Below are 55,150 nucleotides of genomic sequence, written 5' to 3'. Positions count from 1 at the left end.
CCCGAAATGCCTCGACCAGCTTGTGCGGAAGGTGACGAATGAAGCCAACGGTGTCAGCCAGCACGATTGGCCCAAGGTCGTCGAGCTGGAGCCGGCGCAGGGTCGGGTCGAGGGTGGCGAACAATTGGTCGGCAGCGTACACATCGGATTCGGTCAGGGCGTTGAACAGCGTGGACTTGCCCGCGTTGGTGTAGCCCACCAGCGATACCGACGGAATATCCGCGCGCCGACGGCCCCGGCGAGCCTGCTCACGCTGGCTGCGAACCTTTTCCAGGCGTGACTTGATCTGGCGCAGGCGCACCCGCAGCAGACGCCGGTCGGTTTCCAGCTGGGTTTCACCCGGGCCGCGCATACCGATACCACCCTTCTGACGCTCAAGGTGGGTCCAGCCGCGCACCAGCCGCGTGCTCATGTGCTCGAGCTGGGCCAGTTCGACCTGCAGCTTGCCTTCATGGGTACGCGCCCGTTGGGCGAAGATGTCGAGAATAAGCCCGGTACGGTCAAGCACGCGACACTCGAAGACGCGTTCGAGGTTACGTTCCTGGCTGGGCGTGAGGGTGTGATTGAAAATCACCAGATCTACCTGTTCGGCTTTGACCAGGTCGCGCAGTTCCTCGACCTTGCCGCTGCCAATCAGGTATTTGGCGGTAGGCTGATGCCTTGCCACTGTGACCAGCGAGACGATGTCGGCTCCGGCCGACAATGCCAGTTCCTGAAACTCCTGCGGGTCTTCGCGCGCCTCAGGGTTCTGACCTTCCAAGTGAACGAGCAGCGCCCGCTCACCACCACCGTGGCGCTCAAAGAACAATGCAGGCTCCTATCAGGCGTTGCCTGGTTCGCTGTCGCCGTGTTCGGAATCGGACGGGCTTGGCAGGCGAACCGGACGGGCTGGAACCACGGTCGAAATCGCGTGCTTGTAGACCATCTGGCTGACAGTGTTTTTCAACAGCACCACGAATTGGTCGAACGATTCGATCGAGCCCTGCAGCTTGATCCCATTGACCAGATAGATCGAAACCGGGACCTTTTCTTTTCTCAAGGTGTTCAAGTAAGGGTCTTGTAGCGAATGCCCTTTTGACATATGCCGCACTCCTGTAAGGATAAATAGTAGAAAATCAGAAAAATCGATAAGTTAGGCCGCCCCTTCGCAAGAATAGACGGCAATCAGCAGGGACTCAGCTCAATATGGAGATGGCCCCAAGGTATTTCAAGGTGCGGGACAGATTGTCGCAGGCCAGGCTGTCGAGCCAGTGCACGTCGGACCAACCGCGCAACCAGGTGAACTGCCGCTTGGCCAGCTGGCGAGTAGCAATGATACCGCGTTCTCGCATCTCATTCTCAGTCAGCTTGCCGTCGAGGTAGTCCCAGACCTGCCGATACCCCACTGCCCGTATAGACGGCAGCCCGGCGTGCAAGTCACTTCTGGCTCGCAGCGATCGGACCTCGTCGACGAAGCCCTGTTCCAGCATCTGCGAAAATCGTAACGCAATTCGCTGATGCAAAATGTGACGATCTGTGGGAGCAATCGCCAAACTCGCGACAGTATAGGGCAAATGCCCACCAGCGCATGCGTCTGCGCCGCTACTTTCCGCGAATTGACGCTGGCGATGGGCTGTCATGCTCTCGCCACTCACCTGGTAGACCTCCAGCGCACGGATCAGGCGCTGAGGGTCGTTGGGGTGGATGCGTGCGGCGGACTCCGGGTCCACTTCGGCGAGCTGGCGATGCAGCTCGGCCGAACCCAGCGCCTGCGCCTGGGCCTCGAGCGCGGCTCGCACCCCGGCATCGGCGGGCGGCATGTCCGCCAGGCCATCGATCAAGGCCTTGTAGTAGAGCATGGTGCCGCCCACCAGCAGCGGGACTTTGCCTCGCGCGGTGATCTCGGCCATGGCCTGAAGGGCATCGGTGCGAAACTGCGCAGCCGAGTAACTCTCGGCAGGGTCGCGAATATCGATAAGACGATGTGGGTGGGCAGCCAAAACCTCTTTTGAGGGTTTGGCGCTGCCGATGTCCATGCCGCGGTAGACCAGCGCCGAGTCGACGCTGATCAGCTCGCAGGGCAAGACCTTGGTCAGCTCGATGGCAAGGTCGGTCTTGCCGGCCGCCGTCGGGCCCATGAGGAATATTGCTGGGGGCTTGCCGCTCATGTCATCGACCGCGCAGGAAAAGTTTGTCCAGGTCGTCCAGGCCCATTTGGGTCCAGGTCGGTCGGCCATGGTTGCACTGGCCGCTACGCTCGGTGTTTTCCATGTCACGCAGCAGGGCGTTCATCTCAGCAATCGCCAAACGCCGGTTGGCACGCACGGCACCGTGGCAGGCCATGGTACCGAGCAGTTCGTTCAGGTGCGCCTGAATGCGGTCACTGGTGCCGTACTCCATAAGGTCGGCAAGCACATCCTGCACCAGGCGGTTGGCCTCGGCCTGCTTGAGCAGGGCAGGAATCTGGCGGATCGCCAGTGTCTCGGGGCCCAGGCGCTGCAACTCGAAGCCCAGACGCTGGAACCACTGGGCATGCTCCTCGGCGCAATCGGCCTCACGCTGGCTAAGCGCCAGCGACTCGGGCACCAGCAGCGGCTGGCCACTCAACCCCTCGCTGGCCATCGCCACCTTGAGCCGCTCGTACATGATCCGCTCGTGGGCTGCGTGCATGTCCACCAGGACCAGGCCGGCAGCGTTCTCGGCGAGGATGTAGATGCCTTTGAGCTGAGCCAGGGCATAGCCTAATGGCGGGATGTCGCCCTGGCTCTGCGGCAACGACGCAGGCGCTGCGGCGTCATCGTTCAGTGGCTTGTAGAACTCGCGGTAGACCGCCTGGGCCTCGGCAGCGGGCAACGGCTGCGATGGGCGGGGGCTGTACTGATACTGGTAACCGGCGCCACTGCCACCGTTGGAAATCGAATGCTGGGGCACCTGGGGCTGCTCGAGCACAGGCGAGGCCAGGCGCATCTCGCCTTGCGGGCCGAATTCGCCCGCCTGTTGCCCCGTTGGGCGGACGACCTCGGCAGCGGCGGCCGGCGCCGAGGCCAGATGGTCTTCCGGACGCACGTCGGCCAAGGCACGGTGCAGCGTGCCATAGAGAAAGTCGTGAACCGAACGCCCCTCACGGAAACGCACTTCGTGCTTGGTTGGGTGCACGTTGACGTCGACGCCGTTGGGCTCAAGCTCAAGGAACAGCACGAACGTCGGGTGACGGCCATTGAACAGGACGTCACGGTAAGCCTGACGCACCGCATGGGCTACCAGCTTGTCGCGCACCGCACGGCCGTTGACGAAGAAATACTGAAGGTCTGCCTGGCTGCGCGAGAACGTCGGCAGGCCGACCCAGCCCCACAGGCGCAGGCCGTTACGCTCGACATCGATCGGCAGCGCCTGCTCCATGAAGCCCCCGCCACAAATGGCGCCGACCCGCCGCGCACGGGCCGTTTCATCATGCGCTTCATGCAGGCTGAGGATGCTCTTGCCGTTGTGCCGCAGGTGGAAGGCCACATCGAAGCGGGCCAGGGCCAGGCGCCGGATGACTTCCTGCAGGTGGTCGAATTCGGTCTTCTCGGCCTTGAGAAACTTGCGACGGGCCGGGGTATTGAAGAACAGGTCTCGTACTTCCACCGAGGTGCCGACAGGATGCGCAGCAGGCTGCACTCGCGGGGTCATGTCGCGACCTTCGGTCTCGACCTGCCAGGCTTCGCTCGCATTGGCGGTGCGCGAGGTGAGCGTCAGGCGCGCCACCGAGCTGATCGAGGCCAGAGCCTCACCACGGAAGCCCAGGCTCAGCACCCCTTCAAGGTCTTCCAGCTCGCGGATCTTGCTGGTGGCATGCCGGGCCAGGGCCAGTGGCAGGTCGTCGGCGGAAATACCGCTGCCGTCGTCACGTACCCGCAACAGTTTGACGCCGCCCTGCTCCACCTCGACATCGATGCGTCGGGCGCCGGAATCGAGACTGTTCTCCAGCAACTCCTTGGCCACAGAAGCCGGGCGCTCGACCACCTCACCTGCGGCAATCTGGTTGGCCAGCCGCGGGCTTAGCAGCTGGATGCGTGAACCGCCACTCATTGCTGCGAAGCCAGGGTCGTTGAGGGAATATTGAGGTGCTGGCCGACCTTCAGCTCATCACTCTTGAGGCTATTGGTATTGCGCAGGCTAGCCACGCTGACCTGGTAGCGCACGGCGAGCATCGCCAGGGTCTCACCTGGGCGCACCGTGTGTTCCCGCGGCCCTTGGGCGATCTTGCCGCTGTCGCGCATCCAGGCAATGTAAGTGCCAGGCGGCGGGTTCTGCTGGAAGTACTGGCGCACACCGGTGTGGATCGACCGGGCCAATGCCTGCTGATGGCTGCGCGTGGCCAGCTTGGCAGCTTCATTATTGTTGGAGATGAACCCGGTTTCGACCAGGATCGATGGAATATCCGGCGACTTCAGTACCATGAACCCCGCTTGCTCCACACGCCGCTTGTGCAGCGAGGTGATACGCCCCATGTTGCCCAGCACTTTTTGCCCGACGTTGAGGCTGGAACTGAGCGTTGCGGTCATCGACAGGTCGAGCAGCACACCTGCGAGCATGCGATCTTTGTCGTCCAGGCTGACGTTACCCGCGCCACCGATGAGGTCGGAGCGGTTTTCTGTGTCGGCCAGCCAGCGGGCGGTCTCGGATGTGGCGCCACGGTCGGACAGGGCGAATACCGAGGCGCCGAAGGCGGCCCGCGACGGAGCAGCGTCGGCGTGGATCGAGATGAACAGGTCGGCGCCTTTCTTGCGGGCAATCTCGGTACGTTTGCGCAGCGGAATGAAGTAGTCACCAGTACGGGTCAGCTCGGCACGGTAGCCCTTCTCGGTATTGATCTGACGCTGCAGTTCCTTGGCGATCTGCAGCACGATGTCTTTCTCATGCTGACCACGCGACCCCGAAGCCCCCGGGTCCTCACCGCCATGACCCGCGTCGATGGCGATTACGATGTCACGCTTGCCGCTGGGTACGGGTGGCAGTTTGATCGCGGGCTGGGCCGGGCTTACCGGTACCGCTGGCGTGGTCGCCGGGGTTTGCACAGGCGCAGGCGGTGCAGCAGGTGCCGAGGCGGCGATGGCATCGGCTTCCTGGTCGTACAGGTCGACGACCAGGCGGTTGCCGTACTGGGCGTTGGGTGCCAGGGTGAAGCTTTTGGGCGTGACCGATTTTTTCAGGTCGACCACCACGCGCAGATCGTTAGGCGTACGTTGGGCGGAGCGCACGTTGCTGATGGGTGTATTGGAGGTGGACACGTTCAACGGCGCCGCCAGTGTCGCGCCATTGATATCGATGACCAGGCGATCGGGTGCGCTGAGGGTGAAGACGCTATGCTGCACGGGGCCAGACAGGTCGAAGACCAGCCGCGTGTTGTCCGGTGCGCGCCACAGGCGCATGCTCTTGACTTGAGTGACGGCCATAGCGTCGACGGTCACCGCTGTCAGCAGCAGCCCAACTACAGCGACCAGTGCGCGTATGCGCATACCTACCCCACTTACTGTTTATAGTGTTTGGCCAGCGCAGTGCACCAGGCCTCGCCGCGCGCCCCCTGCGGCGAAAGGATCAGCGAGCGTCCGCCCGCTTGGGGGCTTATGGTAATGGTCAGGTCAGGCTTTGGCAAAACGCCCGCACCCTTTTCTGGCCATTCGAACAGGCACAGCGAATCTCCCTCGAAGTAGTCGCGAATGCCCATGAACTCCAGCTCTTCCGGATCGGCCAGGCGATAAAGGTCGAAATGGAAGGCACGTACGTCACCAATCTCGTAAGGCTCGACCACGGTGAAGGTCGGGCTTTTCACTGCACCAGTATGGCCCAAGCCGCGAATAAGGCCACGGGACAGCGTCGTCTTGCCCGCACCCAGGTTCCCCTCGAGAAAGATGATGCCGCGACCGCCGGTCACCTGGGCCAGTGATGCACCGAATGTGACGGTGGCCTCTTCATCGGCCAGAAACAGGGTTATGCCAGACACGCAGAATGCTCCTCCAACAACTCACGAATGACCGGCGCCAGATCACTGGCCGCCAGGCCTCTACCTTTCACACCCAAACGCTCGCCGGCACAGGCGTGCAGCCACACCCCAAGACCTGCGGCGCACCAGGCATCCAGCCCTTGAGCCAACAACGCCGCCAGCACACCGGTGAGCACGTCACCCAAGCCTGCCCCCGCCATCGCCGGATGCCCGCGCTGGCACAGGGCCAACTGCCCCGATGGGTCCGCCACCAGTGTACCGGCGCCCTTGAGCACGCAAACACTGGCATAACGGCGCGCCAGCTTGCGCGCCGCGCCCGCCCGGTCGGCCTGCACCGCCTCGGTTGAAATGCCCAGCAGACGCGCAGCCTCCCCCGGGTGCGGGGTGAGGATGCTGCCACTGGGTAATGCCAGGGGCGTGCGCGCCAGCAAGTTGAGCGCATCGGCATCCCACACTTGCGGCCGCTCGGCATTGGCGACAGCCGACAGCAGGCTGCGCCCCCAGGCGGCCTGGCCCAGCCCCGGGCCGATCACCAGCACCGAAGCGCGCTCCAGCACATCCATCAGCTGGTTAGCCGAGCTCACGCCCAGGCACATGGCTTCTGGTACACGGGCAAGGGCTGGGGCAACGTGCTCGGGCCGCGTTGCCACACTTACCAGCCCAGCGCCGCAGCGCAGTGAGGCTTCGGCGCTCAGCAGCACTGCGCCACCGGTACCGAGGTCGCCGCCCACCACCAGTACATGGCCGAAGTCACCTTTATGGGCGTGCGGATGCCTGGCGGGCAGACGCGGGACGGTCACGCTGCTGAGCAGGAGTGGGGCATGGCTTGGGTGTTTGGTCTGCGGCATGGGGTCAAAGGCTCCAATGTCTGGCAGAATTATACGCACCTGAGCCCGTATTGCCTTGCCCATCCATGTCCGCTTGCACACTTGACCTCGCCGCCCTGGCCCAATCGATCAAAAATTGGGGCCGAGAACTCGGTTTTGCCCACGTCGGCATCGCCGGTGTGGACCTTGGCGAGCACGAACAGCACCTGCAGCGCTGGCTCGACGCAGGTTACCAGGGCGAGATGGAATACCTGGCCGCCCACGATGGCAAACGCGCCCACCCCGACCAGCTGATCCCTGGCACCGTACGGGTGGTTTCGCTGCGCATGGACTACCTGCCCGGCGATACACAGATGGCGCAACGCCTGGCCCAGCCGGAAAAAGCCTACGTCTCGCGCTATGCCCTTGGCCGCGACTACCACAAGCTGGTGCGCAAACGCGTGCAGCACCTGGCCGATCGCATCCAGGAAGACATCGGCCCGTTCGGCTACCGGGCATTCGTCGACAGTGCCCCGGTGCTGGAAAAGGCCATTGCCGAACAGGCGGGGCTGGGCTGGATCGGCAAGAATACCCTGCTGCTCAACCGCAAGGCCGGTAGCTATTTCTTCTTGGCCGAACTTTTCGTCGACCTGCCGCTGCCGGTAGACGAGGCGCATGCCAGCGAGCATTGCGGGCGCTGCCAGGCGTGCCTGGACATCTGCCCGACCAAGGCCTTTGTCGGGCCCTATGTGCTGGATGCCAGGCGCTGCATTTCCTACCTGACCATCGAATTGAAAGGCGCCATTCCTGTGGAGCTGCGCGCGATGATGGGCAATCGGGTGTTCGGTTGCGATGACTGCCAGATCGTCTGCCCGTGGAATCGTTTTGCACGACCCACCCAGGAAAACGACTTCCAGCCCAGGCATGGCCTGGAGAATGCCGAGCTGGCCGAGATGTTCATGTGGGATGAAAAGACATTTTTACGCAAGACCGAAGGCGGGCCGCTGCGGCGCGCCGGGTATGAGCGCTGGCTACGCAACCTGGCAGTGGGGCTGGGCAATGCGCCTTCGACGATTCCGGTACTGGAAGCCTTGAAGGCCCGCCGGGAAGACCCTTCGCAACTGGTGCGTGAACATGTGGAGTGGGCGCTGGCGCGGCATGGCATTACGTAGCCGGGGGCGCAAAGCAGCCTCAGGCGTTCACTGCTGGTCGTTGTAGTGAAACTTGGGCATTTCCCAATGGAAGCGGATCGCCAATAGCCGCACCAGGAACCCACCAAACAAGGTCAGCAGCATGGCCTGCTCTGCCGGCACCTTGAAATACACACAGCCCAGGTAGAACCACGCTGCGGCAAACGACACGCTGGCATACAGCTCGCGCCGGAACACCAGCGGGATATCGTTGCAGAAAATATCCCTGAGGATCCCGCCGAACACCCCTGTAATGACGCCACTGATCGACGCCACCAACATGCCCTGCCCCATCTCGAGCGCAGTCATGCAGCCAATCAGGGTGAAAGCCACCAACCCCAAGGCATCCAGCACCAGGAACAGCGACCGCAGGCGGCGCATCATCGGTGCGATGAAAATCGTCAGCAGCGCGGCGAAGCTGGTCAGCACCAGGTATTCCGGATGCTTCACCCAAGTCAGTGGGTAGTGCCCGAGCAGCACATCACGCACCGAGCCACCACCCAGTGCAGTCACACAGGCGATCAGCACCACGCCAAACCAGTCCATACCGCGCCGCCCGGCGGACAGAGCGCCAGTCATGGCTTCGGCAGTGATGGCGATAAGGTAGAGCATCAACAACATGGCGCGGGTCCGTGCGGGAAAGGCGCGCAGTCTAACCAGTTGCCCAAGGCACCAAAAGAGGGCGCACGCACATTCTATGCGCCCGCTTTCACCTCACACCTTGATGAAGTGCGTGCGGTAGTGGCGCAGTTCGGCGATCGACTCGCGGATATCGTCCAGCGCCAGGTGGGTGCTGCCCTTCTTGAAGCTGTCCCGCACGTCCGGTGCCCAGCGCGCAGCCAGCTCCTTGACTGTGGAGACATCGAGGTTGCGATAGTGGAAGTAGTTTTCCAGGCTGCGCATATGGCGATAGAGGAAGCGGCGGTCCTGGCAGATGCTGTTGCCACAGATCGGCGACTTGCCTTTGGGGACCCATTGCTCCAGGAAGGCGATGGTCTGCGCTTCGGCCTCGGCCATGCTGACCTTGCTTTCGCGTACACGCTGGGTCAACCCCGAGCCGCCGTGGGTGCGGGTATTCCACTCATCCATGCGCGCCAGCACTTCGTCACTGTGGTGGATGGCGATCACCGGCCCTTCGGCCAGCGTGTTCAGCTCGCTGTCAGTGACGATGGTGGCCATCTCGATGATGACGTCGGTGTCCGGATCCAGGCCGGTCATTTCCAGATCGATCCAGATCAGGTTCTGTGGGTTCTGCATGAAGGGCTCCTCGTATAGGCCGTCATAGTAGCCTAGCGGCATGGGCCAGCGCATTCCCGGCGCAAAGGTAACCAGAATGGTCCGCCGCCCGTCGTGCTAAACTGCCTGCCGCTTTCAATGCCCCACCACGGCTCTCTCACGCAACTCGCACGGAACACTAATGGCCAAACGCCAGCTCAATCGCCGCCAGAACTGGCGTATCGAAAAGATCCAGAACGAACGCGCCGCTCGCGCCGCCAAACGCGAGCAGCATGCGCTGCAGGAGCTGGAAGGGGGTGACCTGGGGCCGGAGCAACTGGGCCTGGTGATCGCTCACTTTGGCGTACAGGTTGAGGTGGAGGCTCAGGACGGCGAGGCTGCAGGCCAGGTCGTGCGCTGCCACCTGCGCGCAAACCTGCCGGCGCTGGTCACCGGTGACCGCGTGGTCTGGCGTGCCGGCAACCAGGGCATTGGCGTAATCGTCGCGCAGATGCCGCGCAGCACCGAGCTGTGCCGGCCGAACAACCACGGTCAGCTCAAGCCGGTTGCCGCCAACGTCGACCTCATCGTCATCGTCTTCGCGCCAGCGCCCGAGCCGCATCCGAACCTGATCGACCGTTATCTGGTCGCCGCCGAGCACGCGGGCATCCGCCCACTGTTACTGCTGAACAAAGCCGACCTGATCAACGACGAGAACGGCCCCGCACTCCATGCCTTGCTCGAGGTGTACCGCGACCTGGGCTACCCGTTGCTGGAGGTCTCTGCCCACCACGGCGACGGCATGCAGCGCCTGCAGCAGATGCTGGACGGCCATATCAGCGTGTTCGTCGGCCAGTCGGGTGTGGGCAAGTCTTCTCTGGTCAACAGCCTGCTGCCTGCTGCTGACACCCGGGTCGGCGACCTGTCCGAATGGTCGGGCCAAGGCACCCACACCACCACCACCGCGCGCCTTTACCACTTTCCCAATGGCGGCGACCTGATTGACTCGCCAGGCATCCGAGAGTTCGGCCTTGGCCATGTCAGCCGTGATGATGTGGAAGACGGCTTCATCGAGTTCCGCGACCTGTTCGGCACCTGCCGCTTTCGCGACTGCAAGCATGATCGCGAGCCAGGCTGCGCCCTGCTCAGGGCACTTGAAGATGGCCGTATCAAGCAGCAGCGCATGAACAGCTACCGCTCGATCATTGCCAGCCTGCCGGATGACAACTACTGATTCGTAGGAAATATTACCTACCCTCGTAGGGCTCTTCCGGTTTCGCCGTCATCTATTGCCCCGCCTGCTGCTTTCCCTGATGGTCATGACTTCCTATCAGGGAGGGCAACCGCGATGCCGGTTTTAATCACTTACCGCCACGAAGAGCGGCTTGACGCCTTTATCCTCAATGAACGCCTGCTGCTCGAAAGCATTCCGACGCAGCTGGTCCTGTTCGACTGCCAAGGGCAGACCCGCGAAGATCTGTATGGCAACTTCTGCCGATCCATGGGCGATGCAACCCACTGGATTGGCCTTTTGTCCGAATGGGCCGCCGCCGACTGGTGGACACCCTGGCTGCTGGGGGCTGCAGTCATGAGCAGCCGGCGTGTCAGCCTTTATCAAAGCAACGGCGGCGCGCTACCTGAGTGTTTTGGCAGATGGCCGGTAATGCGCGAGCGCAAGCACATCGACCTGTTTGTGCGGGCCTATCACGATGAGTGCACGTTCACCCGTGCCATGACGTTACCCCCAGGACGCGGAAGCTGTGCCGACCGGGACAATGCGGATTTCTTTCATGCGGATCTGAAGGCCAAGATCCGGCGGGGGTTCTGATGCATTGGGGCCGCTGGGCGGCCCCTCCGTCACTGGCCCTTGGGCTCGTCCATCTTCAAGGTCCCTTCCTCGAAGATGTTCAGCTTCTGGCGCAGTTCACGCGGTTGCATGGGTGCATCCTGCGCAGCAGGTGCCGCCGGCGCACCTGGCGCAGCGCCGGCAGGCGGCGCTGGCTGGCTAGGCTGTGCAGGCGCCGTCCCCTGCTCACCCTCAATGTTACGCTGGGCCTTCTTGGTCAGGACGATGATGTCGATACGGCGGTTTACCGGGTTGAAAGGGTCTTTGCGATCGAACAGCGAAGACGACGCATAACCCACTACCCGTGCGACCTGGTCATCCGGATAGCCACCGGCAACCAGCGCCCGCCGTGCGGCATTGGCGCGATTGGCCGACAGCTCCCAGTTGCCAAACTCTCCGCTGCCCGAATAAGGCTTGGCATCGGTGTGGCCACTGACGCTGATCTTGTTCGGCACTGCCTTGATGGTGTCGGCCATGGCCAGCAGAATGTCCTCGAAATACGGCTGCAGTCGGGCACTGCCGATATCGAACATCGGCCGGTTCTCGGCATCCATGATCTGGATGCGCAAGCCGTCCTGAGTGATCTCGAAGAGAATCTGGTCCTTGAATTTCTGCAGCTGCGGGTTTTCCTCGACCTTGTTCTGCAGCTCCTGCAACAGCAGTTCGAGGCGTTCTCGCTCAACCTGATCAGCCATGGTCTCGACCTGATCCTGGTCCAACTGGATGCTGGTATCGGGCGTAGGCTCGGACTTTTCTTCCGGGTTGATGGTCTTTTCCGGCGCAAGCTGGGGCGAACCACCAAGATCGATCACATAAGGCGTTCCGCTCTCGGAGAAACCGATCGGGTCCTTGAAGTAACCGGCAATGGCGATCTTCTGCTCGGGCGTGGCAGTGGACAGCAGCCACAGCACCAGGAAGAACGCCATCATCGCCGTGGCGAAGTCAGCGAAAGCGATCTTCCAGGCGCCGCCATGGTGGCCACCACCGTAGCGCTTGACGCGCTTGATGATTATCGGCTGATTGTTTTCCATGACTCAGCGACCGCGAACTGCTTGTTCCAGCTCGGCAAAGCTCGGGCGATGCTTCGGATACAGCACCTTGCGCCCGAATTCAACGGCCAGCGAAGGTGGCATGCCAGAAGCAGACGCGACCAGCGAAGCCTTGATCGATTCATAGAGGTTGAGCTCTTCCTTGGCATCGTGCTCCAGGCACTTGGCCAGCGGGCCAAAGAAACCATAGGCTGCAAGGATACCGAAGAAGGTACCGACCAGCGCCGCGCCGACGTGCAGGCCGATCGAGGCCTGGTCGCCCTCGCCCAGAGACGCCATGGTCACCACGATGCCCAGTACAGCTGCGACGATACCGAAACCGGGCATGCCGTCGGCAATGCCGTTGACCGCATGCGACGGGTGCTCGAGCTCTTCCTTCATGCTCAGCAGCTCCATGTCGAACAAGCCTTCGAGTTCGTGGGGTGCCATGTTGCCGGTGGACATGATGCGCAGGTAGTCGCAGATGAAGGCGGTCATGCGTTCATCACCCAGCACCGCTGGGTATTTGGCAAAGATCGGGCTGGCTGCGGCGTCTTCGATATCGCCCTCGATCGCCATCATGCCTTCGCGACGGCTCTTGTTGAGGATTTCGTACACCAGGCCCAGCACTTCCAGGTAGAAGGTGTGGGTGAAGCGGGTGCCGAACATCTTCAGCGACTTCTTGATTACATGCATGGTCATGTAACCGGGGTTGGCCTGCATGAAGGCGCCAAAGGCTGCACCGCCGATGATCAGCACTTCGAACGGCTGGATCAGTGCCGCAATCTTGCCGTGGGAGAGCACATATCCGCCGAGCACGCTCGCGAATACGACGATGATGCCGATAATTTTAGCCATAGGTTCAAAGCACTTGCTGTCGTGGTCAGGATGAGGGACGGGAGCTTTAAAACTCTTCTTCTACTTATCGGCAGAACTGCGCCAGACTATAGCCACTCAAAGCGAAAAGCCAGTTCGGACTGATGTCAAAATGCCAATGGAATCCAAGGTGCCCACTCAGAATCCGCGTACGCTAGAGGCCTGGGTAAAGCTGCTGGACGGTATTCGTGTACCGGTGCCGAAGCAGAGTTATGACCGGGTCATGAGCGCTATCAACGATAGCCGCCGTTCGCTTCGCGATATCGCCGAACTGATGCAGGACAGCCCGGCCCTGGTGCTGTCGGTGATGCGCGAGGCCAATCATCCCGCCAATGCCAGCCAGGCAGAGCCCGCCGAAAGCCTGGAAATCGCCCTGAACAGGCTGGGCCTGGCACGCACCAGGGAATTGCTTACCCGCCTGCCAGCGCTGCCGGACGAGGACATCCCGCCGGTGCTGCGCCAGTTCCTGCTGATCAGCCAGCATGCTTCGCAGCAGGCCAGCGGCCTGTTCGCCAGCCGCCTTGCACGGCTGTGGCAGGAAATTCACTGGGGTAGCCTGCTGTTCCTCTCGCCACTATGGCCGTTGGCCTTGGCCTACCCCAAGCTGCTGGACGCGTGGGAACTGCGGGTTATCCACAAGGGCGAAGAGGCGCAAGAGGTCGAGCTCGAACTGTTTGGCGTGCGCATCCTGGCGCTATGCCAAGCCATGGCCGAACACTGGCGCCTGTCGCAATGGGTCACCCAGGGTTACCGCATGCTTCTTGAAGAGCGCGAGCAACTGGGGCAGATACTGAGCATCGCCCGCGACGAAGACCTGCTTAGCCAACAACACCGCCTGGATGAGGCGCCGGCACTGAGCCGCTGGTTCAACCAGCCGGCCAATACCGTGCTGCTGGCCAACAACCTAGCGCTGGCGGCACAGGTAGGCTGGGACAACCCGCACCTGCTGCGCTGGCAATTGCTTACCGCGCTGTACCTGCAGACCACACTGGAGGACGTGCAACAGCAAGTTCACCAACAGGCCGCCGCCAGTGCTCGCCGGCACGCCAGGCATGCCCTGTTCCACCCAGCCGAGGCCTTGATCTGGCCCTGGCACCAGCGTCGCCCGCACCCGGACATGCTGACACCGCCACCGCCTTCCAGCGAGGCGCTCGGCCATTGGCGCACGCTGTGTCAAGCGCTGTTGGCACAGCCCAGCCCCTTCACCAATGCCGTGCACCTGGCTACCCACGCCCGCGAAGCACTGTTGGCCTGCGGCATGCAGCGCATCATGCTGCTGACCCTGGACAAGGCCAGTGACTACCTGCGCGTACAGCAAACGGCCGGTTTGCCCAAGGAGGCGGCAACCATCGCCCTGCCCGTCACGCAGAGCAAGCTGTTGCAGAAACTGGTCGGCCAGGCCGCGCAGCTGCGCCTGTCGCCAGACAACCATGCCCAGTTCGCGGCCCTGCTGCCCGCCCCATTGCGGGCGTTCTTCCGTGGCGAACACCTGTTGCTGCGCTCGCTGGCCGTGAACAATCAAGTGCTGATGCTGGCAGTGGCCGACCAAGGCGGTAAACCGATGGCAGATGTCAGTGTTCAAGCATTCGGTAAAACCGCGCAATGTATCGAGCGCGCCCTTGCGGCGTTTGCCAACCGCAATGCCTGACCCTTGCGCTACAATCGCCCCTCTTCCCACACTGGAGACCGTGGATGACTGATTTTGCCGGACTACCGCTGGTGATCGAGCCTGCGGACCTGCTTGCGCGCCTGGCGTCCCCCCAGCTGATCCTGGTCGACCTGAGTAGCGCCAACCGCTACGTCAGCGGTCATATCCCCGGCGCCCGCTTCGTCGAAGGCAAGCGCACCCAGCTTGGCCTGCCGCCCGCGCCGGGGCTTTTGCCGGCCATTGGCGAGCTGGAAAAACTGTTCAGCGAACTCGGCCACCGGGACGATGCGGTCTACGTGGTGTACGACGATGAGGGCGGCGGCTGGGCCGGGCGCTTCATCTGGCTGCTCGACGTCATCGGCCACAAGGCCTGCCATTACCTCAATGGCGGCATCCAGGCCTGGCCGGCGGACAAGCTCTCGACCGAGGTGCCGCCGCCCGCCTCCGTACCGGTACGCCTGCAGCTGCATGGCGAACCGACCGCCACCCGCGAATACCTGCAAAGCCGCCTGGGCGCCGATGACCTGGTGATCTGGGATGCCCGCGGCCCGCAAGAATTCTCTGGTGAAAAGGTCCTGGCGGCCAAAGGCGGGCATATACCCGGCGCGATCAACTTCGAGTGGACGGCAGGTATGGACCTCAACGACCACCTGCGCATCCGCAAGGACATCGCCCAAGTCCTCCAGCAACTGGGCATCACCCCTGACAAGGAAGTGATCACCCATTGCCAGTCCCACCGCCGCTCCGGCTTTACCTACCTGGTGGCCAAAGCCCTCGGCTACCCACGCGTCAAGGCCTACGCCGGCTCGTGGAGCGAATGGGGCAACCATCCGGACACGCCTGTAGAAGTTTAAGGAACCTGCATGAAATCCCGTCTGTTCATCATCAGCCAGTACCTGCTGCCGCACCATCTGCTGTCGCGGCTGGCCGGCTGCGTCGCCGAGTGCCGCGCACGCTGGTTCAAGAATGCCTTCACCGCCTGGTTCGCCAAGCGCTACCAGGTGAACATGAGCGAGGCACTGGTCGAAGACCTCACCGCCTACGAGCACTTCAATGCCTTCTTCACCCGGGCGCTCAAGCCGGGTGCACGTCCGCTGGACGAAACGCCGGGGGCCATCCTCTGCCCGGCCGATGGTGCTGTTAGCCAGCTGGGCCCGATCGAACACGGTCGCATCTTCCAGGCAAAGGGGCACAGCTTCAGCGCCCTGGAGCTGCTCGGCGGTGACCCGGCCCTGGCCGCCCCGTTCATGGGTGGTGAATTCGCAACCATCTACCTGTCGCCGAAGGACTACCACCGCGTGCACATGCCGCTGGCCGGTACCCTGCGCGAAATGGTCTATGTGCCGGGTCGCCTGTTCTCGGTGAACCAGACCACTGCAGAAAACGTCCCTGAGCTGTTTGCCCGCAATGAGCGTGTGGTGTGCCTGTTCGACACCGAGCGCGGGCCGATGGCCGTGGTGCTGGTGGGGGCGATGATCGTTGCCTCGATCGAAACCGTGTGGGCCGGCCTGGTCACCCCGCCCAAGCGCGAACTTAAAACCTTCCGTTATGACGAAGGCAGCCGTGCGCCGATCCATCTGGAGAAGGGTGCGGAACTGGGCCGCTTCAAGCTGGGCTCCACGGCTATCGTGCTGTTCGGGCCGGAGCAGGTGAAGTGGGCTGAAACCCTGGGTGCCGGTTCGGCAACGCGCATGGGTGAGTTGTTGGCGCTTCCCGCGCAGGCTTGATTCTGGCCAAAATGAAAAGGCCCTGCATGGCTGAAGCCATTGCAGGGCCTTTTTGTCAGCGAGGCTTGTGTCAGCCCCGCGCGTCGCGGTCGCGCAGCCCCAGCAGATAGAGCACGCCGTCCAACCCAAGGGTGGAGATGGCCTGTTTGGCCGATTGACGTACCAGTGGCTTGGCGCGGAAGGCGACGCCAAGACCGGCCAGCGACAGCATCGGCAGGTCGTTGGCACCGTCGCCTACGGCAATGGTCTGCTCCAGTTGCAGGCCCTCTTCGCTCGCCAACTGCTGCAGCAGCTCTGCCTTGCGCTGGGCATCGACGATGGGCTCGACCGCCACGCCGGTCACCTTGCCATCAACCACTTCCAGTTCGTTGGCGAACACATAATCGATGCCCAGGCGCGCCTGCACCTGCTTGGCAAAGTAGGTGAAACCACCCGAGAGGATCGCAGTCTTGTAGCCCATGCGCTTGAGCTCGGCGAACAGGTTCTCGGCACCTTCGGTGAGGCGCAGTGAAGCGCCGATCTGGTCCAGCACACCAACGTCCAGGCCTTTGAGCAGCGCCATGCGCTCCTTGAAGCTGGCACGAAAGTCCAGTTCGCCGCGCATTGCCCGCTCGGTGATCGCCGCCACCTGCTCGCCGACGCCGGCAGCCTTGGCCAGTTCATCGATGACTTCGGCTTCGATCAGGGTCGAATCCATGTCGAACACCGCCAGGCGGCGGTTGCGACGGAACAGGTCGTCCTTCTGGAACGCGATATCGATGTTCAACGCTTCGGACAAGGCAAAGAAGTCGGCACGCAGGGCCTGGGCATCGCTTGGCTCTCCGCGCACGGAAATTTCCAGGGCAGCTTTGCCATGCTCACTCTGCACGCCCAGCGCAACACGCGCAGACAACCGCTCGATACGCTCGATGGTCAGGCCGTACTGGCTGATGACTGCACTGACACGCTGCAGTTGCTGCGGGGTGATCTTGCGGCTGAGAACGGTAGCGATATAGCGGGCTTCGCCCTGGCCATCGGCCCAGTGCTGGTAATCAGACTCGGAAATCGGCGTGTAGCGGGCCTGCAGGTTCAGCTCATGGGCCTTGGACTGCACGCTCTGCAACAGGCTGGTGGCCACTTCGTTGTCCGGAATATCGACCAGAATGCCGAACGACAGGGTGCCATGCATGACAGCCAGGCCGATGTCGAGAATGTTCACACCGCCCTGGAGGAGGACCCCGGTGATGGCGGCAGTGAGACCCGGGCGGTCCTCACCGGTGATGTTGATCAGAACGATTTCGCGCACAACCTGGCTCCGACTTCGATGAAAAATGCGCATTCTACCGATTTTCCGTGACCATCGGGCGCCAACGATACTTTGCCGACAAAACTCGGGTCGCTATACTGCGCAGCACTTTCATGCCATTAAGAGCCGCGCTCTGTGAACCGGCCCACGCCCGTCAAACCAGACAACTTCTTCCTCATGATCTTCCGTGCCCTGCGCCAACGTCGCGTTCCCCTGGCACTGCGCATCGCCAGCACCAACATTTTCTTGGTGGCGCTGGCGCTGGTGATCTATGCCTGCGTGATGGGTCTGCAGTTCAAGCAGGCCATGCACGAGCAGGCGGACGCCCTTGGCCAGAGCCTGACCACCCAGACAGCCACATCGGCGACCGAGCTGTTGGTGTCCAACGACATCCTCAGCCTCAACGTGCTGTTGGGCAACCTGGTGAAGAACCCGCTGGTGGCCCACGCAGCGATATACAGCGTGGACAACCGCATCCTGGCAGAAGCCGGGCAGCGCCCACGCAACAGCCTGCTGGGTGAGGCCGAAGGCCTGTACCAGACCAAGATCACCTTCCAGGACGTGACGGCCGGGCAACTGCGCATCAGCCTGGACATGAGCCAGTTCCAGCAGCCGATGCTGATCAGCTTGCAGAGCATGGGCATCCTGGCCGCGATCCTGCTGGCCCTGGCACTGAGCCTGAGCCTGCGCCAAGGCCGCCACATCACCCTGCCGCTGCTGCAACTGCGTGTATGGCTGCGTGACCCGCACCCCTACACCCCGGCGATCGATCGTCAGGATGAGATCGGCGATATTGCCCGTCAGCTGCATGCGCGCCTGGCCCCGCCGCCCCCTCCAGAGCCTGAACCGGAGGAATATGAAGATGAAGACGACTTCGACGATCTGCACGATGCCCCTGCGCCGGTCAACGCTGCGCCACGGGCCAAGGCTGCTGCTCAGGTAGGCGACGAAGACGATGATGAAGCCTTTGCCGGCCTGCTGGACCACGAAGAAAGCGCGCCGAAGGCCGCAGCAGTCGAGTCCGACGAGCCGCAGAGCACTGCTGTGCTGGCCGTTCAGCTAGGATCGCAGGAGCAACTGCGCCGGCTGCCGCGCACCCGCCTGACCGAGTTGCTGGAGCGCTACCGCGACTGCCTGGAGCAGGCCGCGTCGCTGTACGATGGCGAAACCCACACGCTCAACGACGGCAGCACGTTGGTGCTGTTCCACAGCCGCGACTGCGGCGAGGATTACCTGACCAATGCAATCTGCTGCGGCGAGCTGCTACGCGCACTCGGCCACGCCCTGCAGATCGAGGTCGCCGACAGCGGCATCACCCTGCAACTGCAACTGGGCCTGGCCCTGGGCGATGATTTGCAGGGGCTGGAACAGGTAGACCTGCTGATGACCGAAAAAGCCCAGGACGCCCTGGCGCTCTCCCAGCACAGCCGCAACCTACTGCTGGTGGAGCGGCAGATCAGTGACGACTCGCTGATTCGCCAGCGTGCGCGCATTCGGCCAATTGCCAGCCCTGAAGGGGCCTGCTGTGTCGAACGCTTGATGGAGCCCTACCCCTCGATGCTGGAGCGGCAGTTGGCGCGGATGCACGAACGCAGGGCGTGATACCGAGTGCCCTGATCTCACACCCATGAAAAAGCCCGCACATGTGCGGGCTTTTGTGTATCCGGGGTAAGCATCAGAACCGATAGACTTCCATATCGGTCCGAATAGGCGAAGCCATAGGGATCTTCGACTTCTCCGGTGCTTTCTTGACCTGAACCGGCGCTGCAGGTTTTTTGCGCGACTCTTCAGCGATCGCCGGCTGGTTGGCCAAAGGTTTGACCGCAGCGCTCAACTGTTCTGCCAGCTTCTGCAACAACTGCCCCTGAGCCTGTACCTGCGAAGACTCGCTGCCTTCGTGCGGCTGCTCGAGGTGAACGATCCGGTTGTCACGCACATTCCCGCGGCGGTCCAGCAAACGCCATTGGGCGTCGAGGATAGCCGGCTGGTTCTTGCCCGAGTCCAGACGAGTGATCGACAGCAATACCTGTACGTCAGGCGAGAAGCCACTGCTGGCCGGTGCCAGGACCACCCGCTGGCTGTCCAGGCGCCAGGCCAGCTGACGCACCAACAGTTGGTCGATGTCTGCCGACAGGCTACCGGCCCAACGACCGTCCGTCGCCGAACTCAGGCTGCCATCCGGCTGGCGCTGCAAAAAGGTTTCGCGCTGCAGGTAATCGGCGACCGACACCGGCCCGAGCACCACGGCCATGCCCGCACTCTGCGAAGGCTGGCCAGGGTCACCGCTGTCGAGCTGATACAGGGCAACCGGCTGATGCATGCTGCATCCGCTCAGCCCCAGCAGGCCCGTCATCAACAGCGCAAATGGAAGGCGCAGAAATTTCATTCATCCCATCCAGGCGGTCGCCACCAGGCTAACCGCATTGATACTGATATAGATTCAATCGGGCACACGGCCACGCCGGCACCACAGGTGCACTATCATCCGCGAAATGTCGGCCCGACTCCAGCATTTCTGCCTGGAACGGCGCTGAAATCGCCGCCCCAGACATTTCTGCTGATTTATGCCGGACTTTCCACCTGCAAACCGTCAACGCGCTGGAACCCGCGTGGCAGCTTGCTACCCCGCCGCCCGCGCTCGCCCTTGTAATGCTCGAGGTCGTCCGGCTTCAAAGACAGGGTACGCTTGCCAGCTTGCAATACAAGGGTGGCGCCCTCGGGGATCACCGCCAGATCTGTAACATATTCTTCACGGCTGGCGACCCGATCACCGGGCACACCGATAATCTTGTTGCCCTTGCCTTTGCCCAGTTGCGGCAAGTCGGCGACCTTGAATACCAGCAAGCGACCTTCGGTGGTCACGGCCGCCAACCAGTCCTGTTCACGGTTTGCCACAGGGCGCGGGCCGATGACCTTGGCCCCGTTAGGCAGGCTGAGCAACCCTTTGCCGGCCTTGTTCTTGGCCTGCAAATCCTCACCTTTGACCACAAAGCCGTAACCGGCATCCGATGCCACCACGTACAGCGCATCATCCTCCGGCAGCAGCACGCATTCGAAGGTAGCCCCCGGCGGCGGCGTCAGGCGACCGGTCAGCGGCTCACCCTGGCCACGCGCCGATGGCAAGGTATGCGCAGCCACCGAGTAGCTGCGCCCGGTGGAATCGATGAGCACGGCAAACTGGTTGGAACGCCCCGCTGCTGCAGCCTTGAAGCCATCGCCCGCTTTGTACGACAGGCCGGTTGCATCGATGTCGTGGCCTTTGGCGCAACGCACCCAGCCTTTTTCCGACAGCACGACGGTGACAGGCTCCGTCGGCATCAGCTCGTTTTCCGACAGTGCCTTGGCTTCGGCGCGCGCGACGATCGGCGACCGGCGGTCGTCGCCGTAAGTCTCCGCATCCTTGATCAGTTCGCTGCGTACCAGCTTGCGTAGCTTGGCATCGCTGCCGAGCAAGGCCAGCAGCTTGGCCTGCTCCTTGAGCAATTCGTCCTGCTCACCGCGGATTTTCATCTCCTCCAGACGCGCCAGCTGGCGCAGGCGGGTCTCAAGGATGTAGTCGGCCTGGATTTCGGTGAGGTCGAAACGAGCGATCAGTGCCTGCTTGGGATGCTCCTCGGTACGGATGATGTGGATGACTTCATCGAGATTGAGGAATGCAGTGAGCAAGCCTTCCAACAGGTGCAGGCGCCGCTCGACCTTCTCCAGGCGGTGCTGCAGGCGACGACGAACGGTACCGATACGGTACTGCAGCCACTCCAGAAGCAAGGCACGCAGGTTCTTGAGCTGTGGCCGCCCGTCCAGGCCGATGATGTTGACGTTGACCCGATAGCTGCTTTCCAGCTCGGTAGTGGCGAACAGGTGCTGCATCAGTTCGTCGGCATCCACGCGGTTGGAGCGTGGGATGATCACGATACGGCAGGGGTTTTCATGGTCCGATTCGTCACGCAGGTCAGCGACCATGGGCAGCTTCTTCGCCTGCATCTGCGCGGCGATCTGCTCCAGCACCTTGGCCCCGGAGACCTGGTGCGGCAACGCAGTGACGACAATGTCGCCGTCCTCGACCCGGTATACGGCGCGCATGCGGATCGAACCGCGGCCGCTTTCGTAGATCTTGAGGATCTCGGTACGCGGCGTGATGATTTCAGCTTCGGTCGGGTAGTCCGGCCCCTGGATGTGTTCACACAGCTGCTCGAGGGTGGCCTTGGGCTCGTCGAGCAGGCGCACACAGGCACTGGCCACTTCGCGCAGGTTGTGTGGCGGCACGTCGGTGGCCATGCCAACGGCAATGCCGGTGGTGCCGTTGAGCAGGATGTTCGGTAACCGTGCCGGCAGTACCGCAGGTTCCTGCAGGGTACCGTCGAAGTTGGGCACCCAGTCCACGGTGCCCTGGCCCAGTTCGCTGAGCAGCACCTCGGAATAGCGCGACAGGCGCGCTTCGGTGTAACGCATCGCCGCGAACGACTTCGGATCGTCCGGCGCCCCCCAGTTACCCTGGCCATCGACCAGCGTGTAGCGGTAGCTGAACGGCTGCGCCATCAGCACCATGGCTTCGTAGCAGGCCGAATCGCCGTGGGGGTGGAATTTACCGAGCACGTCGCCGACGGTACGCGCCGACTTCTTGTGCTTGGCATCGGCATCGAGCCCCAACTCGCTCATGGCATAGACGATGCGTCGTTGCACAGGCTTGAGGCCGTCGCCGATGTGCGGCAAGGCCCGGTCCATGATCACGTACATGGAATAGTTGAGGTAGGCCTGTTCGGTGAAGTCAGCCAGCGAACGGCGTTCGACGCCGTCGAGGCTGAGTTCCAGTGAGTCGCTCATGCGGGCCTCGTCATTTCAGGTTCTGGCGCAGCAGCATGGTGCCGCCGCGCTGGGTAAATTCAAGTTGTTTCAGAGCGCTCATGCCGAGCAGCACCGTCTGCCCATCCAGCCCCGGCACCACCAGGGCGCGCACGCCCTGCAGGCGGATATCCCCAAGCTGCAGGCTGTCCAGTCGCGTGCGGTAACCTTCGGTGCGACCGTTGGCGGTGCTGAGGATGACCGGGCTGCCACGTTGCAGGCTCAGGTCACGGGCCAGCGCTTCGGGGATCGCCACGTCGGTGGCGCCGGTATCGAGCATGAAATGCACAGCTTTGCCGTTGATCGCGCCATCTGCCACGAAATGGCCCTGGCCATTGCCCAACAGGCGCACCTCGATGAAGCCTTCGCCGTGCTCGGACTGCACCTGGGTATTGGGGTTACGCTCGCGCGCCTCCCACTCACCGAAAAACCGCGTAGCGAGGAACATCGCCGCCGCCCAGGCGACGATCATCAGTACCCTGCCCGCACGCTTGCCCGGTGGCTGGCTCATGGTGTGGCGCTCCACCCGCCCTGCGGGGCGGCGAAGCGCCAGACGACCGGGCGGTTTTCACCATCGGCGCGATCAGCGTTGTTGTTGTCCAGACCGATCCAGGCGCCCTTGGCATCGATCACCAACGCTTCGGCCAGGCCGAACGGCTGATCGTAGCGGCGCTCGGGCACCAGAGCATCGGCGGCGAATGACCAGCAGCGCTCGACCTCGCCGTTGTCGGCATGGCGCCGGCACACGCGGTATGCATTACGTTCGAGGGTGAACAGCTTGCCCTCGAACCAGGCCAGGTCAGCAAAATCACGCGAAAGCGCACGGGCCTCAGGCATTTGTGGCGGTTGCATCTCGACCCCGGCTTCACTGAGCAGTACGCAACTGCGTCCGCACGTCCATACCGACTGCTGCCGTTCTATCTTGACCAAGCCCCGGCGCTCACGCTCGGCCGCAAGCCACAGGCGATCACCGGCCGGGTTGATCGCCAGGCCTTCGAACAGGGCATTGAAGTTCAGCAGCATGCCACTGGCCCGGGCCTGGCGAATCATCGCTGGGTCAACCCTGAGCCAGGCAGGTGCGCCTACGACCGGCAATTGCAGCACGGCCACATGCGCTTCGCTGACCAGGTAGATGTTACCAGCCTGATCGCAAGTGATGCCTTCGTAATCAAACTGCCCGCCACGAATGAACGACACCGCCCAGTTGCGCGACTTCAGCCCCCAAGGCAAACCGCTGTCCGGCACCGGGGGTGGGGAGAACGTCAAAGGCTGGGCGCGCCAGACCTGATTGTGCGGGTCGAAGCGGTAGATACGGTCATCATCGCGATCCGAAACGCCCCACAACGCACCCCGACAAAAAGCCAGCCCGGAGAGATTGCCGCCGCGCATGCCGTCGATCGGATGCTCGGATGTCAGCTTCAGCTCCGGCCAGTCGCCAGCCAGGCTTTGCAGCGCGACCAGCGTAAGGAAAACCGCGACAAACGAACGAATCAAACCAGAACCTCGGCCAGATTGCCTTTGGTCTCCAGCCAGTTCTTGCGATCGCCCGCACGTTTCTTGGCCAACAGCATATCCATGATTTCGGTCGTGCCCTGCAGGTCATCCAGGGTCAGCTGGACCAGGCGCCGGGTGTTAGGGTCCATGGTTGTTTCGCGCAACTGCGGTGGGTTCATTTCGCCCAGCCCTTTGAATCGGGTGACCTGTGGCTTGCCACGCTTTTTCTCGGCCACCAGGCGGTCGAGAATGCCGTCGCGCTCAGCCTCATCGAGGGCGTAGTAGATTTCCTTGCCCAGGTCGATACGGTACAGCGGCGGCATGGCAACGTAGACGTGGCCTGCTTCGACCAACGGACGGAAGTGCTGAACGAACAGCGCGCACAGCAGGGTAGCAATGTGCAGGCCGTCGGAGTCGGCGTCGGCAAGGATGCAGATCTTGCCATAGCGCAGCTGCGACAGGTCGGCAGCGCCCGGGTCGACACCGATGGCCACGGCAATGTTGTGCACTTCCTGGCTGGCCAGCACCTCACCACCGTCCACTTCCCAGGTGTTGAGGATCTTGCCGCGCAGCGGCAGGATCGCCTGGAACTCCTTGTCACGCGCCTGCTTGGCAGAGCCACCGGCCGAATCACCCTCGACCAGGAACAGCTCGGCCCGCATTGGGTCCTGGCCTGCGCAATCGGCCAGCTTGCCCGGCAGCGCAGGGCCCTGAGTGACGCGCTTGCGCTCGACTTTCTTGCTGGCCTTGAGGCGGCGGCCGGCGTTGCTGATGGCCAGTTCCGCCAGCTGCATGCCCAGTTCGGGGTGTGCATTGAGCCACAGGCTGAAGGCGTCCTTGACCACGCCCGAGACGAATGCTGCAGCCTCGCGCGACGACAGACGCTCTTTGGTCTGCCCAGAGAACTGTGGCTCTTGCATCTTCATCGAGAGCACGAAAGTGATGCGTTCCCAAACGTCTTCTGGCGCCAGCTTGACCCCGCGCGGCAACAGGTTGCGGAACTCGCAGAACTCGCGCATGGCATCGAGCAGGCCCTGACGCAGGCCGTTCACGTGGGTACCGCCCTGGGCGGTGGGGATCAGGTTGACGTAGCTTTCCTGAACACTGTCACCGCCTTCGGGCAGCCACAGCAAGGCCCAGTCCACGGCTTCCTTGTTGCCGGCCAGGCTGCCGCAAAAGGGCTCGTCCGGCAGGCGCTGGAACTCACTGACCGAGTCGACCAGGTAGGAACGCAGGCCATCCTCGTAGTGCCATTCGACCTTCTCGCCGCTGGCCTTGTCCTCGAAGCTTACCAACAGGCCTGGGCACAGTACGGCCTTGGCCTTGAGCACGTGCTTGAGGCGGCTGATGGAAAACTTGGGTGAATCGAAGTACTTCGGGTCGGGGCTGAAGTACACACTGGTGCCGGTATTGCGCTTGCCGACAGTACCGACCACTTCCAGCTCGCTGGCTTTGAAGCCATCGGCAAAGGTCATCTGGTATTCGTTGCCGTCCCGCTTGACGCGCACGCGCACCTGGGTCGACAAGGCATTGACCACCGAGATGCCGACGCCGTGCAGGCCCCCGGAGAATTGGTAGTTCTTGTTGGAGAACTTGCCGCCGGCATGCAGCTTGGTGAGGATCAACTCGACCCCCGATACGCCCTCTTCGGGGTGGATATCCACCGGCATGCCGCGGCCGTCATCGCTGACTTCCAGCGAGTGGTCGGCATGAAGGATGACCTGCACCGAACGGGCGTGGCCAGCCAGGGCTTCGTCGACACTGTTGTCGATGACTTCCTGGGCCAGGTGGTTGGGCCGGCTGGTATCGGTGTACATGCCCGGCCGTTTACGGACCGGGTCAAGGCCCGAGAGGACTTCGATGGCGTCTGCGTTATAGGCGCTAGCGCTGGGGTTGGCCATGGGTTCTCGTCGTCAGTCTGGTGAATGCGAAAAAATCAAAATACAGAAAAATCGAGCGCCGCATACTGCCCCCGGGCAATTCCGGCGAAGGCCAGCAGGGCTGGTATCTGCTCGGCAAAGCCCTGGTAGCCGTGGTCACCACCGGCCTGGATACGCAACGCGCACGCCCGGTAATAATGCTGGGCGTGGCGATAGTCCAGGGTTTCATCGGCGGTCTGCAACCACACTTGATAGCGGCTGGCGTCCGCGGGGGCCGGCACTTCCAGTTCAGCCAGAGCCTGGACATGATCGTGGGTCAGCTCCCAGGTTTCGCCGCTGTAGTGGTTGCGCTGGGTGCCCAGGTAGCCGTCGAACAGCTTGTGCGGGGTGACCGCAGGGTTGATCAGCAGGGCTTTAAGGCCCAGGCGCTCGGCCAGATGGGTGGCATAGTAGCCGCCGAGCGAACTGCCGACCAGCAGGGGCGCGCCCAGTTCGGCGATGGCCGCTTCGAGCTGTGCGATGGCCTGGCGCGGGTGATGGTGCAAGGCGGGTACGCGCAGCTGGCCGGACAGGCCTAGCTGCTGCATCACAGCGTCGAGCTGACGCGCCTTGGTGGAGAGCGGTGAGCTGTTCAAGCCATGGATATAGAGGATGGAACCCGACATGCTGCCCCCGGAATCTTTGGCTTCGCGCCCCATGGTGGAGGCGCAGGGATGCGCAGTGTAGCGTGTTCGCCGTGTTTTGGCGCAGCGGCGGGTTTTTCGCAACAATTTTTGCGATGCTGGTTTCAATAGCCCGGGCTATCGAAATCGAGCTTCACCTCGAAGTCCGTGGCCCGCTGCACCCCGGTCTCCAGCTGCCCGTCGGCATGCAGGCGCAACCAGCGGTAACCTGGCTGCTCCTCACTCACCTTGAAGTCTTCGCTACCCGCGGCGAACTGTATGCAGGTCGATGGCGTGGCCAGCAGGCGCAGCCCGCCACGCAGCTCATCCCACTCCTGATGGATATGCCCCCAAAGCAGCGCCCTCACCTGTGGATAACCCTCAAGCCGGCGCAGCAATTGATCCGCATTGCGTAACCCGATCGGTGCGATCCAGGCGCAGCCGATATCCACCGGTTGATGATGGCAGCAGACCAGGCAATGGCGCCCACCGGCCGACACCAGCGCATCATCGAGCAGCGCCAGCTGTGCCGGCTCAAGCAGCCCATGGGTCGCGCCCTGCACCGCAGAATTGAGCATGATGACACGCCAGGCGCCGATATCGGTCACTGCCTGCACCAGCTCCGGCGCCACCTCGGCCATGACCCTGGCTTCATCATGATTACCCGGCAACCAGCGCGCCGGCACGCCGATCTCGCCCGTAAGATCACGAAACGCCTGATACGAGGCAACACTGCCATCCTGCGAAAGGTCACCCGTGCACAACAGCAGATCGATACGCGGCTGTTCACGACGCACTTGAGCGATCACATGACGCAGGCTGTCGCGCGTGCGCAGCCCCAGCAGCGTGCCCGCAGGGTCAGCGAACAGGTGAGCGTCAGTCAATTGCACCACGCATACGGGTGCCTGAGAGGGGTCTGGGTGCGGCACCGGCCGTCTCCTCGGGGGAATTCAGCACGAATTATGGCGGGGGATCGGTTACGAGAAAACAGTCGAAACCGACCTGAGTCACATTTCAGCGCACACTTGCCAGCTCGTGACCACACGCCAGGCAGTGGCTCAGCCATTCGCCGAGAAACAGATTGAGCTGGGCCTTTTCATCCGGCTGGTGCATGGACTGGTTGGGATACGGGTAGATGCTGCGCAGGCGCCTGGTGTGTTCGGCGCTGACCACTTCGGCCATACGCGCATCGTGGTACACCTGCACCTCAAGGTGGGGCACCGGCAGCCAAGGCAGGCTGTGCTCCTGGCGCACCCGCAGGGTAGTGGTATACGGGCAGGCCAGCACTACATCGAGGACCAGCACGCCGAGCATCTGGTCGCCCTGGGTCATGCCGATGCGGCGCGAACTCTGAGTGGTACGCATGTCGGGCAGCAAGCGCATGAGCCGGGCGTAGTTGGCCTCACAGGCTGCCTGCAGCCCGGCCAGATCGACCCGATAACGCTCACGCAGCAGGTTCACTTCCACATACCTCGTACTTCATCTCTGTTGAGCGCCAGCCATTGCAGGCCAATGATCGTCGCCGCATTGCAGATACGCCCATCGCGCACAGCCTGCAAGGCATCTTCGAACGACCAGACCCGCACACGGATATCCTCGCCCTCTTCTTCCAGGCCGTGCAGCCCCCCGGCGCCTTCGCTGCTGCAGCGGCCAAGGAACAGGTGCACGTATTCATCACTGCCGCCCGGCGACGGGAAATACCGCGTCATCGGCCATAGGGCGCTGAAGGTCAGGCCGGCTTCCTCTTCGGCTTCACGATGAGCGACTTCTTCAGGCTGTTCGTCCTTGTCGATCAGGCCGGCGACCATCTCGATCAGCCACGGATTGTCGACTTTATCCAGCGCACCGACGCGAAACTGCTCGATCAATACCACTTCATCACGCAGCGGATCGTAAGGCAGCACGCAAACGGCATCATGGCGCACGAACAGTTCGCGGCTGATCTCACGGCCCATGCCCCCGGCGAACAGCTCATGGCGCAGGCGAAGCTTGTCGAGCCTGTAGAAGCCCTGGAAGCAATTGGCCCGTTCGATGATGTCGAAGCCCTTGGGCACTGAATTCAACGCGTCTGACATGGAAATCCTCATTACCTCAAATACCGCTTCGCGCCATCCTACTCTGCACGCCTGCCTGTTTCACCCCTTTCCGTTAACCATTCGCGCAGTCGGGACAGGGGCTGTTCTCTCTGTTAGCTTAGTGGCGAACTGAAGGCCGCGCAGGCGGTCAAAGGCCGACTTTTCCCTGTATTGCAAGGATCATCATGACACTTGTCAAACTGACTGCCGTGGCGGTGCTGGCCTTGGCCCTCGGTGCCTGCCAGAGCCTGTTCGCGCCGAATTACCGTGCCCCGCTGGAGGTGAAGCGCGACGCCTGGGAGCACGTAAAGCCAGGTTGCAGCGAGAGTGACTGCCCACTGGTGAATATTGACACCATTCACTTCCCGGACCTGCCCAAGCTCGACGCAATCGTCGAAAAGCGCCTGCTGCAACTGACCGAAGACAACCAGCATGGCACCGCACCAAGCACTTTGCAGGCGTATGAGCAGCAATACCTGGCAACTGCCGACAAACGCAACAGCAGCTACCTGCAGGCCAAGGTACGTGAACAGCATGACGGGCTGGTGATCATCGAGCTGTCCAGCTACCTCGATAGCGGCGGCGCTCATGGCATGCCAGGCCGGGGCTTCATCAACTATTCGCGCAAGCTGGACAAGGTACTGACCCTGCAGGACATGCTGGTCCCGGGCCAGGAAGACACCTTCTGGAAAACGGTAGAAGAATCGCACCGCGCCTGGCTGATCAGCGTGGGGATGGACAAGGATGCCGAGTTCGTCAAAACCTGGCCGTTCAAGAAGTCGCCGCACATCGCTCTGACGTACGGCGCAGTGGTTGTCAAATACGAGGTCTATACCATCGCGCCCTACTCCATGGGCCACGTGGAACTGAAGCTTCCCTACCCTCGCCTGAATGGCGTGCTCAAGCCCGAACTGTTCCCCGGCCGCGGCTGAGGCTCAGTAGCGCATGCAGCCCACCCGCCAGCAGCAATGCCGGCAGGGTAGCGCCGACCTCTGGCGCTTGCGCAGCGATGCTGTGATAGGCCACCACGCCCACCGCCCAAGCCAGCAGCGCCTGCCAGTGCAAACCATCGATTTGTGCTGGAAGGCGGCGGCGGCGGATCACGAAGTGGTCCATCAGCACCACACCGAACAGCGGCGCGAACACCGAGCCAATCAGCAGCAGGAAGTTCTCGTACTGGGCCAGCGGCGCCAGCAGAGCAATCAGCGTACATAGCACACCGATGGCCAACGCCAGGTGCTCGACCTTCAGGCGTACCAGCAGGCCAGTCGATACCGCCGCCGAGTGGATATCGGCAAAGGCCTTCTCCGACTCGTCCAGCAAAATCAGCAGCAATGGAATACCCAGCCCGGCACCGGCCAGGGCCAGCAACAGCGCGTTGACCTCACCGCTCGGCGCAAAGGCAAGGGTGTAGGCCACGCCCAGGCTCATCAGCCAGGTATTGCCGATGAAGTAACCGAGCACGGTCCCGCCGAATACGCGCCTGGCGCTGCGGGCGAAACGCGAGTAGTCGGCAATCAACGGCAACCAGGAAAGCGGCATGGCGATGACGATGTCGAAGCCCGTGGCCAGCGACATCGACCCATCTCCGCTGCGCTGCCACAGTTCGCTCAGGTCAGCCTTGGCGAAGAGGTTCCAGGTCAGCCACAGGCAAGCGCCCAACAACAGCCAGATCCCCCATTTACGCAGCACCTTGCGCACGAATGCCAGCGGCCCGCTGACCGCGAGCAGCGTGGCCAGGCCACCGAAGCACAGGGTCCAGAACATTGGGCTGTTCCACAGGCTGCCTTCACCGAAGGTACGCGCGCCAAGCAGGCTGGCGGCGTCACGCATGACAATGATCTCGAACGCCCCCCAACCGATCAGTTGCAGCAGGTTGAGCAACGCCGGCAAGCGCGCGCCGTGGCTGCCCAGGCTCAGGCGCAGGGTGGCCATGGCGCACAGGCCCGTGTCGCTGCCAATCACGCCTGCCGCCCCAAGCAGCAGCACGCCCACGCCCGTACCCAAGATGATGGCCAGCACCGCGCCGGCCAGGCCCAGGCCGGGGGCGAGCATCGCGCCCACCTGCAGCACCATCAGGCCGATGCCGAGGGAAAACCAGAGCGAGAACAGGTCCCGGCCACCGAACGGGCGTTGGCTGGCGGGGACGGGGTGGTCGGGGGAAAAATGGCTGGTAGTTGTCATTGTTGTCACTCGACAAAGAAATCCAATCGACGCAGTCGTTGCAGGAGCGGCGTTGCCGGGCCGCTCCTGCAAACGATCACAGCGGCTTACACCTTGTGGTACAACTGGCTGCCTTCCTGGCGGAACCGTTCGGCCTGCTCGCGCATACCCTCCTCAACCGACACATCCACGGCATCGATGCGCAGGTTGGCGGCGTACTCCCGGACCTCCTGGGTGATTTTCATCGAGCAGAACTTCGGCCCGCACATCGAGCAGAAGTGCGCGACCTTGGCCGACTCCTTCGGCAGGGTTTCGTCGTGGAAGGCACGCGCGGTGTCAGGGTCCAGGCCCAGGTTGAACTGGTCCTCCCAGCGGAACTCGAAACGCGCCTTGGACAGGGCATTGTCACGGATCTGTGCGCCTGGGTGCCCCTTGGCAAGGTCGGCAGCATGCGCGGCGATCTTGTAAGTGATGATGCCGGTCTTGACGTCGTCCTTGTTCGGCAGGCCCAGGTGCTCCTTGGGCGTGACGTAGCACAGCATGGCGCAGCCGAACCAGCCGATCATGGCCGCGCCGATGCCCGAGGTGATGTGGTCGTAACCTGGCGCAATGTCAGTGGTCAGAGGGCCGAGGGTGTAGAACGGCGCCTCGTCGCAGCACTCCAGCTGCTTGTCCATGTTTTCCTTGATCAACTGCATCGGCACATGGCCAGGGCCTTCGATCATGCACTGCACGTCGTGCTTCCAGGCGATCTTGGTCAGCTCGCCAAGGGTTTCCAGCTCACCGAACTGCGCCGCGTCGTTGGCATCGGCAATCGAGCCTGGGCGTAGTCCGTCACCGAGCGAGAAGCTCACGTCGTAAGCCTTCATGATTTCGCAGATCTCATCGAAATGCGTGTACAGGAAGTTCTCCTGGTGATGCGCCAGGCACCACTTGGCCATGATCGACCCGCCGCGGCTGACGATACCGGTGACCCGCTTGGCGGTCAGTGGCACGTAGCGCAGCAGCACGCCAGCATGGATGGTGAAGTAGTCAACGCCCTGCTCTGCCTGCTCGATCAGCGTGTCGCGGAACAGCTCCCAGGTCAGGTCTTCGGCAACTCCGCCGACCTTTTCCAGGGCCTGGTAGATCGGTACGGTACCGATGGGTACCGGCGAGTTGCGGATGATCCACTCGCGGGTTTCGTGGATGTGCTTGCCGGTCGACAGGTCCATGACCGTGTCCGAGCCCCAGCGAATACCCCAGGTCAGCTTGGCCACTTCTTCTTCGATCGAGGAGCCTAAGGCGCTGTTGCCGATGTTGCCGTTGATCTTCACCAGGAAGTTGCGGCCGATGATCATCGGCTCCAGTTCCGTGTGGTTGATATTGGCCGGGATGATCGCGCGGCCGCGGGCGATCTCCTCGCGCACGAACTCGGCAGTGATCTCTTTGGGGATGTTGGCGCCGAAGCTGTGGCCGGCGTGCTGCTGCGTGAGCAGCCCAGCAGCGCGTGCCTCCTGCAGCTTCATGTTCTCGCGGATGGCGACGTACTCCATCTCTGCGGTGATGATGCCCTGGCGCGCGTAGTGCATCTGCGAGACGTTGGCGCCAGCCTTGGCGCGGCGCGGGTTGCGCACATGGTTGAAGCGCAGCTTGGCCAGTTCGGCGTCGTTCAGGCGTTGCTGGCCGAAATTCGAGCTCAGCCCACCCAGGCGCTCGGTATCGCCACGGGCGTCGATCCAGGTCGACCGCACATCGGCCAGGCCTTTGCGTACATCAATGATGACGTCGGGATCGGTATAGGGGCCGGAAGTGTCGTAGACCAGTACCGGCGCGTTGGCTTCGCCGCCGAAGTCGGTGGGGGTGTCGTGCAGACTGATTTCGCGCATCGGCACGCGGATGTCCGGGCGCGAGCCCTCGACATAGACCTTGCGCGAACGCGGGAAGGGTTGCACGGACTGCTGATCGACTTGCGCCGATTCGCTGAGGTTGATCGTTTTTTCTTGTTTGCTCATCACAGGCTCCAGACAGCTTCCTAGCGGTGGAATGTCGGGGAGAACCTGAAAGACGCGGACGCACCCCTTGGCGGGTATGCAGTGCCGGATACATGGAGTGCCTTGAGCTGCTTGCAGCTGCGACATTCCCGGACCTGGCACAAGAGGCTCTCCGGGAAGGCGAGCAATCTTGTTCCCTACGCAGGCGCTAACCTGATCAGGTTCAACGGGATCCGCACCTATGCGATCTCAGCCTTTGCTTCAAGGCACCCCGACAAGAACGTGCGCAGTCTAGACTGGAGTGGCCGGCAAAGCCAAGCGTGTAAAACGGGGGGATGATGAAAGGCACCGCCAACGATTGTTGCCAATTGCGCATGGCACTACACTGCCCCATCGCTCGATACTCAACAGTTCAGTAATTAAATTTCGTACAAGGATTGCCTCTATGCTGCGCAAACTCTCACTGGCGATTGCCGTGTCTTGTGCGTCCAACGGAGTGGCCTGGGCAGCGGATGTGCCCATGACGGTGAAGACTGATTTGGTCAGTGTCTACCAGGAAGCGGTCGACAACAACGCCGATCTTGCCGCCGCTCGCGCCGATTATGGCGCGCGCCGCGAAGTGGTGCCCCAGGCCCGCGCCGGCTTGCTGCCCAACCTGTCGGCAGGTGCCGAAATGATGAACACCCGCACCAAACTCGACGAACCCTCGATCACCTCGAACCGCAGCGGCAATTCCTGGAGCGCCACACTGGCGCAACCTGTCTTCCGCGCCGATCGCTGGTTCCAGTTGCAGGCCGCCGAGGCCGTCAACGAGCAGGCAGCGCTGGAGTTGTCTGCCACTGAGCAAAACCTGATCCTGCAGACCGCGCAAAGCTACTTTGCCGTGCTGCGTGCCCAGGACAACCTGGCAGCCACGAAAGCCGAAGAATCGGCCTTCAAGCGCCAGCTCGACCAGTCCAACGAACGTTTCGATGTCGGCCTGTCCGACAAGACCGACGTGCTGCAGTCCCAGGCCAGCTATGACACCGCCCGGGCCAACCGGATCATTGCCGAACGCCAGGTGCAGGATGCTTTCGAGGCTTTGGTGACCCTCACCAACCGCGAATACACCTCGATCCAGGGCGTTGTTCACACCTTGCCGATACAGGTGCCCACCCCCAACGACGCCAAGGCCTGGGTCGAGACTGCGGGGCGGCAGAACCTCAACCTGCTGGCAACCAACTACGCAGTCGATGCCGCCGAAGAAACCCTACGCCAGCGCAAGGCCGGCCACGCCCCGACCCTTGATGCGGTAGCCAAATACCAGAAAGGCGACAATGACAGCCTGGGCTTCTCCAACCCTTCGCAACTGGGCGTGCGCTACAGCGGTGACGTGGAGCAGACCAGCATCGGCCTGCAGCTGAACATCCCGATCTACAGCGGTGGCCTGACCAGCTCGCAAGTACGCGAGGCATACCAGCGCCTGAGCCAGAGCGAACAACAACGCGAGAGCCTGCGCCGCCAGGTGGTGGAGAACACACGCAACCTGCACCGTGCCGTGAATACCGATGTGGAGCAGGTGCAAGCGCGCAAGCAGTCGATCATTTCCAACCAGAGCGCGCTGGAAGCCACCGAGATCGGTTACCAGGTCGGCACCCGCAATATCGTCGACGTGCTCGATGCCCAGCGCCAGCTGTACACCTCGGTTCGCGACTACAACAACAGCCGGTACGACTACATTCTCGACAACCTCAGCCTGAAGCAAGCGGCTGGCACTTTGAGCCCACAGGACCTGATCGACCTCAAGCGGTACCTGAAGGCGGACTACAATCCGGACAAGGACTTCCTGCCACCGGACCTGGCGGCGGCAGCGGCGAAGAACTTCGAACGCAGGCCTTGAGGCAAGCGGTCACGGCAATCGTCGAAACAAAGCGTTCGAGGAGGCATTTCCCGATCCCCGACAATCCGCAAGACGCAAAAAAACCCAGGGCAAATGCCCTGGGTTTTTCGATAGAGCTGGACGTCTTACCGACCTGAGGTTGCTCAGAACGGAATATCGTCATCAAAGCTGTCAAAGTCAGCAGCCGGCTGCGGCGCAGGCTGTTGCGGCGCAGGGCGCTGCTGGGCCTGTTGCGGGCGTGGGGCCTGCTGACGTGGTGGCGCCTGGTTGTACTGTTGCTGCTGGCCACCCTGGTTGTAGTTGTTACCACCACCTTGGTTGTACTGGTCACCGCCACCTTGCTGGTTCTGCGGACGGCCGCCGAGCAACTGCATGGTGCCCTGCATGTCGACGATGATTTCGGTGGTGTAACGCTTGATGCCGTCTTTTTCCCACTCGCGGGTCTGCAGCTTGCCCTCGATGTACACCTGCGAACCCTTGCGCAGGTATTCGCCAGCGATTTCGGCAACCTTGCCGAACATCGACACACGGTGCCACTCGGTACGCTCGACCTTCTGGCCCGACTGCTTGTCGGTCCACTGCTCGCTGGTAGCCAGGCTCAGGTTGGTCACGGCGTTACCGTTGGGCAGGTAGCGGACTTCGGGATCCTGGCCACAGGTGCCGACCAGAATGACTTTGTTAACCCCACGGGCCATAACGTTCTCCTAGGCTTCGCACGCCGAAGAGGCTGGGTTCACCAGACGCTCGAGGGTCGCACGGTCCAAAATTTTCGTATCCAGTTTGATATAGATGGCAGCTTCTTCTGCCACCACAACGGCGTCGGTCACACCCGGCACGGCCATCAGGCGCTCGGTCAGGCCGGCTTCCCGGACTGCCTCAGGCGTCAGCGGCATGCGCAGGCTGGTCACATACGGCGGCTCGTTCATGCGTAACGCAACCACCAGCCATACGGCACACAGCACCGCGCAACCGAGGAACACCGTGTTCAGCCCACCGTGCTGGAACAGCCAGCCGCCAAGGATCCCACCCAGCGCAGCACCAAGGAACTGGCTGGTGGAATACACCCCCATCGCCGTCCCCTTGCCGCCAGCAGGCGACACCTTGCTAACCAGCGACGGCAGCGATGCCTCCAGCAGGTTGAATGCAGTAAAGAATACCACGGTGCCAATCACCAGTCCGCGCAAGTTGTCAGCCCACTGCCAGAAGAACACCTCCACCAGCAGCAACACACTGACCGCTCCGGCCAATACGCGTTTCATCTTGCGCTTTTTTTCGCCGTAGATGATGAAAGGGACCATTGCAAAAAATGAGATGAACAGCGCAGTCAGGTACACCCACCAGTGCTCTTCCTTGGGCAAGCCACCGCGCTCGACGAAGGCCAGAGGCAGCGCAACGAAGCTCGCCATGAGGATCGCGTGGAGGATGAAGATGCCGGCGTCCAGGCGCAGAAGGTCCGGATGGCGCAGGGTTGGACCGAGTGCCTGGCGCGCCACACCCGATTCGCGGTGCTGCAAGGTGCTGTGGGTGTTGGGCACGATGAAGGCGATCAGCAAAATGCCTACCAGGGCAAGTCCTGCCGTGGCGAGGAACAATCCTGACAGGCCGAAGGCGCTGGTGAGAAGTGGGCCAACGACCATCGCCACAGCGAACGACAGGCCGATGCTCATGCCGATCATGGCCATGGCCTTGGTACGGTGCTGCTCACGGGTCAGGTCGGACAGCAGCGCCATGACTGCGGCGGAAATCGCCCCGGCGCCCTGCAGAATTCGCCCGGCAATCACACCCCAGATGGAGTCGGCCTGAGCCGCCAGTACACTGCCCAAAGCGAAGATCACCAGGCCCAGATAGATCACCGGACGGCGGCCGATGCGATCGGAAATCATCCCGAAAGGGATTTGAAAAAACGCCTGGGTCAGGCCATAGGCACCGATGGCCAGGCCGATCAGCGCGGGCGTGGCACCGGCCAGGTCCATGCCGTAGGTGGCCAGCACCGGCAAGACCATGAACATGCCCAGCATACGAAAGGCAAAGACCAGGGCCAGGCCGCCAGCGGCGCGCGTTTCGCTGCCACTCATGCGCTCGTTGTGGGTGTCGTGCATGGATTAACCTCGTGTGAACCGGCGGCGATTCTATCAGTCCGACAGCTTGACGGCATCTACGTGACGCTTTGCCGCGTACTGGCAGCGCCCCGTATACTTCCTTGTTTATGCCCGCCAAGCGAGGCCGCAGTGGACAAGATCCTTATTCGTGGGGCACGTACCCACAACCTGAAGAACATCGACCTGACCCTGCCGCGGGACAAGCTGATCGTGATCACCGGCTTGTCCGGGTCCGGGAAGTCTTCCCTGGCATTCGATACCTTGTATGCCGAGGGTCAGCGCCGCTATGTGGAATCGCTGTCAGCCTACGCCCGGCAATTCCTGTCGATGATGGAAAAACCTGACGTCGACACGATCGAAGGCCTGTCGCCTGCCATCTCCATCGAGCAGAAGTCGACTTCGCACAACCCGCGCTCGACGGTAGGCACCATCACCGAAATCTACGACTACCTGCGCCTGCTTTATGCCCGCGTGGGTACTCCGCGCTGCCCGGACCACGACATTCCGCTGGAGGCGCAGACCGTCAGCCAGATGGTCGACCTGGTGCTGGAGCGCCCGGAAGGCAGCAAGCTGATGCTGCTGGCTCCGGTAGTGCGCGAGCGCAAGGGTGAGCACCTGGCCGTGTTCGACGAACTGCGTGCCCAAGGCTTCGTTCGGGCACGCGTCAACGGCAAGCTCTACGAACTCGACGAACTGCCCAAGCTGGACAAGCAGAAGAAACACAGCATCGATGTGGTGGTGGACCGTTTCAAGGTCCGCGCCGATCTGCAACAACGCCTTGCCGAGTCATTCGAGACCGCCCTCAAGCTGGCCGACGGCATCGCCCTGGTTGCCCCGATGGACGATGAAGAAGGCGAAGAGACGATCTTCTCCGCTCGTTTCGCCTGCCCGGTCTGCGGCCATGCGATCAGCGAACTGGAGCCCAAGCTGTTTTCGTTCAACAACCCGGCCGGCGCCTGTCCGACCTGCGATGGCCTGGGGGTAAAGCAATTTTTCGATATCAAGCGCCTGGTCAACAGCGAGTTGACATTGGCCGAGGGCGCTATCCGCGGCTGGGATCGGCGTAACGTCTACTACTTCCAGATGCTGGGTTCGCTGGCAGCGCATTATGGGTTCAGCCTCGAGGAACCGTTCGGCGAGCTGTCGGCCGAGCACCAGAAGGTAATCCTGCAAGGCAGTGGCAAGCAGAGCGTTGACTTCAAGTACCTGAACGACCGTGGCGACATCGTCAAGCGTTCGCACCCGTTCGAAGGGATCGTGCCCAACCTGGAGCGGCGCTACCGCGAAACCGAGTCGGCCACGGTGCGTGAGGAGCTGGCCAAGTTCCTCGGCACCCAGCCCTGCCCCGACTGCCGCGGCACTCGCCTTCGCCGGGAAGCACGGCATGTCTGGGTTGGCGAAAAAACCCTGCCGGCGGTGACCAACCTGCCTATCGGTGAAGCCAGCAGCTACTTCGGTGAGCTGACCCTGACCGGGCGTCGCGGTGAAATTGCGGCAAAGATCCTCAAAGAAATCTGCGAACGCCTGCAGTTTCTGGTCAACGTTGGCCTGGATTACCTTACCCTGGATCGCAGTGCCGACACCTTGTCCGGCGGCGAAGCACAGCGGATCCGCCTGGCCAGCCAGATTGGTGCGGGGCTGGTCGGGGTGATGTATATCCTTGATGAACCGTCCATCGGTCTTCATCAACGCGACAACGACCGCCTGCTCGCCACCCTCAACCACCTGCGCGACCTGGGTAACACCGTGATCGTGGTCGAGCACGACGAAGACGCCATTCGCCTGGCTGACTACGTGGTGGACATCGGCCCAGGTGCCGGCGTACACGGTGGCCAGATCGTTGCCGAGGGTACGCCGCAAGAAGTCATGGCCCATCCCGACTCGCTGACCGGGAAGTACCTGTCCGGCCGCAAGAAAATCGCCGTCCCTGCCAAACGCACGCCCCGCGACAAAAAGCTGTCCCTCAAGCTCAAAGGCGCGCGAGGCAACAACCTGCAGAACGTTGACCTGGAAATCCCGATCGGCCTGCTGACCTGCGTGACTGGCGTATCCGGCTCGGGCAAGTCGACGTTGATCAACAACACGCTGTATCCCCTGGCCGCTACCGCCCTCAACGGTGCGAGCAGCCTGGAAGCCGCACCGCATAGCAACATGGATGGCCTGCAGCACCTGGACAAGGTCGTCGATATCGACCAGAGCCCGATCGGCCGCACACCGCGTTCGAACCCGGCGACCTATACCGGCATCTTCACCCCGATTCGTGAGCTGTTTTCCGGCGTGCCGGAATCGCGCTCACGCGGCTACGGCCCGGGGCGTTTCTCGTTCAACGTCAAGGGCGGCCGTTGCGAGGCGTGCCAGGGCGATGGGCTGATCAAGGTGGAAATGCACTTCCTGCCGGACATCTACGTGCCGTGCGACGTGTGCAAGAGCAAGCGCTACAACCGCGAAACCCTGGAGATCAAATACAAAGGCAAGAACATCCACGAGGTCCTGGAAATGACCATCGAGGATGCGCGCGAATTCTTCGATGCAGTGCCGGCGCTGGCGCGCAAGCTGCAAACCTTGATGGATGTAGGCCTGTCTTACATCAAGCTGGGCCAGTCGGCGACCACGCTGTCGGGGGGTGAAGCGCAAAGGGTCAAGCTCTCACGCGAGCTGTCCAAACGCGATACTGGCAAGACCCTGTACATCCTTGACGAGCCGACCACGGGCCTGCACTTCGCCGATATTCAGCAGTTGCTGGACGTCTTGCACCGCCTGCGCGACCACGGCAACACGGTGGTGGTCATCGAGCACAACCTCGATGTGATCAAGACCGCGGACTGGTTGGTCGACCTGGGCCCAGAGGGTGGCTCGAAGGGTGGGCAAATTATTGCCAGCGGTACCCCGGAGGAACTGGCCAAGATGAAGCAGTCGTACACAGGGCACTACCTGAAACCGCTTCTGGAGCGTGACCGGGCCTGATCTGGTAGCCCATGAAAAAGCCCCAGGCACGGATGGTGCCTGGGGCTCTTTTTTATCTGTGGATAACTTACATCTGCGACTGCAGGTAGTTTTCCAGGCCGATGGCCTTGATCAGGCCCTGCTGCTTTTCAAGCCAGTAGGTGTGATCTTCTTCGGTATCGGCCAGCTGCGCACGCAGGATATCGCGACTGATGTAGTCCTTGTGCAGCTCACACAGCTCGATGCCTTTGCACAAGGCGGCACGAACCTTGTACTCGAGCTTGAGGTCCGCTTCGATCATTTCCGGCACAGTGCTACCCACTTCCAGGTCATCCGCGCGCATGTCGGGGGTGCCTTCGAGCATGAGGATACGCCGCATCAGCGCATCGGCGTGCTGGGTTTCCTCTTCCATCTCATGGTTGATGCGTTCGTAGAGCTTGGACAGGCCCCAGTCTTCGTACATGCGCGAGTGAATGAAGTACTGGTCGCGTGCGGCCAGTTCGCCCTTCAGCAACGTGACGAGATAATTGATTACGTCCGGGTGACCTTGCATCGCCCTGATTCTCCGTGTGGATACGTCTAATGAGACATAGTTTGAACCAGGAATTGCCCACGGTCACTGAAAAATGCGCAATCAGGGGCAAAAAATCAGGTAAACAGTAGTGATATTCATTGAAAAACCGCCCAAATGAGGGCGGTTCTTCTTATCACTTCGAGTTAGGCGAGATTCACGCCCAATGCCTTGGCAATGCCTTCACCATAGGCCGGATCAGCCATGAAGAAGTACTGCAGTTGACGTTGAATGACATCTTGACTGACACCTGCCATGGTTCCGACGATATTGCTGATCAGCAGTGCCTTTTGTTCATGGTTCATCAAGCGGAACAGTGCACCGGCGTGGCTGTAGTAGTCATTGTCTTCACGGTGATCGTAGCGGTCCGCAGCGCCTTTGAGGGCCAATGCAGGTTCGCCATGGCCAGGCGACTGCTTAGGCGCATCGCCATAGCTGTTGGGCTCGTAATTGGGTGCACTGCCATAGCTACCAAACGCCATCGATCCATCACGCTGGTAGCTATTGACCGGGCAGCGTGGCGCGTTGACCGGCAACTGCTGGTGGTTGGTGCCCACACGGTACCGGTGCGCATCGGCATAGGCGAAAACGCGGCCCTGCAGCATGCGGTCTGGGGACAGCCCAACGCCCGGCACCATGTTGCTCGGGCCAAACGCAGCCTGCTCGACTTCAGCGAAATAGTTGAGCGGGTTACGGTTGAGCTCCAGGACACCCACCTCGATCAACGGATAGTCCTTCTGCGACCAGGTCTTGGTCACATCGAACGGATTTTCTTCGCGGCTGGCTGCCTCCTCCTCGGTCATGACCTGAATGCACACGGTCCAACGGGGGTAGTCTGCGCGCTCAATGGCCTCGAACAGGTCACGCTGGGCGTAGTCAGGGTCTGTACCCGCCAGGCGCGCAGCGTCGGCTGGCGTAAGATTCTTGATACCTTGCTGGGTCTTGAAGTGCCATTTGACCCATGTGCGCTCGCCGGTAGCGCTGATCAAGCTATAGGTGTGGCTGCCGAAGCCGTGCATGTGCCGGTAGCCGTCCGGAATGCCGCGATCGGAGAACAGGATGGTGACCTGGTGCAGCGCCTCAGGCGAGTGCGACCAGAAATCCCACATCATCTGAGCGTTCTTCAGGTTTGATTGCGGATGGCGCTTCTGGGTGTGGATGAAATCCGGGAACTTGAGCGGATCGCGGATGAAGAAAACCGGCGTGTTGTTGCCGACGATGTCCCAATTGCCTTCCTCGGTGTAAAACTTTACCGCAAAGCCGCGAGGATCACGCTCGGTGTCAGCCGAACCACGCTCGCCGCCGACGGTGGAAAAGCGCAGGAAGGTTTCCGTCTGCTTACCAATCGTGTCGAACAGCTTGGCCTTGGTGTACCGAGTGATGTCGTGGGTGACGGTAAACGTGCCATAGGCTCCCGAGCCTTTGGCATGCACACGCCGCTCAGGAATGTTCTCACGGTTGAAGTGAGCGAGCTTCTCGATCAGGTGGAAATCGTCGAGCAACAACGGGCCGCGCGGGCCAGCAGAGCGGGAATTCTGATTGTCAGCTACGGGGGCACCGCTGGCGGTGGTGAGAATCTTGCTCATGGGCTCTCCATATCGGTTTTGAACTGCCGGCGAATCGGCTTGGATAGGAGTATCGACGAGCGGTCGATTCAGAACAAATTCATTGCACGTGTCGTATCGATAGAAAAAAACAATTCCTATGAAAACAAAAAACCGGGCACTAGGCCCGGTTTTTTGTAGCAGACAGAACGTCTTACTCGGCAGCTTCTACAGCACCACCGACTGGACGATCAACCAGCTCGACGTACGCCATAGGCGCGTTGTCGCCAGCGCGGAAACCGCACTTCAGGATGCGCAGGTAGCCGCCCTGACGGGTGGCGTAACGCTTGCCCAGATCGTTGAACAGTTTGCCAACAGCGGACTTCGAACGGGTACGGTCGAAGGCCAGACGGCGGTTAGCAACGCTGTCTTCCTTGGCCAGGGTGATCAGCGGCTCGGCAACGCGGCGCAGTTCCTTGGCTTTCGGCAGGGTGGTTTTGATCAGCTCGTGCTCGATCAGCGACACAGCCATGTTCTGGAACATAGCTTTGCGGTGAGAGCTGGTACGGCTCAGGTGACGTCCACTTTTACGATGACGCATGATTCATTCCTTACCAAACACTACGTTCGGTGATTACGACGATCAGGCGGTCGCCTTGTCGTCTTTCTTAAGACTTGCAGGCGGCCAGTTGTCGAGGCGCATGCCGAGAGACAGACCACGAGAGGCCAGCACGTCCTTGATTTCAGTCAGGGACTTCTTGCCCAGGTTAGGAGTCTTCAACAGCTCTACTTCGGTACGCTGAATCAGGTCGCCGATGTAGTAGATGTTCTCCGCCTTGAGGCAGTTGGCCGAACGTACAGTCAGTTCCAGGTCGTCAACCGGACGTAGCAGGATCGGATCGATCTCGTCTTCCTGCTCGACTACGACAGGCTCGCTGTCACCTTTGAGGTCGACGAACGCGGCCAACTGCTGTTGCAGGATGGTCGCAGCGCGGCGGATAGCCTCTTCAGGATCCAGGGTGCCGTTGGTTTCCAGATCAATGACCAGCTTGTCCAGGTTGGTACGCTGTTCAACACGGGCGTTCTCGACCACATAGGCGATACGACGCACCGGGCTGAACGAAGCGTCCAGCTGCAGACGGCCAATGCTACGGCTTTCGTCTTCGTCGGTTTGACGGGAGTCAGCCGGCTCGTAACCGCGACCACGAGCTACAGTGAGCTTCATGTTCAGGGCGCCGTTGGACGCCAGGTTCGCGATTACGTGATCGGGGTTGACGATCTCGACATCGTGATCCAGCTGAATATCGGCAGCGGTAACCACCCCCGAACCCTTTTTCGACAAGGTCAGCGTAACTTCGTCACGACCGTGCAGTTTGATAGCCAGACCTTTAAGGTTCAACAGGATTTCAATTACGTCTTCCTGTACACCTTCGATCGCGGAGTACTCATGGAGTACGCCATCGATCTCGGCCTCGACTACTGCACAGCCAGGCATGGAGGACAACAGGATGCGGCGCAGCGCGTTGCCCAGGGTATGGCCGAAGCCACGCTCGAGAGGCTCGAGCGTGATCTTGGCGCGGGTCGGACTGACTACCTGCACATCAATATGGCGGGGAGTCAGGAACTCATTTACCGAAATCTGCATGGATGCACCTATTTTCTAGCCCTTACTTGGAGTAGAGCTCGACAATCAGGTTTTCGTTGATGTCGGCAGAGAGGTCGCCGCGAGCAGGAACGTTCTTGAAAACGCCCGACTTCTTAGCGGAATCTACGTCTACCCACTCAACGCGGCCACGCTGGGCGCACAGTTCAAGGGCTTGAACAATGCGCAGCTGGTTCGACGACTTCTCGCGAACCGCGACCACGTCACCCGGACGAACTTGGTAGGATGGAATGTTTACAGTCTTACCGTTGACGCTGATCGCTTTGTGCGAAACCAGCTGACGGGACTCGGAACGAGTCGAGCCGAAGCCCATACGGTAGACGACGTTATCCAGACGGCACTCGAGCAGTTGCAGGAGGTTCTCACCGGTTGCGCCTTTTTTCGAGGCAGCAGCTTGGTAGTAACCGCGGAACTGACGCTCCAGAACACCGTAGATACGACGGACTTTTTGTTTCTCGCGCAGCTGGGTACCGTAGTCGGACTGACGGCCACGGCGCTGGCCGTGGATACCTGGGGCTGCTTCGATGTTGCACTTCGATTCCAGAGCGCGAACGCCGCTCTTCAGGAACAGGTCGGTGCCTTCACGACGAGACAGTTTGCATTTTGGACCAATGTAACGTGCCATTCTTCTGTCTCCTGATTACACGCGGCGCTTCTTCGGCGGACGGCACCCGTTGTGCGGGATTGGCGTCACGTCGGTGATGCTGGCGATCTTGTAGCCGCAGCTGTTCAATGCACGAACGGCGGACTCACGACCTGGACCTGGACCCTTGACGTTTACGTCGAGGTTCTTAAGACCGTATTCCAGCGCAGCTTGACCAGCACGCTCAGCAGCGATCTGAGCTGCGAACGGGGTGGATTTGCGCGAACCACGGAAACCCGAGCCACCGGAGGTCGCCCAGGACAAAGCATTGCCCTGACGGTCGGTGATGGTCACGATGGTGTTGTTGAAAGACGCATGGATGTGGGCGATGCCATCAACCACTGTCTTTTTGACTTTCTTACGAGGACGAGCAGCAGGTTTTGCCATGTCTATATTCCTGGGCGATTACTTGCGGATCGGCTTACGCGGGCCCTTACGGGTGCGTGCGTTGGTCTTGGTGCGCTGACCGCGAACCGGCAGACCTTTACGATGACGCAGGCCGCGGTAGCAACCCAGGTCCATCAAGCGCTTGATCTTCATGTTGACGTCACGACGCAGGTCACCTTCGGTGGTGAACTTCGCAACTTCGCCACGCAGGGTTTCGATTTGCTCGTCGCTCAGATCCTTGATCTTAGCGGCTGGATTTACACCAGCATCTGCACAGATCTTCTGTGCAGTTGTGCGACCGACACCATAGATGTAGGTCAGCGAGATAACAGTATGCTTGTTATCTGGAATGTTGACGCCTGCAATACGGGCCATTCAGTGGGACTCCAATTGACAGCTACCTACGCCCCGGAAGCCAAGAAATAGGGCGCGAGATAATATCGCTGTAGAAACGAATAATCAACCCAGCAGCACACTAGCTGCTGGGTTTGAAACGCAGATCACACTCAGCCTTGGCGCTGTTTGTGACGCGGTTCCGCGCTGCAGATCACTCGTACGACGCCTTCGCGACGGATGATCTTGCAGTTGCGGCACAGCTTTTTCACCGATGCACGAACTTTCATTACCGACTCCTCGAACCTTAGGGGCGTATCAGCGCAGCAAACCGCTGCCACCGTAGCCTTTCAGGTTGGCTTTCTTCATCAGGGATTCGTACTGGTGCGAAACGAGGTGCGATTGTACTTGGGACATGAAGTCCATCACAACCACTACCACAATCAGCAACGAGGTCCCGCCAAGGTAGAACGGCACATTTGCTGCCACCACCAGGAACTGGGGCAGAAGGCAGACGGCCATCATGTAAAGAGCACCGAACATGGTCAAACGAGTCAGAACGCCATCAATGTAGCGCGCCGACTGCTCACCAGGACGGATACCCGGAATAAAGGCACCGGACTTCTTCAGGTTTTCCGCTACGTCTTTCGGGTTGAACATCAACGCTGTGTAGAAGAAGCAGAAGAAAATGATCCCTGCACTAACAGCAGAATGTTCAACGGCTGACCAGGAGCGATCGACTGCGAGATGTCCTGCAGCCAGCCCATACCTTCGGACTGACCGAACCAGGCACCCAGCGAAGCCGGGAACAGCAGAATGCTGCTCGCGAAAATGGCTGGGATAACCCCCGCCATGTTCACTTTCAGCGGCAAGTGGCTGGTCTGCGCCGCAAAGACCTTTCGGCCCTGCTGACGCTTGGCGTAGTGAACGGCGATACGACGCTGACCACGCTCAATGAACACCACAAAGCCGATAATCGCTACTGCCAGCAAACCGATAGCGACCAGGGCGAAAATGTTGATATCGCCTGTGCGCGCAGACTCGAAAGACTGCCCGATTGCTCTCGGAAGACCGGCAACGATACCTGCGAAGATCAACATCGAGATACCGTTGCCCACACCGCGCTCGGTGATCTGCTCACCCAGCCACATCATGAACATCGCGCCTGCCACAAACGTGGAAACCGCGACGACATGGAAGCCAAGGCCCGCAGAAAACGCCACGCCCTGGTTGGCCAGGCCAATGGACATGCCAATGGCTTGAACCAGCGCCAGAATAACGGTGCCGTAGCGGGTGTACTGGCTGATCTTGCGACGGCCAGCTTCACCTTCCTTCTTCAACTGCTCCAGTTGCGGGCTGACCGCCGTCATCAGCTGCATGATGATCGATGCCGAGATGTACGGCATGATCCCCAATGCAAAGATGCTCATGCGCTCGAGCGCGCCACCGGAAAACATGTTGAACAAGCTAAGAATGGTCCCCTCATTCTGCCGAAACAGATCCGCCAGACGGTCCGGATTGATGCCTGGAACCGGGATATGCGCACCTATCCGATAGACGATGATCGCCATGAACAGAAAGCGCAGACGAGCCCAGAGTTCCGACATCCCGCCCTTACCGAGCGAAGAGAGAGCACCTTGCTTAGCCATTTATTCCTCGAATTTGCCGCCAGCTGCTTCGATAGCCGCACGCGCACCCTTGGTGGCTGCGATACCCTTGATGGTGACTGCGCGAGTAACTTCGCCAGACAGCATGATTTTCACACGCTGAATGTGCTGGTTGATCACGTTGGCATCCTTCAGGGATTGCACGGAGATCACGTCGCCTTCCACTTTAGCCAGTTCGGACAGACGCACTTCTGCGCGATCCATGGCTTTCAGGGAAACGAAGCCGAACTTCGGCAGGCGACGGTGCAGCGGCTGTTGACCGCCTTCGAAGCCCGGAGCGATCGAACCACCCGAACGGGAGGTCTGACCTTTGTGGCCTCGGCCGCCGGTCTTACCCAGACCGCTACCGATACCACGACCCGGACGATGCTTTTCGCGACGGGAACCCGGCGCTGGACTCAGATCATTGAGTTTCATCGATTAACCCTCGACGCGCAGCATGTAGTAAGCCTTGTTGATCATCCCGCGGTTCTCGGGAGTATCCTGGACTTCTACAGTGTGACCGATGCGACGCAGACCCAGACCTTTAACGCACAGTTTGTGGTTAGGGATACGGCCCGAGACGCTCTTGATCAGCGTTACTTTTACGGTTGCCATGATCAGAAGATCTCCTCAACGCTCTTGCCGCGCTTGGCAGCAATGGACTCAGGAGATTGCATGGCTTTCAGACCCTTGAAGGTGGCGTAAACCACGTTCACTGGGTTGGTCGAACCGTAGCACTTGGCCAGGACGTTCTGAACACCAGCAACTTCCAGGACAGCACGCATGGCGCCGCCGGCGATGATACCGGTACCTTCCGAAGCAGGCTGCATGTAAACCTTCGAGGCGCCGTGGGCGGCCTTGGTGGCGTACTGCAGGGTGGTGCCCTTCAGGTCAACCTGGATCATGTTGCGACGAGCAGCTTCCATGGCTTTCTGGATCGCGGCAGGTACTTCGCGCGATTTGCCACGGCCGAAGCCGACGCGACCTTTACCGTCACCCACCACGGTCAGCGCGGTGAAGGTGAAGATACGGCCGCCTTTAACGGTTTTAGCTACGCGGTTAACTTGAACCAGCTTCTCGATGTAGCCTTCGTCGCGCTTTTGATCGTTATTTGCCATAACTTAGAACTCCAGCCCGCCTTCACGAGCAGCATCAGCCAGCGCTTTGACGCGGCCATGGTACTTGAAGCCGGAACGGTCAAAGGCAACTTGAGATACACCGGCGGCTTTCGCACGCTCAGCTACCAGCTTGCCAACCTTAGTGGCCGCGTCGATGTTGCCAGTGGCGCCATCACGCAGGTCTTTGTCCAAGGTCGAGGCGCTTGCCAAAACCTTGCTGCCGTCGGCCGAAATGACCTGGGCGTAGATGTGCTGCGAGGAGCGGAACACGCACAGGCGCACGACTTCGAGTTCGTGCATCTTGAGACGTGCTTTGCGAGCGCGACGCAGTCGAGTAACTTTTTTGTCGGTCATTTGCTAGGCCCTACTTCTTCTTGGCTTCTTTACGACGGACTACTTCGTCCGCGTAACGCACACCCTTGCCTTTGTAAGGCTCTGGTGGACGGAAGTCGCGGATTTCAGCGGCCACCTGACCTACCAGCTGCTTGTCGATACCCTTGATCAGGATGTCGGTTTGGCTGGGAGTTTCAGCAGTGATACCGGCTGGCAGTTCGTAGTCCACTGGATGCGAGAAGCCCAGAGCCAGGTTCAGGACGGTGCCTTTGGCCTGTGCCTTGTAACCAACACCGACCAGCTGGAGCTTGCGCTCAAAGCCTTGGCTTACGCCCTGGACCATGTTGTTGACCAGAGCACGGGTAGTACCGGCCATGGCGCGAGCTTGCTGATCACCGTTGCGAGCGACGAAACGCAGTTCGCCGGACTCTTCGGTAACTTCAACAGACGAGTGAACGTTCAGTTCGAGAGTGCCTTTGGCACCCTTCACCGAAAGCTGCTGACCGGCGAATTTGACTTCGACACCAGCTGGCAGCTTAACGGGGTTCTTAGCGACGCGAGACATGCCTATCTCCCCTTAGAACACTGTGCACAGAACTTCGCCGCCGACACCGGCAGCGCGCGCAGCGCGGTCAGTCATCACACCTTTGTTGGTGGAGACGATAGACACGCCCAGGCCGCCACGAACTTTCGGCAGGTCTGTGACGGACTTGTACTGGCGCAGGCCAGGACGGCTGGAACGCTTCAGTTCCTCGATGACCGGACGGCCTTCGAAGTACTTGAGTTCGATCGACAGGGACGGCTTGGCCTCACCAGTAACCTGGTAGCCAGCGATGTAACCTTCGTCTTTCAGAACTTTGGCAACCGCGACCTTCAGAGTGGAGGAAGGCATGCTTACGACGGACTTTTCAGCCATCTGGGCATTACGGATGCGAGTTAGCATGTCCGCTAACGGGTCCTGCATACTCATGGGCTAGATGCTCCTGATACAAGAATTATTAGCCTTGCGGCTATCACAACCACCCAAGCAGGCAGGGTAAAACCCCAGGCTCAGGTGAGCCGGTCATTCTAGACACAAGACAGAAACGAAACAAGCCCCATGAGGGGCTTGTTTGTTGGCGAGAACACCGGCGGTCGGAAGATCACTCCCCTTCCGCCAGCGTCACGCCTACAGCGATTACCAGGAGGCCTTGACCAGACCTGGTACGTCACCGCGCATTGCCGCTTGACGCAGCATGTTACGGCCCAGGCCGAACTTACGGTAAACACCGTGAGGACGACCGGTCAGGCGGCAACGGTTGCGCAGACGCGCAGCGCTAGCATCACGTGGCTGCTTCTGCAGAGCGACAACGGCAGCGAAACGCTCTTCAGGAGAGGCGTTCAGATTGACGATGGTCGCTTTCAGCTCAGCACGCTTTTTGGCGAACTTGGCTACCGTGAGCTGACGCTTCAGCTCGCGGTTTTTCATGCTCTTCTTGGCCATTTTCCTACTCCAATCAGTTGCGGAACGGGAATTTGAATGCACGCAGCAGAGCGCGGCCTTCGTCATCCGAACGAGCAGTGGTGGTCAGGGTGATGTCCAAACCGCGCAGAGCATCGATCTTGTCGTAATCGATTTCCGGGAAGATGATCTGCTCTTTCACGCCCATGCTGTAGTTGCCACGACCATCGAAGGACTTGGCATTCAGACCGCGGAAGTCGCGGACCCGAGGCAGGGAGATCGCCAGCAGGCGGTCCAGGAATTCGTACATCTTTTCGCGACGCAGGGTCACCTTGACACCGATCGGCCATCCTTCACGGACTTTGAAGCCCGCGATGGATTTACGAGCGAAAGTCACAACCGGCTTTTGACCGGTGATCTTTTCCAGGTCGGCAACAGCGTGCTCGATGACTTTCTTGTCGCCGATCGCTTCGCCCAGCCCCATGTTCAGGGTGATCTTGGTAACGCGCGGAACTTCCATCACGTTCGACAGCTTAAGTTCTTCCTTAAGCTTAGGAGCGATTTCGTTCCGGTAAATCTCTTTCAGTCGTGCCATGGTCTTCTACCTAGCAGTGTTCAAGCATCAACCTCTTTTTGGGTCGACTTGAAGACACGAATTTTCTTACCGTCTTCTACTTTGAAACCAACGCGGTCAGCCTTGTTGGTTTCGCCATTGAAGATGGCAACGTTGGAAGCGTGCAGAGGCGCTTCTTTTTCGACGATACCGCCCTGAACGCCCGCCATCGGGTTAGGCTTGGTATGACGCTTGACCAGGTTCACACCACCAACGACCAGACGGTCGTCAGCGAGAACCTTCAGCACCTTACCGCGCTTACCTTTGTCTTTTCCGGCGATCACGATGATCTCGTCGTCACGACGAATCTTTTGCATGTCGGATCTCCTTACAGCACTTCAGGGGCGAGCGAGACGATCTTCATGAACTTCTCAGTACGAAGTTCACGGGTCACTGGCCCGAAGATGCGAGTGCCGATCGGCTCTTGCTTGGTGTTCAGCAGAACAGCAGCGTTGCCGTCGAAACGAATGATGGAACCGTCAGCGCGACGTACACCGTGACGGGTACGGACGACAACAGCGGTCATCACCTGGCCTTTTTTGACCTTACCGCGCGGAATTGCTTCCTTGACGGTTACTTTGATGATGTCACCGATGCCGGCGTAACGGCGGTGCGAACCGCCGAGCACCTTGATGCACATGACGCGACGAGCGCCGCTGTTATCGGCCACATCGAGCATGGATTGAGTCTGAATCATAAAATTTCTCCGACCCCTAGCCCTTAGACTTCAACAGCGCGTTCGAGGACTTCAACCAGTGCCCAGGACTTGGTCTTGGCCAGCGGACGGGTTTCACGGATGGAAACCTTGTCGCCGATTTTGCACTGGTTGGATTCGTCGTGCGCGTGCAGCTTAGTCGAACGCTTAACGTATTTACCGTAGATCGGGTGCTTGACGCGACGCTCGATCAGAACGGTGATGGTCTTGTCCATTTTGTCGCTGACGACACGGCCAGTCAGCGTACGGACGGTTTTTTCAGCTTCAGCCATGATCACTTACCTGCCTGCTGGTTAAGCACAGTTTTCACGCGAGCGATGTCACGCTTAACTTGCGAGAGCAGGTGCGACTGCCCCAACTGGCCAGTTGCCTTCTGCATACGCAGATTGAACTGGTCGCGCAGCAAGCCGAGCAGTTGCTCATTCAGTTGCTGTGCAGATTTTTCACGAAGTTCATTCGCTTTCATCACATCACCGTCCGCTTAACAAAGGAGGTGGCGAGAGGCAGCTTTGCAGCAGCCAGGGCGAAAGCTTCGCGCGCCAGCTCTTCAGAAACACCCTCGATCTCGTACAGGACTTTGCCTGGCTGGATCTGGGCAACCCAGTATTCCACGGAACCCTTACCTTTACCCATACGAACCTCGAGAGGCTTCTTGGAGATCGGCTTGTCCGGGAAGACACGGATCCAGATCTTACCGCCACGCTTAACGTGACGGGTCAGAGCACGACGTGCCGACTCGATCTGGCGGGCGGTGAGGCGACCGCGAGCAACAGCTTTCAAGGCGAACTCGCCGAAGCTGACTTTGCTACCGCGCAGTGCCAGACCACGGTTGTGGCCGGTCATCTGCTTGCGGAATTTTGTACGCTTTGGTTGCAACATTTGGCGTACCCCTTACTTAGCAGCTTTTTTACGAGGCGCTGGTGCTTGTGGTTTCAGTTCTTCTTGGCGACCACCAATAACTTCGCCTTTGAAGATCCAAACCTTCACACCGATCACACCGTAAGTGGTGTGAGCTTCGTAGGTGTTGTAGTCGATATCGGCACGCAGGGTGTGCAGAGGCACACGCCCTTCGCGATACCACTCGGTACGAGCAATCTCAGCACCGCCGAGACGACCGCTCACCTGGATCTTGATGCCCTTGGCACCAATACGCATGGCGTTCTGTACGGCGCGCTTCATGGCGCGACGGAACATTACGCGGCGTTCCAGCTGCTGAGCTACGCTCTGCGCAACCAGCATAGCGTCGAGTTCCGGCTTGCGGATCTCTTCGATGTTGATGTGCACAGGCACACCCATCTGCTTGGTCAGGTCCTGACGCAGCTTCTCGACATCTTCACCTTTCTTACCGATAACGATACCGGGACGAGCGGTGTGGATGGTGATGCGTGCAGTTTGAGCCGGACGATGAATATCGATACGGCTTACGGACGCGCTTTTTAGTTTGTCTTGGAGGTACTCACGCGTTTTCAGATCCTTCAAGAGGTAATCTGCGTAAGTAGCACCGTCTGCGTACCAGACGGAGGTGTGCTCCTTGACGATTCCCAGGCGAATGCCAGTGGGATGTACTTTCTGACCCATCTGATCGACTCCGTTACTTGTCCGCAACCTTGACAGTGATATGGCAAGACAGCTTGACGATGCGATCAGCACGGCCTTTGGCACGTGGCATGATGCGCTTCAGCGAACGCCCTTCGTTGACGAAGACGGTGGAGACCTTCAGGTCATCAACGTCTGCGCCTTCGTTGTGTTCGGCGTTGGCAACGGCCGACTCGAGGACTTTCTTCATGATTTCAGCGGCTTTTTTGCTGCTGAAGGCCAACAGGTTGAGCGCTTCGCCCACCTTCTTCCCGCGGATCTGGTCGGCGACCAAGCGGGCTTTCTGGGCGGAGATGCGAGCGCCCGACAACTTAGCGGCTACTTCCATTTCCTTACCCCTTAACGCTTGGCTTTCTTGTCAGCCACGTGCCCGCGATAGGTGCGGGTACCGGCGAACTCGCCCAGTTTGTGGCCGACCATGTCTTCGTTCACGAGAACTGGGACATGCTGGCGACCGTTGTGAACCGCGATGGTCAGACCGACCATTTGTGGCAGGATCATCGAACGACGCGACCAGGTTTTAACTGGCTTGCGATCATTCTTCTCCACCGCCACTTCGACCTTCTTCAGCAGGTGAAGATCGATAAAAGGACCTTTTTTCAGAGAACGTGGCACTGTCGTATCCCTCTAGTTACTTGCGACGACGGACGATCATGTTGTCGGTACGCTTATTACCACGGGTTTTAGCACCCTTGGTTGGGAAGCCCCATGGCGATACCGGATGACGACCACCGGAGGTACGACCTTCACCACCACCATGTGGGTGGTCAACCGGGTTCATGGCAACACCACGAACGGTTGGGCGAACGCCGCGCCAGCGTTTGGCACCAGCTTTACCCAGACATCGCAGGCTTAGCTCGGAGTTCGAGACTTCGCCCAGGGTCGCACGGCACTCAGCCAGTACTTTACGCATCTCACCGGAACGCAGACGCAGAGTCACGTAGACGCCTTCACGAGCGATCAGCTGAGCCGAAGCACCAGCGGAACGAGCGATCTGAGCACCTTTACCCGGCTTCAGTTCGATGCCGTGAATGGTGCTACCTACTGGGATATTGCGCAGCTGCAGGGAGTTACCGGCCTTGATTGGGGCCAGAGCACCTGCGATCAGCTGGTCGCCAGCACTCACGCCTTTAGGGGCGATGATGTAGCGACGCTCACCGTCTGCGTAGCACAGCAGGGCGATGTGAGCAGTACGGTTTGGATCGTATTCGATACGCTCGACAGTGGCTGGAATGCCATCTTTGTCGTTGCGACGGAAGTCGACCAGACGGTAATGCTGCTTATGACCACCACCAACGTGACGAGTGGTAATGCGGCCATTGTTGTTACGACCACCAGACTTCGATTTCTTCTCGAGCAGCGGTGCGTGAGGAGCGCCTTTGTGCAGCTCCTGGTTGACCGGCTTGACCACGAAACGGCGGCCAGGGCAAGTCGGTTTGCATTTAACGATTGCCATGATGCACCCCTTCCTTACTCAGCACTGCTGCTGAAATCGAGATCTTGGCCTGGCTGAAGGGAGACGATCGCCTTCTTCCAGTCATTACGCTTGCCCAGACCACGTGCGGTACGCTTGGTTTTACCCAGAACGTTAACAGTCGACACGTTTTCAACTTTTACGTTGAACAGGCCTTCGACAGCTTTCTTGATTTCCAGCTTGGTTGCGTCAGTAGCAACCTTGAATACGAACTGGCCTTTTTTCTCAGCCAGAACGGTAGCCTTCTCGGAAACGTGCGGGCCAAGGAGGACTTTAAATACGCGTTCCTGGTTCATCCCAGCAGCTCCTCGAATTTCTTCACGGCCGAGACAGTGATCAACACTTTCTCGTATGCGATCAGACTGACCGGGTCGGAACCTTGAACGTCACGTACATCGACGTGCGGCAGGTTACGAGCAGCCAGGTACAGGTTCTGATCAACAGCGTCCGAAACGATCAGAACGTCGCTCAGACCCATGCCGTTCAGCTTGTTCAGCAGATCTTTGGTTTTCGGTGCTTCAACAGCGAAGTCCTGAACCACGACCAGACGGTCGCTACGCACCAGCTCAGCGAGGATGGAGCGCAGAGCTGCGCGATACATCTTCTTGTTGAGCTTCTGCGAGTGATCCTGAGGACGAGCTGCGAAGGTTACACCACCGCCACGCCAGATCGGACCACGAGTGGTACCAGCACGAGCACGGCCAGTACCCTTCTGACGCCATGGGCGCTTACCGCCACCAGCCACGTCGGAACGGGTCTTTTGCTGCTTGGTGCCCTGACGGCCGCCGGCCATGTAGGCCACGACTGCTTGGTGTACCAGCGTCTCGTTGAATTCGCCACCGAAAGTCAGTTCGGAAACTTCGATCGCCTGAGCGTCATTTACATTAAGTTGCATGTCAGTTTCCCCTTAACCGCGAGCCTTGACAGCTGGACGTACAACCACGTCGCCGCCAGTAGCGCCAGGAACGGCACCCTTGACCAGCAGCAGGTTGCGCTCAGCGTCTACGCGAACTACTTCCAGGGACTGAACAGTCACGCGCTCGGCGCCCATGTGACCGGACATTTTCTTGCCCTTGAACACACGACCAGGAGTCTGGCACTGGCCGATGGAGCCTGGGACACGGTGCGACACGGAGTTACCGTGGGTGTTGTCCTGGCCACGGAAGTTCCAGCGCTTGATGGTACCGGCAAAGCCTTTACCTTTGGACTGACCAGTAACGTCTACCAGCTGGCCTGCAGTGAAGAGTTCAGCTTTGATCGAGTCGCCAGCCTGGAACTCGCCTTCTTCAAGACGGAACTCCCAGACACCGCGACCAGCGGCAACGTTGGCCTTGGCGAAGTGACCTGCCTGAGCGGCAGTCACACGCGAAGCACGACGCTCGCCGACAGTGACTTGCACTGCACGGTAGCCATCGGTTTCTTCAGTTTTGAACTGGGTGACGCGATTCGGCTCGATCTCAATGACCGTGACCGGAAT

General features: G+C 60.7%; 63 protein-coding genes, 1 pseudogene and 1 riboswitch (1 of these 65 cut by a window edge). Of the genes and pseudogenes, 10 read left to right on the top strand and 54 right to left on the bottom strand.

Going from position 1 to position 55,150, the window contains the following annotated elements; genetic code table 11:
• The 7 genes from hflX to ACIPZC_RS23010 form a co-directional block, all read right to left on the bottom strand.
• On the bottom strand, positions 1–808 hold the 5' portion of the coding sequence (gene hflX / locus ACIPZC_RS23040; RefSeq protein ID WP_267819103.1) for a ribosome rescue GTPase HflX. 494 nt of this gene lie to the left of the window's left edge; only the first 808 of its 1,302 coding nucleotides appear in the window; the start codon lies at positions 806–808; its stop codon lies beyond the left edge, outside the window.
• Positions 809–820: 12 nt separating this feature from the next.
• Positions 821–1,081, bottom strand: coding sequence for an RNA chaperone Hfq (gene hfq, locus ACIPZC_RS23035; RefSeq protein ID WP_003258160.1), 261 nt, complete (start codon positions 1,079–1,081; stop codon positions 821–823).
• A gap of 94 nt (positions 1,082–1,175) precedes the next feature.
• Positions 1,176–2,147, bottom strand: a complete 972-nt coding sequence (miaA, locus tag ACIPZC_RS23030) for a tRNA (adenosine(37)-N6)-dimethylallyltransferase MiaA (RefSeq protein ID WP_241806247.1) — start codon at positions 2,145–2,147, stop codon at positions 1,176–1,178.
• Between the two features lies 1 nt (position 2,148).
• On the bottom strand, positions 2,149–4,050 hold the full coding sequence (mutL, locus tag ACIPZC_RS23025; RefSeq protein ID WP_400629738.1) for a DNA mismatch repair endonuclease MutL: 1,902 nt from the start codon (positions 4,048–4,050) through the stop codon (positions 2,149–2,151).
• On the bottom strand, positions 4,047–5,480 hold the full coding sequence (locus ACIPZC_RS23020; protein WP_400629736.1) for an N-acetylmuramoyl-L-alanine amidase: 1,434 nt from the start codon (positions 5,478–5,480) through the stop codon (positions 4,047–4,049). The genes mutL and ACIPZC_RS23020 overlap by 4 nt, the downstream gene beginning before the upstream one ends.
• 11 nt (positions 5,481–5,491) lie before the next feature.
• Positions 5,492–5,965, bottom strand: a complete 474-nt coding sequence (tsaE, locus tag ACIPZC_RS23015; protein WP_400629734.1) for a tRNA (adenosine(37)-N6)-threonylcarbamoyltransferase complex ATPase subunit type 1 TsaE — start codon at positions 5,963–5,965, stop codon at positions 5,492–5,494.
• A complete protein-coding gene (locus ACIPZC_RS23010) occupies positions 5,953–6,813 on the bottom strand; it encodes an NAD(P)H-hydrate dehydratase (protein ID WP_400629732.1) in 861 nt (286 codons plus the stop codon). The genes tsaE and ACIPZC_RS23010 overlap by 13 nt, the downstream gene beginning before the upstream one ends.
• A gap of 65 nt (positions 6,814–6,878) precedes the next feature.
• Here ACIPZC_RS23010 and queG point away from each other — a divergent pair, with 65 nt between their 5' ends.
• Positions 6,879–7,943, top strand: a complete 1,065-nt coding sequence (gene queG, locus ACIPZC_RS23005; RefSeq protein WP_241806252.1) for a tRNA epoxyqueuosine(34) reductase QueG — start codon at positions 6,879–6,881, stop codon at positions 7,941–7,943.
• A 27-nt stretch (positions 7,944–7,970) separates the two neighbouring features.
• On the opposite strand, the gene ACIPZC_RS23000 is transcribed toward queG, so the two are convergent.
• Positions 7,971–8,582 (bottom strand): trimeric intracellular cation channel family protein, encoded by a 612-nt coding sequence (locus tag ACIPZC_RS23000; RefSeq protein ID WP_003249516.1) that lies wholly within the window; start codon positions 8,580–8,582, stop codon positions 7,971–7,973.
• A 93-nt stretch (positions 8,583–8,675) separates the two neighbouring features.
• On the bottom strand, positions 8,676–9,218 hold the full coding sequence (orn, locus tag ACIPZC_RS22995) for an oligoribonuclease (RefSeq protein WP_241806253.1): 543 nt from the start codon (positions 9,216–9,218) through the stop codon (positions 8,676–8,678).
• Between the two features lie 160 nt (positions 9,219–9,378).
• On the opposite strand from orn, the gene rsgA reads away from it, so the two are divergent.
• Together rsgA and ACIPZC_RS22985 are read left to right on the top strand one after the other, a co-directional pair.
• A complete protein-coding gene (gene rsgA, locus ACIPZC_RS22990) occupies positions 9,379–10,410 on the top strand; it encodes a small ribosomal subunit biogenesis GTPase RsgA (RefSeq protein WP_241806254.1) in 1,032 nt (343 codons plus the stop codon).
• Between the two features lie 114 nt (positions 10,411–10,524).
• A complete protein-coding gene (locus tag ACIPZC_RS22985; protein ID WP_267819118.1) occupies positions 10,525–11,004 on the top strand; it encodes a molecular chaperone Tir in 480 nt (159 codons plus the stop codon).
• Between the two features lie 29 nt (positions 11,005–11,033).
• On the opposite strand, the gene motB is transcribed toward ACIPZC_RS22985, so the two are convergent.
• Together motB and motA are read right to left on the bottom strand one after the other, a co-directional pair.
• Positions 11,034–12,053, bottom strand: a complete 1,020-nt coding sequence (motB, locus tag ACIPZC_RS22980; RefSeq protein WP_400629729.1) for a flagellar motor protein MotB — start codon at positions 12,051–12,053, stop codon at positions 11,034–11,036.
• Between the two features lie 3 nt (positions 12,054–12,056).
• Positions 12,057–12,908, bottom strand: a complete 852-nt coding sequence (motA, locus tag ACIPZC_RS22975; protein ID WP_241806257.1) for a flagellar motor stator protein MotA — start codon at positions 12,906–12,908, stop codon at positions 12,057–12,059.
• A gap of 130 nt (positions 12,909–13,038) precedes the next feature.
• On the opposite strand from motA, the gene ACIPZC_RS22970 reads away from it, so the two are divergent.
• From ACIPZC_RS22970 to asd, 3 genes are read left to right on the top strand one after another with little or no spacing between them, the layout of a single operon-like run.
• The gene (locus ACIPZC_RS22970) at positions 13,039–14,574 is read left to right on the top strand and encodes an HDOD domain-containing protein (protein ID WP_400629726.1); all 1,536 of its coding nucleotides are present in this window, start codon (positions 13,039–13,041) and stop codon (positions 14,572–14,574) included.
• Positions 14,575–14,618: 44 nt separating this feature from the next.
• Complete coding sequence (locus tag ACIPZC_RS22965) at positions 14,619–15,428, top strand: rhodanese-like domain-containing protein (RefSeq protein WP_267819126.1); 810 nt, start codon at positions 14,619–14,621, stop codon at positions 15,426–15,428.
• Positions 15,429–15,437: 9 nt separating this feature from the next.
• A complete protein-coding gene (asd, locus tag ACIPZC_RS22960) occupies positions 15,438–16,301 on the top strand; it encodes an archaetidylserine decarboxylase (RefSeq protein WP_400629724.1) in 864 nt (287 codons plus the stop codon).
• A gap of 70 nt (positions 16,302–16,371) precedes the next feature.
• Here asd and serB read toward each other — a convergent pair whose 3' ends face one another.
• Entirely contained in the window at positions 16,372–17,586 is a 1,215-nt protein-coding gene (serB, locus tag ACIPZC_RS22955) for a phosphoserine phosphatase SerB (protein WP_241806261.1), read from the bottom strand.
• 135 nt (positions 17,587–17,721) lie between these two features.
• Here serB and ACIPZC_RS22950 point away from each other — a divergent pair, with 135 nt between their 5' ends.
• A complete protein-coding gene (locus ACIPZC_RS22950; protein WP_400629722.1) occupies positions 17,722–19,188 on the top strand; it encodes a histidine kinase in 1,467 nt (488 codons plus the stop codon).
• 73 nt (positions 19,189–19,261) lie between these two features.
• Here the strand turns inward: ACIPZC_RS22950 and ACIPZC_RS22945 are convergent, their stop codons facing one another.
• The 9 genes from ACIPZC_RS22945 to ACIPZC_RS22905 form a co-directional block, all read right to left on the bottom strand.
• Complete coding sequence (locus tag ACIPZC_RS22945; RefSeq protein ID WP_241806263.1) at positions 19,262–19,972, bottom strand: membrane integrity-associated transporter subunit PqiC; 711 nt, start codon at positions 19,970–19,972, stop codon at positions 19,262–19,264.
• Between the two features lie 176 nt (positions 19,973–20,148).
• Positions 20,149–22,407, bottom strand: coding sequence for a DNA topoisomerase IV subunit A (gene parC, locus ACIPZC_RS22940; RefSeq protein ID WP_400629720.1), 2,259 nt, complete (start codon positions 22,405–22,407; stop codon positions 20,149–20,151).
• 10 nt (positions 22,408–22,417) lie between these two features.
• Positions 22,418–22,936 (bottom strand): TIGR02281 family clan AA aspartic protease, encoded by a 519-nt coding sequence (locus ACIPZC_RS22935; protein ID WP_046788114.1) that lies wholly within the window; start codon positions 22,934–22,936, stop codon positions 22,418–22,420.
• Positions 22,933–23,919 (bottom strand): esterase-like activity of phytase family protein, encoded by a 987-nt coding sequence (locus ACIPZC_RS22930; RefSeq protein WP_241806265.1) that lies wholly within the window; start codon positions 23,917–23,919, stop codon positions 22,933–22,935. Before ACIPZC_RS22930 ends, ACIPZC_RS22935 begins: the two co-directional genes overlap by 4 nt.
• The gene (parE, locus tag ACIPZC_RS22925; protein ID WP_012316499.1) at positions 23,916–25,820 is read right to left on the bottom strand and encodes a DNA topoisomerase IV subunit B; all 1,905 of its coding nucleotides are present in this window, start codon (positions 25,818–25,820) and stop codon (positions 23,916–23,918) included. The genes ACIPZC_RS22930 and parE overlap by 4 nt, the downstream gene beginning before the upstream one ends.
• A gap of 35 nt (positions 25,821–25,855) precedes the next feature.
• Positions 25,856–26,464: a YqiA/YcfP family alpha/beta fold hydrolase gene (locus ACIPZC_RS22920; RefSeq protein ID WP_349976287.1), complete on the bottom strand. Its 609-nt coding sequence runs from the start codon at positions 26,462–26,464 to the stop codon at positions 25,856–25,858.
• A gap of 122 nt (positions 26,465–26,586) precedes the next feature.
• Complete coding sequence (cpdA, locus tag ACIPZC_RS22915; RefSeq protein WP_267819139.1) at positions 26,587–27,390, bottom strand: 3',5'-cyclic-AMP phosphodiesterase; 804 nt, start codon at positions 27,388–27,390, stop codon at positions 26,587–26,589.
• An 85-nt stretch (positions 27,391–27,475) separates the two neighbouring features.
• A complete protein-coding gene (locus ACIPZC_RS22910; protein WP_042111790.1) occupies positions 27,476–27,928 on the bottom strand; it encodes a DUF1249 domain-containing protein in 453 nt (150 codons plus the stop codon).
• Entirely contained in the window at positions 27,919–28,536 is a 618-nt protein-coding gene (locus ACIPZC_RS22905; RefSeq protein ID WP_241806268.1) for an NUDIX domain-containing protein, read from the bottom strand. The genes ACIPZC_RS22910 and ACIPZC_RS22905 overlap by 10 nt, the downstream gene beginning before the upstream one ends.
• A gap of 185 nt (positions 28,537–28,721) precedes the next feature.
• On the opposite strand from ACIPZC_RS22905, the gene ACIPZC_RS22900 reads away from it, so the two are divergent.
• On the top strand, positions 28,722–29,468 hold the full coding sequence (locus ACIPZC_RS22900; RefSeq protein ID WP_241806269.1) for an RsiV family protein: 747 nt from the start codon (positions 28,722–28,724) through the stop codon (positions 29,466–29,468).
• Here the strand turns inward: ACIPZC_RS22900 and cytX are convergent.
• Entirely contained in the window at positions 29,437–30,720 is a 1,284-nt protein-coding gene (gene cytX / locus ACIPZC_RS22895; RefSeq protein WP_241806270.1) for a putative hydroxymethylpyrimidine transporter CytX, read from the bottom strand. The genes ACIPZC_RS22900 and cytX overlap by 32 nt on opposite strands.
• Positions 30,721–30,806: 86 nt before the next feature.
• Positions 30,807–32,693 carry a phosphomethylpyrimidine synthase ThiC gene (thiC, locus tag ACIPZC_RS22890; RefSeq protein WP_400629715.1) on the bottom strand — a complete coding sequence of 629 codons (1,887 nt, stop codon included), beginning with the start codon at positions 32,691–32,693 and terminating at the stop codon, positions 30,807–30,809.
• A 156-nt stretch (positions 32,694–32,849) separates the two neighbouring features.
• A riboswitch (TPP riboswitch) is annotated at positions 32,850–32,956 on the bottom strand.
• A gap of 161 nt (positions 32,957–33,117) precedes the next feature.
• Between thiC and ACIPZC_RS22885 the strand changes: the two genes are divergently transcribed.
• On the top strand, positions 33,118–34,551 hold the full coding sequence (locus tag ACIPZC_RS22885) for a TolC family outer membrane protein (protein ID WP_400629713.1): 1,434 nt from the start codon (positions 33,118–33,120) through the stop codon (positions 34,549–34,551).
• A gap of 143 nt (positions 34,552–34,694) precedes the next feature.
• On the opposite strand, the gene ACIPZC_RS22880 is transcribed toward ACIPZC_RS22885, so the two are convergent.
• Positions 34,695–35,246 carry a single-stranded DNA-binding protein gene (locus tag ACIPZC_RS22880; RefSeq protein ID WP_012316509.1) on the bottom strand — a complete coding sequence of 184 codons (552 nt, stop codon included), beginning with the start codon at positions 35,244–35,246 and terminating at the stop codon, positions 34,695–34,697.
• 9 nt (positions 35,247–35,255) lie between these two features.
• Complete coding sequence (locus ACIPZC_RS22875) at positions 35,256–36,650, bottom strand: MFS transporter (RefSeq protein WP_241806273.1); 1,395 nt, start codon at positions 36,648–36,650, stop codon at positions 35,256–35,258.
• Positions 36,651–36,779: 129 nt separating this feature from the next.
• On the opposite strand from ACIPZC_RS22875, the gene uvrA reads away from it, so the two are divergent.
• A complete protein-coding gene (gene uvrA / locus ACIPZC_RS22870; protein ID WP_241806274.1) occupies positions 36,780–39,614 on the top strand; it encodes an excinuclease ABC subunit UvrA in 2,835 nt (944 codons plus the stop codon).
• A 67-nt stretch (positions 39,615–39,681) separates the two neighbouring features.
• Here the strand turns inward: uvrA and bfr are convergent, their stop codons facing one another.
• The 29 genes and pseudogenes from bfr to rplC all read right to left on the bottom strand — a co-directional run.
• On the bottom strand, positions 39,682–40,146 hold the full coding sequence (gene bfr / locus ACIPZC_RS22865; RefSeq protein WP_012316512.1) for a bacterioferritin: 465 nt from the start codon (positions 40,144–40,146) through the stop codon (positions 39,682–39,684).
• Positions 40,147–40,310: 164 nt separating this feature from the next.
• Entirely contained in the window at positions 40,311–41,750 is a 1,440-nt protein-coding gene (locus tag ACIPZC_RS22860) for a catalase (RefSeq protein ID WP_400629710.1), read from the bottom strand.
• Between the two features lie 172 nt (positions 41,751–41,922).
• On the bottom strand, positions 41,923–42,309 hold the full coding sequence (gene rplQ, locus ACIPZC_RS22855) for a 50S ribosomal protein L17 (protein WP_003255451.1): 387 nt from the start codon (positions 42,307–42,309) through the stop codon (positions 41,923–41,925).
• A 42-nt stretch (positions 42,310–42,351) separates the two neighbouring features.
• Complete coding sequence (locus ACIPZC_RS22850) at positions 42,352–43,353, bottom strand: DNA-directed RNA polymerase subunit alpha (protein WP_003255452.1); 1,002 nt, start codon at positions 43,351–43,353, stop codon at positions 42,352–42,354.
• Positions 43,354–43,375: 22 nt separating this feature from the next.
• Entirely contained in the window at positions 43,376–43,996 is a 621-nt protein-coding gene (gene rpsD, locus ACIPZC_RS22845) for a 30S ribosomal protein S4 (protein ID WP_012316514.1), read from the bottom strand.
• A 15-nt stretch (positions 43,997–44,011) separates the two neighbouring features.
• Entirely contained in the window at positions 44,012–44,401 is a 390-nt protein-coding gene (gene rpsK / locus ACIPZC_RS22840; RefSeq protein ID WP_003255454.1) for a 30S ribosomal protein S11, read from the bottom strand.
• Positions 44,402–44,419: 18 nt separating this feature from the next.
• On the bottom strand, positions 44,420–44,776 hold the full coding sequence (gene rpsM, locus ACIPZC_RS22835) for a 30S ribosomal protein S13 (protein ID WP_012316515.1): 357 nt from the start codon (positions 44,774–44,776) through the stop codon (positions 44,420–44,422).
• 131 nt (positions 44,777–44,907) lie between these two features.
• Positions 44,908–45,024 (bottom strand): 50S ribosomal protein L36, encoded by a 117-nt coding sequence (gene rpmJ / locus ACIPZC_RS22830; protein ID WP_002555468.1) that lies wholly within the window; start codon positions 45,022–45,024, stop codon positions 44,908–44,910.
• 28 nt (positions 45,025–45,052) lie between these two features.
• Positions 45,053–46,383 (bottom strand): annotated as a pseudogene (secY, locus tag ACIPZC_RS22825) (preprotein translocase subunit SecY).
• Positions 46,384–46,818 (bottom strand): 50S ribosomal protein L15, encoded by a 435-nt coding sequence (gene rplO / locus ACIPZC_RS22820; protein WP_003255461.1) that lies wholly within the window; start codon positions 46,816–46,818, stop codon positions 46,384–46,386.
• A 3-nt stretch (positions 46,819–46,821) separates the two neighbouring features.
• Positions 46,822–46,998: a 50S ribosomal protein L30 gene (rpmD, locus tag ACIPZC_RS22815; RefSeq protein WP_008089798.1), complete on the bottom strand. Its 177-nt coding sequence runs from the start codon at positions 46,996–46,998 to the stop codon at positions 46,822–46,824.
• Between the two features lie 2 nt (positions 46,999–47,000).
• The gene (rpsE, locus tag ACIPZC_RS22810; protein ID WP_003255465.1) at positions 47,001–47,501 is read right to left on the bottom strand and encodes a 30S ribosomal protein S5; all 501 of its coding nucleotides are present in this window, start codon (positions 47,499–47,501) and stop codon (positions 47,001–47,003) included.
• A 3-nt stretch (positions 47,502–47,504) separates the two neighbouring features.
• Positions 47,505–47,855: a 50S ribosomal protein L18 gene (gene rplR, locus ACIPZC_RS22805; protein ID WP_008089801.1), complete on the bottom strand. Its 351-nt coding sequence runs from the start codon at positions 47,853–47,855 to the stop codon at positions 47,505–47,507.
• Positions 47,856–47,865: 10 nt separating this feature from the next.
• Positions 47,866–48,399: a 50S ribosomal protein L6 gene (gene rplF / locus ACIPZC_RS22800; protein WP_009681972.1), complete on the bottom strand. Its 534-nt coding sequence runs from the start codon at positions 48,397–48,399 to the stop codon at positions 47,866–47,868.
• A 12-nt stretch (positions 48,400–48,411) separates the two neighbouring features.
• Complete coding sequence (rpsH, locus tag ACIPZC_RS22795) at positions 48,412–48,804, bottom strand: 30S ribosomal protein S8 (RefSeq protein ID WP_008089805.1); 393 nt, start codon at positions 48,802–48,804, stop codon at positions 48,412–48,414.
• Between the two features lie 207 nt (positions 48,805–49,011).
• Positions 49,012–49,317 carry a 30S ribosomal protein S14 gene (gene rpsN / locus ACIPZC_RS22790; RefSeq protein ID WP_012316516.1) on the bottom strand — a complete coding sequence of 102 codons (306 nt, stop codon included), beginning with the start codon at positions 49,315–49,317 and terminating at the stop codon, positions 49,012–49,014.
• Between the two features lie 13 nt (positions 49,318–49,330).
• Entirely contained in the window at positions 49,331–49,870 is a 540-nt protein-coding gene (gene rplE, locus ACIPZC_RS22785; protein ID WP_012316517.1) for a 50S ribosomal protein L5, read from the bottom strand.
• Positions 49,871–49,890: 20 nt separating this feature from the next.
• Entirely contained in the window at positions 49,891–50,205 is a 315-nt protein-coding gene (gene rplX / locus ACIPZC_RS22780; protein WP_400629705.1) for a 50S ribosomal protein L24, read from the bottom strand.
• A gap of 11 nt (positions 50,206–50,216) precedes the next feature.
• Positions 50,217–50,585 (bottom strand): 50S ribosomal protein L14, encoded by a 369-nt coding sequence (gene rplN, locus ACIPZC_RS22775; protein ID WP_008089810.1) that lies wholly within the window; start codon positions 50,583–50,585, stop codon positions 50,217–50,219.
• A 23-nt stretch (positions 50,586–50,608) separates the two neighbouring features.
• Positions 50,609–50,875, bottom strand: a complete 267-nt coding sequence (gene rpsQ / locus ACIPZC_RS22770; RefSeq protein ID WP_008089812.1) for a 30S ribosomal protein S17 — start codon at positions 50,873–50,875, stop codon at positions 50,609–50,611.
• Positions 50,876–50,877: 2 nt separating this feature from the next.
• Positions 50,878–51,069: a 50S ribosomal protein L29 gene (gene rpmC / locus ACIPZC_RS22765; protein ID WP_002555481.1), complete on the bottom strand. Its 192-nt coding sequence runs from the start codon at positions 51,067–51,069 to the stop codon at positions 50,878–50,880.
• Positions 51,069–51,482, bottom strand: a complete 414-nt coding sequence (gene rplP, locus ACIPZC_RS22760; protein ID WP_003255479.1) for a 50S ribosomal protein L16 — start codon at positions 51,480–51,482, stop codon at positions 51,069–51,071. The genes rpmC and rplP overlap by 1 nt, the downstream gene beginning before the upstream one ends.
• A 12-nt stretch (positions 51,483–51,494) precedes the next feature.
• Positions 51,495–52,181, bottom strand: coding sequence for a 30S ribosomal protein S3 (rpsC, locus tag ACIPZC_RS22755; RefSeq protein ID WP_003255481.1), 687 nt, complete (start codon positions 52,179–52,181; stop codon positions 51,495–51,497).
• A gap of 13 nt (positions 52,182–52,194) precedes the next feature.
• Positions 52,195–52,527, bottom strand: a complete 333-nt coding sequence (gene rplV, locus ACIPZC_RS22750) for a 50S ribosomal protein L22 (RefSeq protein WP_400629703.1) — start codon at positions 52,525–52,527, stop codon at positions 52,195–52,197.
• 11 nt (positions 52,528–52,538) lie between these two features.
• A complete protein-coding gene (gene rpsS / locus ACIPZC_RS22745) occupies positions 52,539–52,814 on the bottom strand; it encodes a 30S ribosomal protein S19 (protein ID WP_003255482.1) in 276 nt (91 codons plus the stop codon).
• Between the two features lie 16 nt (positions 52,815–52,830).
• Positions 52,831–53,655: a 50S ribosomal protein L2 gene (gene rplB / locus ACIPZC_RS22740; RefSeq protein WP_400629700.1), complete on the bottom strand. Its 825-nt coding sequence runs from the start codon at positions 53,653–53,655 to the stop codon at positions 52,831–52,833.
• A gap of 14 nt (positions 53,656–53,669) precedes the next feature.
• Entirely contained in the window at positions 53,670–53,969 is a 300-nt protein-coding gene (gene rplW, locus ACIPZC_RS22735; protein ID WP_003255484.1) for a 50S ribosomal protein L23, read from the bottom strand.
• The gene (gene rplD, locus ACIPZC_RS22730; RefSeq protein WP_003255485.1) at positions 53,966–54,568 is read right to left on the bottom strand and encodes a 50S ribosomal protein L4; all 603 of its coding nucleotides are present in this window, start codon (positions 54,566–54,568) and stop codon (positions 53,966–53,968) included. Before rplD ends, rplW begins: the two co-directional genes overlap by 4 nt.
• Positions 54,569–54,580: 12 nt before the next feature.
• The coding region (gene rplC, locus ACIPZC_RS22725; protein WP_400629698.1) for a 50S ribosomal protein L3 at positions 54,581–55,150 on the bottom strand (570 nt) is incomplete at its 5' end.

The organism is Pseudomonas sp. NPDC089743 (genome assembly GCF_044748785.1).
Classification (GTDB): Bacteria; Pseudomonadota; Gammaproteobacteria; order Pseudomonadales; family Pseudomonadaceae; genus Aquipseudomonas; species Aquipseudomonas putida_X.
Note: the sequence above shows the minus strand (reverse complement) of the source record. Positions and strands in the feature narration are given on the sequence as shown.

Excerpts from the sequence above, each read along its gene's own strand:
- rpmC (WP_002555481.1), bottom strand. The coding sequence starts at position 51,069 with ATGAAAGCGAATGAACTTCGTGAAAAATCTGCACAGCAACTGAATGAG.
- rpsH (WP_008089805.1), bottom strand. The coding sequence starts at position 48,804 with ATGAGTATGCAGGACCCGTTAGCGGACATGCTAACTCGCATCCGTAAT.
- rpsD (WP_012316514.1), bottom strand. The coding sequence starts at position 43,996 with ATGGCACGTTACATTGGTCCAAAATGCAAACTGTCTCGTCGTGAAGGC.
- orn (WP_241806253.1), bottom strand. The coding sequence starts at position 9,218 with ATGCAGAACCCACAGAACCTGATCTGGATCGATCTGGAAATGACCGGC.
- ACIPZC_RS22905 (WP_241806268.1), bottom strand. The coding sequence starts at position 28,536 with ATGTCAGACGCGTTGAATTCAGTGCCCAAGGGCTTCGACATCATCGAA.
- thiC (WP_400629715.1), bottom strand. The coding sequence starts at position 32,693 with ATGAGCAAACAAGAAAAAACGATCAACCTCAGCGAATCGGCGCAAGTC.
- asd (WP_400629724.1), top strand. The coding sequence starts at position 15,438 with ATGAAATCCCGTCTGTTCATCATCAGCCAGTACCTGCTGCCGCACCAT.
- rsgA (WP_241806254.1), top strand. The coding sequence starts at position 9,379 with ATGGCCAAACGCCAGCTCAATCGCCGCCAGAACTGGCGTATCGAAAAG.
- parC (WP_400629720.1), bottom strand. The coding sequence starts at position 22,407 with ATGAGCGACTCACTGGAACTCAGCCTCGACGGCGTCGAACGCCGTTCG.
- rplO (WP_003255461.1), bottom strand. The coding sequence starts at position 46,818 with ATGAAACTCAATGATCTGAGTCCAGCGCCGGGTTCCCGTCGCGAAAAG.
- rplB (WP_400629700.1), bottom strand. The coding sequence starts at position 53,655 with ATGGCAATCGTTAAATGCAAACCGACTTGCCCTGGCCGCCGTTTCGTG.
- hfq (WP_003258160.1), bottom strand. The coding sequence starts at position 1,081 with ATGTCAAAAGGGCATTCGCTACAAGACCCTTACTTGAACACCTTGAGA.
- rpsE (WP_003255465.1), bottom strand. The coding sequence starts at position 47,501 with ATGGCAAATAACGATCAAAAGCGCGACGAAGGCTACATCGAGAAGCTG.
- cytX (WP_241806270.1), bottom strand. The coding sequence starts at position 30,720 with ATGACAACTACCAGCCATTTTTCCCCCGACCACCCCGTCCCCGCCAGC.
- ACIPZC_RS22970 (WP_400629726.1), top strand. The coding sequence starts at position 13,039 with ATGCCAATGGAATCCAAGGTGCCCACTCAGAATCCGCGTACGCTAGAG.
- ACIPZC_RS22985 (WP_267819118.1), top strand. The coding sequence starts at position 10,525 with ATGCCGGTTTTAATCACTTACCGCCACGAAGAGCGGCTTGACGCCTTT.
- motA (WP_241806257.1), bottom strand. The coding sequence starts at position 12,908 with ATGGCTAAAATTATCGGCATCATCGTCGTATTCGCGAGCGTGCTCGGC.
- rplQ (WP_003255451.1), bottom strand. The coding sequence starts at position 42,309 with ATGCGTCATCGTAAAAGTGGACGTCACCTGAGCCGTACCAGCTCTCAC.
- rplN (WP_008089810.1), bottom strand. The coding sequence starts at position 50,585 with ATGATTCAGACTCAATCCATGCTCGATGTGGCCGATAACAGCGGCGCT.
- rpmJ (WP_002555468.1), bottom strand. The coding sequence starts at position 45,024 with ATGAAAGTTCGTGCATCGGTGAAAAAGCTGTGCCGCAACTGCAAGATC.
- motB (WP_400629729.1), bottom strand. The coding sequence starts at position 12,053 with ATGGAAAACAATCAGCCGATAATCATCAAGCGCGTCAAGCGCTACGGT.
- rpsK (WP_003255454.1), bottom strand. The coding sequence starts at position 44,401 with ATGGCAAAACCTGCTGCTCGTCCTCGTAAGAAAGTCAAAAAGACAGTG.
- parE (WP_012316499.1), bottom strand. The coding sequence starts at position 25,820 with ATGGCCAACCCCAGCGCTAGCGCCTATAACGCAGACGCCATCGAAGTC.
- rplX (WP_400629705.1), bottom strand. The coding sequence starts at position 50,205 with ATGCAAAAGATTCGTCGTGACGACGAGATCATCGTGATCGCCGGAAAA.
- ACIPZC_RS23020 (WP_400629736.1), bottom strand. The coding sequence starts at position 5,480 with ATGCGCATACGCGCACTGGTCGCTGTAGTTGGGCTGCTGCTGACAGCG.
- rpsM (WP_012316515.1), bottom strand. The coding sequence starts at position 44,776 with ATGGCCCGTATTGCAGGCGTCAACATTCCAGATAACAAGCATACTGTT.
- rpsN (WP_012316516.1), bottom strand. The coding sequence starts at position 49,317 with ATGGCCAAGAAGAGCATGAAAAACCGCGAGCTGAAGCGTCAGCTCACG.
- ACIPZC_RS22965 (WP_267819126.1), top strand. The coding sequence starts at position 14,619 with ATGACTGATTTTGCCGGACTACCGCTGGTGATCGAGCCTGCGGACCTG.
- rpmD (WP_008089798.1), bottom strand. The coding sequence starts at position 46,998 with ATGGCAACCGTAAAAGTAACGCTGATCAAGAGCGTCTCGGGCCGTATC.
- ACIPZC_RS22945 (WP_241806263.1), bottom strand. The coding sequence starts at position 19,972 with ATGAAATTTCTGCGCCTTCCATTTGCGCTGTTGATGACGGGCCTGCTG.
- ACIPZC_RS22885 (WP_400629713.1), top strand. The coding sequence starts at position 33,118 with ATGCTGCGCAAACTCTCACTGGCGATTGCCGTGTCTTGTGCGTCCAAC.
- rplV (WP_400629703.1), bottom strand. The coding sequence starts at position 52,527 with ATGGAAGTAGCCGCTAAGTTGTCGGGCGCTCGCATCTCCGCCCAGAAA.
- ACIPZC_RS22935 (WP_046788114.1), bottom strand. The coding sequence starts at position 22,936 with ATGAGCCAGCCACCGGGCAAGCGTGCGGGCAGGGTACTGATGATCGTC.
- ACIPZC_RS22850 (WP_003255452.1), bottom strand. The coding sequence starts at position 43,353 with ATGCAGATTTCGGTAAATGAGTTCCTGACTCCCCGCCATATTGATGTG.
- ACIPZC_RS22880 (WP_012316509.1), bottom strand. The coding sequence starts at position 35,246 with ATGGCCCGTGGGGTTAACAAAGTCATTCTGGTCGGCACCTGTGGCCAG.
- rpsQ (WP_008089812.1), bottom strand. The coding sequence starts at position 50,875 with ATGGCTGAAGCTGAAAAAACCGTCCGTACGCTGACTGGCCGTGTCGTC.
- ACIPZC_RS22875 (WP_241806273.1), bottom strand. The coding sequence starts at position 36,650 with ATGCACGACACCCACAACGAGCGCATGAGTGGCAGCGAAACGCGCGCC.
- queG (WP_241806252.1), top strand. The coding sequence starts at position 6,879 with ATGTCCGCTTGCACACTTGACCTCGCCGCCCTGGCCCAATCGATCAAA.
- rpsC (WP_003255481.1), bottom strand. The coding sequence starts at position 52,181 with ATGGGTCAGAAAGTACATCCCACTGGCATTCGCCTGGGAATCGTCAAG.
- rplR (WP_008089801.1), bottom strand. The coding sequence starts at position 47,855 with ATGACCGACAAAAAAGTTACTCGACTGCGTCGCGCTCGCAAAGCACGT.
- ACIPZC_RS23000 (WP_003249516.1), bottom strand. The coding sequence starts at position 8,582 with ATGTTGTTGATGCTCTACCTTATCGCCATCACTGCCGAAGCCATGACT.
- rplD (WP_003255485.1), bottom strand. The coding sequence starts at position 54,568 with ATGCAACTTAATGTAAATGACGCTCAGGCGATCGAAGTTTCCGAACTG.
- ACIPZC_RS22920 (WP_349976287.1), bottom strand. The coding sequence starts at position 26,464 with ATGTCGGGTTCCATCCTCTATATCCATGGCTTGAACAGCTCACCGCTC.
- rplF (WP_009681972.1), bottom strand. The coding sequence starts at position 48,399 with ATGTCTCGCGTCGCTAAGAACCCCGTTAAGCTGCCAGCTGGTGTCGAA.
- ACIPZC_RS23010 (WP_400629732.1), bottom strand. The coding sequence starts at position 6,813 with ATGCCGCAGACCAAACACCCAAGCCATGCCCCACTCCTGCTCAGCAGC.
- ACIPZC_RS22900 (WP_241806269.1), top strand. The coding sequence starts at position 28,722 with ATGACACTTGTCAAACTGACTGCCGTGGCGGTGCTGGCCTTGGCCCTC.
- rplP (WP_003255479.1), bottom strand. The coding sequence starts at position 51,482 with ATGTTGCAACCAAAGCGTACAAAATTCCGCAAGCAGATGACCGGCCAC.
- rplE (WP_012316517.1), bottom strand. The coding sequence starts at position 49,870 with ATGGCACGACTGAAAGAGATTTACCGGAACGAAATCGCTCCTAAGCTT.
- bfr (WP_012316512.1), bottom strand. The coding sequence starts at position 40,146 with ATGCAAGGTCACCCGGACGTAATCAATTATCTCGTCACGTTGCTGAAG.
- rplW (WP_003255484.1), bottom strand. The coding sequence starts at position 53,969 with ATGAACCAGGAACGCGTATTTAAAGTCCTCCTTGGCCCGCACGTTTCC.
- ACIPZC_RS22860 (WP_400629710.1), bottom strand. The coding sequence starts at position 41,750 with ATGAGCAAGATTCTCACCACCGCCAGCGGTGCCCCCGTAGCTGACAAT.
- miaA (WP_241806247.1), bottom strand. The coding sequence starts at position 2,147 with ATGAGCGGCAAGCCCCCAGCAATATTCCTCATGGGCCCGACGGCGGCC.
- mutL (WP_400629738.1), bottom strand. The coding sequence starts at position 4,050 with ATGAGTGGCGGTTCACGCATCCAGCTGCTAAGCCCGCGGCTGGCCAAC.